The organism is Flavobacterium fryxellicola, assembly GCF_900143245.1.
GTDB lineage: Bacteria > Bacteroidota > Bacteroidia > Flavobacteriales > Flavobacteriaceae > Flavobacterium > Flavobacterium fryxellicola.
Map to the genome: position 1 here is coordinate 173,014 of NZ_FRDK01000006.1, position 46,384 is coordinate 219,397.

A 46,384-nucleotide genomic window follows, 5' to 3' on the forward strand; every position below is an offset into this window, starting at 1 on the left:
GGAAAAAATGCAGAACCAGATCGCTCAGATATCACAACGCGAAGTTAGCGCGGAATTGCATATCCGATGCTCCCACATTAGAGCTGATTATATATTAAGACATAAATATGAAAAGAAACATAAATCTAATGTTAAGTAGCACTTGTTTTATTTATTTTGTATGTTTAATATACATATCATTTAAGCATATTGTTATAAATAACTTTTTTAGTGGAATATTCGAATTAATAACTATTCCTTTAATTATTTTAGCAATTGTAATGCTTGCTGTTAATATCCAAAGATGGTATTTGGAAAATTTTTTTAAAAATCAAGCTCTTTTCTTTCAATAGTAATTTTATTAACAACTATAATCTTAATGACTTTAGCAACAATCTTTGATGTTTAAAATACAGGTAATAAGGTGTTTTTAACATTAGTTAAGACGACCTTATCTTTAATAGAAAAATAACAAGGTATAAGATCAAAAGGTTCGTGGCGTATGAAAGGGGAATAATGAACTGGATTTTCCGAGCGCGCGGATTAGCATCCAGATCGCTCGAATATCACAACGCGAAGTTACCGCAGAATTACATTCCGTAACCACCATGATGATCCTGCTAGCCATAGTACAAATATTATACAGGTATAAAACCGTATATCAAATTTGCGTTTATTTTGTCATTTCGACGAAGGAGAAATCACATAACATGAGCAACTAATAAAATTGGCTAAGCCTATTCGAGTTTTACTCTCGGGACTCCTGCGTGGAAATGACAAACGACCATAAAAATATTAATTAAAAGTTTCCTTTTCCTAATTTATAATAACAATTACAATGAAAAGAATTACAGTTTTTTGCGGTTCAAGTATGGGAACGGACGAAATTTTCAAATCACAAGCGACTTTATTGGGTCAAACATTAGCCAACCAAAACATTGAATTAGTGTATGGTGGCGCCAATGTTGGACTTATGGGAGCAGTCGCAGACGGTGTGTTGAGCCAAGGTGGAAAAGTAATTGGAGTTATTCCGTTCTTTTTACAATCAAAAGAACTTGCGCATACTAACTTGACAGAGTTAATTGTAGTAGACACGATGCACGACAGAAAAACGAAAATGGATGAGTTGTGTGACGGAGTAATTGCCATGCCAGGCGGTTTTGGAACTCTTGAAGAATTATTTGAAATGCTCACTTGGGCACAACTTGGACTTCATAAAAAACCAATTGGCATTTTAAATACAAACGGATTTTATGATGCCCTAATCGTTTTAATTCAGACCATGGTGGACAAAGGTTTTTTGAAAACAGTTAATCAAGAAATGCTTTTGGTGAGCGACACCATAGCCGAACTGCTTGATAAAATGAAAAACTATGAAGCAACTACAGTTGGAAAATGGATTACTGAAGAAACCCTTTGAAGACAAAAAAGCACTACTGCGAGAAATCCTTTGGCAATGTCACGATTGAAGTGCTTCTTTTTAACAGATATGACTGCTTCACAATTTGTAAACGTTTTCAACTAAAGTTTTAAAACTCCTTCAATTAAAAAATAGTAGCATGTTGTGGAGTAAATCCGAAAAGAGCGAAATTGCTATTATTGTACTTTTCTAAGTATAAAAAATTGATTAACACTAATATACTCCTTAAGACAAACCACTACTGCGCCGGTACCATTTCTTCATCTGCTGAAGTTGTTATAATTTTTCTAATGTTTCGTTTTCCAAGAATTAAAATGAGTAACGCCAGAACGGTTGAAACCGTCATAATCAACACCATAGGCAACATGGAATTGGTTACAAAAATCCCCACTGCAAAGGATGCAAAAGCACCTAATCCCAATTGTATAGCACCCATAAGCGCTGAGGCACTTCCTGCATTTCTGGCAAAAGGAGCAAGGGTAAGCCCTGCTGTATTTGGGTTTGAAATCCCTAAACACGCTAGAAATAAAAATAACATAGCGATTGTTTCATACAATCCTAAAAGACCATTCACTGCTAAAATTAGAAATACAACGCTAATTACGGTTTGTGAAAGTAAGGCTCCTAAAATCATTTGTTCACTATTAAACTTTCTTAATAGCAACGAATTCAGTTGACTTGCACTTATGAAACTCAATGACATAAACGCAAATATCCAGCCGTAAGTTTTGGCGTCGACCTTAAATATATCCATAAATAAAATAGGAGAGGCGGCCACGTAGGTAAATAAACCAGAGAACGCAATTGCTCCTGCAAACGAATAAGTATAAAATTGTGGTTCTTTCAGAATCTTAATAAAATTAGTAATAATTGGTTTTGGTTTAAGTGAAATAGAAGTGTCCGGCAAATAGGTGTTTGGTAAAATAATCTGGGCTGCAATAAGAATTACGATTCCCATGCACATCAAGATAAAAAATACGGTATGCCAGCCATAATCTTCGGTTACGTAACCGCCAATTGTAGGCGCTAGCATTGGCGAAAGCCCAACAACTAGCATCAACATGGAAAATACTTTTGGAATATCTTTCACAGGAAATAAATCACGAACCATAGATACAGAAGCTACAGTTGCCGCACAACTACCAACGGCTTGAATGAAACGCAAGCCAATAAAAGTATCTATATCAGTTACGAAGACACAACCTAGGGATGCTACTATGTACACTAACAAACCAATAAAGAGTGGTTTTTTTCGGCCAAAACGGTCTAACAACGGTCCATAAAGTAATTGTCCTGCTGAAATTCCAATAAAATAACTGGATAAAGTCATTGAAACATTGGCAACTGAAGTATTCAAGTCCTTGGCAATCCCGGCAAAACCAGGTAAATACATATCTATAGAAAAAGGTCCTAAGGCGGTTAAGGAACCCAATATTAGAATTAATTTGATGTACTTTTTCTTTGTAATTGTAGTATTTGTAGTCAAAATCGTTTTTTAATATTTTTGCAAAGGTAAATCAATTAAAGATGTAAATTCTCCTTCTAGAAAAGTATGATTAAATAAATTTGAAGTACTAAAATTGCTTTAATTTTGAACAATAATGCGGTACCCGATATAAAAATTAACATTTCTATCCAAGAAGGAATTACTAAATACAAGAAATTTTGCTACTTTCTAAATGATTATAAATGAACTATAATTTATATTATGTAAAATAGAAAAGATTAAAAGTGAGGCACGATCTAGAATTGCATTCTAAAAAAAAACACCACCTGCTGGTGATGCTTTTGGTGCTTACCTCCACTATTATTTGATGCTGATTGGAATATTCCAATGCTCCCAAGTTAGTGTAACATTATTAGCATTAACGGTATATACTAATTTTTCAGCGACTGACTTAGCCATTTTTTGTTTTACTGTCACACGCAGTTGATCTTCTTTTTCTTTGTAATCGTAAGCGCCCCATTGTTTTGCTTCTTTGTTGAAGATGATTACACATTCTTTTTCACCTGGTACAATAAAAAAGGAATATTTTCCTGCTGGCAATTTTGCTCCTTCAATTGTTACCTCTTTATCTGTTTCAAAAGTAGTTGCATCGTTTGCTCCGGCACGCCAAACTTTATTAAAGGGTACTAAAGCTCCCCAAATTTCTCTCGCATTTACCGACGGACTGCCGTAATTGATGGTAATGGTAGCCCCATTTATTTTTCCTGTGGCTACTTCTTTACTGCTTGTAGGTTTTCCTTGGGCAGCAATACTATTCACAATGAATAAGGCGATAAGCGCAAAATGTATTTTTCTAATTCCTTTCATGATTTAAAATGTTTTAGTTTGAGTTATAAAAGTAAAAAAAGGCAATTTAATTCATTCTGATTCTTGTTTATTTTATGAAAATCTTAAGTAATTTATAAATTAATTGTTTTGCCTGAAAAATGGCTGCGTTATAATTTTAAATTTTGTTATTTTTACACAAATATACATTCTTTATTTGCAAACTATGAATACAATTGCGGAACACATTGCTGACTTTTTAAAGGAATACCCACCATTTAATCATTTGACTTTTGGAGAGTTATCAATAATTGCGACCAGTATCCGAGTGGTAAATTTGGAAAAACACAAAATATTATTCCAAGTAAATGATCTTTTGCACGATAGCTTTTATGTTGTCGCCTCTGGTGTGATCAATTTATCTGTGATAGCGGATGCAGAGGAAACACTATTGAACAAATGTAGCGAAGGAGATATTTTTGGTTTGCGTCCATTTTTTGCTAAAAACAACTACATGATGACGGCAAAAGCCAGAGAAGAAAGCATTGTTTATGCTATTCCTATTGCTACTTTTCGGCCTTTTGTAGCCAATAATGCGGAAGTTTTAAATTTTTTATTGGAAAGTTTTGCAGTGAACACGCGGAATCCAAAGGATAAAGAAAATTTAATAGGAAAATTGATCTCTGACAACGTTTTTTATTCAGATCAACAGTCAGAAATGCAATACTTTCAAACTTTATCGTACAATACTTCGCCCTTAAAAACAAATAGTAATGCTATAGTTCAAGATGTTGCGCAATTAATGACCGAAGCATTAAAGAATAATATTGTAGTATGTGACAATAATATTCCTTTAGGTATTATTACAGACGCCGATATGCGGTCTAAAATTGCCACAGGACGGTTTCCTCCGTCCGCCTCCGTTTCTAAAATAATGTCGTCGCCTGTTATCACAGTATTGGAAAATGTTTCTTTAGCCGAAGCGCAATTGCTGATGCTAAAATATAATGTGACTCATTTGTGTGTAACCCAAGATGGTACCGATAAATCTATTGTTAAAGGAATTATTAGTGAACACGATTTAATTCTTGCGCAAGCTAATAATCCAGGGGTTTTAATTAAAGAAATTAAACGCTGTCAATCATCAAAAGAATTAAAACAAATTCGGGAACGTTTAACTGATTTAATTCAGACATCCATTTCAAAAAATATACCGCTTTCTCACGTCTTTAATATCGCCAGCGAAATCAATTTGGCAATCATTAAACGTTCAGTTGAATTATCAATTTTAGATTTAGGCTCACCTCCTGCCCGTTTTGCTTGGCTGAGTATTGGAAGTCAAGGTAGAAAAGAACAATTATTATTGACGGATCAAGATAGTATTTTGATTTTTGAAGATGTATCTGCGGACAAATATCGAGAGGTAAAAGACTATTTCCTAAAGTTGGGAAAAAGAACGACGGCTACGCTTGAAAAAATTGGTTATGAACTTTGTCCAAACGGACACATGGGTAGTAATATGTTGTGGTGTAAATCACTGACTGATTGGACAAAACAGTATGACAGCTGGATGAATACTCCAGGTGAAAACAGCAATGATTTAAGTAGTATTTTCTTTGATTATGAAATCACTTTTGGAGAACAAAAAATTGAAGATGCAATTGGAAATGTCGTTTTTAAGAATGCAAAAAACAATACTTTATTTTTTGACTTTCTTGGAAACGATGCATTACGAAAAAACTCTCCATTAACCTTTTTCAAAAAATTTAATGTGGAAGAAGAGGGAATCAATAAAGACAAGTTTGATATTAAAACACGGGCCTTGATGCCATTGATTGATGGCGCGAGACTTTTTGCTTTATATTTTGATATTAGAGGCATTAATAATACGTTCCAAAGATTCAAACAACTATCAATTACAGACCCAAAACATGCCGAAATTTATTTGAACTGCGCCGAAGCCTTTTTGACTTTATCAAAATTTAGAATATTAGAGGGACTAAAAAATGACAATTCAGGACAATTTATAAATTTGGAAGAATTATCAAAAATTGATCGTGAAAAATTAAAAAATGCATTAGCTCCTATGCGGGAATTAGAAGAACTTATAAAAGGAAAATTTCAACTTACACAATTTTCATAATCATGTTAGACTGGCTAAAAAATATTAATAAAGAACACCCTGAATTTTGGAAAAATTATGTTTCAAAATTTGATAAAAAATCATCTCGATATGTTGTTTTATCAACAGAAACCTCTGGTTTAAATACAGCTAAAGATGTTATTTTATCTATCGGTTCTTTTGCAGTAATTGATAGCAGTATTATTATAGGCGATAGTTTTGAGTCGGTTTTATTGCAGTACAAATTTTTTCATGATAATGGCCTTTCTAATGAATTTCTAGTAGAGAGTAAAATGACAAAACTAGGAGAGCCAGATGCTATAAAAGCATTTATTGAATTTATAGGGAATTCCATCTTGGTTGGACATCATATCGATTTTGATGTTGAAATGATCAACGCTGCCCTAGAAAGGTTAGATTGTGGGCGCTTAAAAAATGAAGCATTAGATATTGATGTGATGCATCGCAAACTAAATGATATTAACGACAAGCAATTTTCTCTAGATGAGCTTAGCACTGCCTATAACATCCCCAAAAGCGATAGAAATTCGGCAGCCGAAGATGCGTATAAAACTGCTTTATTATTTTTAAAGTTAAAATCGAGATTGGGAATTAAGTAGCGTTTATTTTAATCAACAAGCATTATTCCCTCCCAAAACCGCCCATGATGTGTAATTGAAACAGGGCTTACAATTAAACTCGAAATGTCTTTAACAAATGGAATACCATTTATTTTACTGATTTTAGTTTCTAAATCTATCTTCCTAATTTGATTGAAATCCTGTTTTTTAGCAACAGCAATAGTATAAATTGATTCGTTTGAAATTTGCGTTTGCGTATGGTATGTCAAGCCGTTACAAGAAACGGTTCCTAAATTTTCATTTTCATAAAAACAGTCTAATTGCCAAGGAATATAGCCTCTTATTCCTGTTTCCCGATTGTAGATTTTATAAGCAGCTTCCTTTCTAGTCCATAAGTTCCAGACCATCATTTCTGGATTTGTAGCATTAGCAATCAGCAGCTGCTCGTTTTCAGTGAAAATTTTGTCCAAAAAACGGTTCCTTTGCCAGTTGCTTTCTTTCTTGGCTAAAGCCAAATCTACAATATCGTTTCCTATCATTTTCTAGTTTTCCGTTTGGAACAATAAAAGAGAATCGTTTTAATACTTGTGCTTTACTTTTCAGCAAGTTTGATTGCAACAATTTCCATCGCCGCTTTTACATTTATCATTTTTTCCATCGATTCATTATCAATTATTATAGTGTATTTCTCTTCGATATCTAGGATCACATCTACTAGGTTAGCAGAATTTATTTTTAAATCATTGATAAAATCAGTTTCCTCTGTAAGTGCGTCAAATGATTCCTGATTTTGTACATACGGCTTTACGATGGTTTTTAATTGCTCGATTATTTCTTGTTTACTTATCATTTATTTGATCTGTTATTTTTGTTAATTTTTTAGCTTTACTATTTTGTTTGCTTTGAATAGACAGACGCAATAAATCTTGTCTTTACGGCTGAGCCACTTTCCATTTCTTAAAAATCACGCAACCATTGACATCTCCAAAACCAAAACTGGCTTTAGCAATTATATTTAGTTCTTTTTTAATCATTTGTCTCGGAATCTTGGACTCGTCGATGAGTGCTGTGATTTCGGCATGCAGATCTTCGCAATTAATATTCGGAAAAATAAATCCCTGATCTAATTGCAATACCGATGCAACACTTTCAATACTTCCTGCTCCTGATAGGCAATGTCCTACCATTGATTTTAAGGAATTTATATAAGGAAAGTCTTTTCCTTTTCGTTCTAAAGCTTCGCTCCAATTCTGAATTTCTAAACTATCTTTAGAGGTTGCGGTCAAGTGGCCGTTGATTGCATCAATCTCTTTTGCATGTATTCCAGCATTTGCAATAGCATTTTTAATACACCGTTGTACCGCCATTGGATTTGGTGCCGTCATGGTTCCCAATCCCCGTTGTCCTCCAGAATTGATATTTCCTCCCAAGACTTCGGCGTAAATTCGGGCGCCACGAGCCAAAGCGGTTTCTAAATCTTCTAGAAGCAAAGCTCCTGCTCCGCTGCCTGGAACAAATCCCGAAGCACTAGCACTCATGGGTCTCGAGCCTTGTTCTGGTGAGTCATTATGTTTGAAAGTACACACGCGCATTGCATCAAAACCACCCCAGATATAAGGCCCAGAGTCACTGGTGCTTCCTGCTAAGATACGTTTGGCCTGACCTAATTTAATCCGCTCATAAGCCATCAATATACTTTCGGTTCCTGTGGTACAGGCAGAAGAATTAGTTGTTACTTGATTTCCTAATCCTAGTTTTCCACCTAAATAAGCACTTACACCACTGTTCATCGTTTGCGCTACGGCATTACTTCCCAACCGTCGTGTTTGAAAATCATCTATTTTATAAATGCTTTCCCTAAACTTGTCGATTCCTGAAGTTCCGGTACCAAAAATGGTTCCGCTTTCCCAATCCGGTTCTTGGTTATTTTCTAGGGTTAAGCCAGCATCCTTCCAAGCATCTATTCCTGCAATCACCCCATATAAAATCCCAGTTGAATTGAAATTACGGAGTTCTAATTCGCTAAAATAGTTTAATGATAATTCATTAGAAACGAGAGGTTTGCCAGAAATTTGACAGGAAAATTGCAGTCTTTCTAATTCTGGATCGTGTTTGATTCCCGAAATTCCCTTTGTAATAGCATTTGCAAACGCATCTAGTCCTACGCCATTTGGAGCAACTACGCCAAGACCGGTTATAACTACTCTTTTTTGCATTTTAATTTTTTAAATCATGAAAATTATATCAAACTTTTCGGCACATTTTTGGCTTTTCATTATTTTTAAATCCGAAAACAAAGGCATCCCCAAATATTGGAGATTACAACGGAAGAATTAAAAAAACCAATAAAACATCAAACAAGCATACCTGCAATTGTTCCTGAGCAAACTACTTCATTATTTTGATTTTTAAGTAGTACTTTGCATTTTAACTTCCCGAATCTAAAGTATATTTTTTCCGAAACAACAGTCACTTTTTCTTTTGGAAATACCGGTTTCAAAAATTCTATATCTGTTGATGTTAAGCCAATTGCTGTGTTTTTATTGAATGAATCATCTAATAAAAAAATTCCTAAACAAACCAATCCAATCTGAGCCATTACTTCTGTTAAAATGACACCTGGAGTAACTGGTCTTTCTCTGAAATGGCCCTTGTAAAAATCGAGATTTTCATCAAAAGTAAAACTTCCTACCACTCCATTTGAATCAATATGAATTATTTCGTCCACAAACAAAAAAGGTTTGCAATAGGGTAATTTGGATATAATTTCTTCTTTTTTCATAGTACTTCTATTCCCCATTTGGAATTTGGAATCTAAAACTGCAACAAAACTCTTTGTGCGGAAAATCCAGGTCCAAAACTCAGCATTAATCCTTTCTCTCCTTTTTTTGGCTTTTTTTCCATTATTTGCTCTAAAACATATAAGACTGTGGCACTAGACATGTTGCCATACAAGCGCAAAACTTCCTTAGTATCATCTATGTTTTTCCCCATATTTGAAAACAAACTTTCTACTGTTTGTATAATTTTTTTTCCACCGGGATGAAATATTAAATGATCAATATCCTCGATTCTTAAATCATTTTTTTCTAAAAAGGGATAAATAATAGCTGGAAAATGAGAAGCAATTGTTTCTGGTACTTCAATATCTAAAACCATTTGTAAGCCTGAATTGGTCAATTTAAAACCCATCATGTGAATGTTATCATAGAAATGATACATCTCCTCCGCTACAATTTCCGGGCCTTCATCATCTTCATGAGAAGATAGTAAAACACAAGCCGCTCCATCACCAAAAATAGCTGCACTTACAATATTTGCCATTGAAAAATCATCTAATTGAAAGGTTGCCGTAGGACTTTCTACTGCAATGACAGCAGCACGTTTACCTGGATTGGCTTGCAAGAAATTCTTAGCATATATAATCCCAGAAATTCCAGCTGCACAGCCCATTTCAGTAACGGGAAGGCGAACAATATCCTGACGTAATTTTAATTTATTAATCAAATAAGCATCTAGCGACGGAATCATAATACCGGTGCAACTGACCGTAATTATATAATCTAAATCTTCTGGATTCCAATTGGCTTTTGTCAGTGCTTTTTCGAGAACCTTTTCCCCTAAGTCAATGACTTCGCGTATATAGATATCGTTTCTCTCTTCAAACGACGTTTTAGTAAAGACTTCGATTGGATCCATTATAGAGTAGCGTTTGTCAACAGCTGCACCTTCAAAAATCTTCTTTACTTTTCTAATGAATCGATCCTCTTGCCCTACTAACCAGGAATCCAAAAAAGGAAGTATTTCATCTGTATTTCTGGAATATCTTGGTAACTGTTTTGTTACGGTTTTGATTTTTACACTCATATTTTTGAAATTATCCATTGGTAGCGAAAAGCCCATTTCCAATGAATTTTATAGTTGCTAAAGTTTAATTTTTTGGAGAAACGAACTAACTCTTCCTTTTTAAAACCTCGTAATATTGAAGTTAATCCATCTTCTCTTGACATGTCGTTCAATTGAAACACAAAACATAATCCTTGAAACAAGCGATATGCAATTGCACTTCGATGTAAATCATTGATAACTATACCCATACTTGCATTGGTTTCAAATACGCCCAACAACTGAACAATTTCATCGTCTTTGAAATGATGCAATGTTAAAGTACATAGAACGATATCATATTTTAATTCTGCAAATGAAGGTTTGAAAATATCCAGACATTGGTAGCTGATGGTGGAATAATTTTCAGATAATTTTAGAGCATGTGAGATCGTAAAATTATTAGCGTCAACTCCTATCAATCGAAATTTTAAATTATTTTTTATTCCAAAATCGGCCAAAGTCCTTAACATATCACCATTACCGCAACCTACATCAAGAATTACAATTTCTTTTGATTTGGATTCTTTAGCAATTAGTTCCCTTACTCCTTTTAAAGTTAACTGATTTCCTCCTAAAAGCTGATTGATTTTAGCTATTTTATCCAAGGCATCTCTTAATTCTTCGCCTTCGAGAAAAAAGTCATCCATTATTTCGGAATCATTGGTTCTGTGCGTTGTGTTTAAAGCCATTTATATTGGTTTACCATGCGTTTTTTTTATTATTATTGACAGAATGAATGGAAAAAGTATTAAAATTTTCAGGGCAACTTGCGCTGTTTTTTCATGTTGTAATAGCTTTCCCAATCGACGACCTGTTTGCAATCTTTTTTTAAAATTTTTATTCCAATCGTTTATATAATTATTTTCTAAGGTGGCTCTATTTATTCTATTTTCTAAAAAATGTATTGTATTTTCCGCCGCTAGTTTCGCACTGTGAATAGCCATTGCCATTCCATTTCCGCACAAAGGATGAATTAATCCTGCGGTATCACCAATCATAAGTATATGCGCTTCTACACATTTTTTTTCTTCAAACGAAACTTGACTAATTGTCAAAGGCTTTTCAAATTGTATGCTAGCATTTTTAAAAATTTCTTTCAAATTTGGATTTTTACAAACTACTTTTGTTTGATAGTCTTCAATAGATTTGTACTGTTTGAATGTTTCATAATTTGCAAGATAGCATATATTTACTAAATTATTTTCAATTTTTGAGACACCGCAATATCCTCCTTTAAAATGATGTAGACCAACATAGTCGTCTGGGAAATGCAGCTCATAGTGGGCCTTAACACCTAACCAATGCGATTGTTTTTGAATAAAGTTACGTTTTAATTTGATGTCTAGATTGGATCTTTTTCCAAAAGCTCCAAGTACAATTGTTGCAGCATAGGTGTCCGAATTTGTGGTGATTGTAAATATACCGTCTAAAAATGCAATATCAGTTACCGTCTCTTGAACAATTACACAACCACGCTCTTTCGCTTGGTTATATAAATATTGATCTAATTGATACCTACTTATCCCAAATCCGCCCAAAGGCAAAACTGCGTTTAAAGATTTTCCAGAAACTAATGAAAAGGAAAGTTTGTCAATGTGTTTAGGTTGCAACGAATTAATGTCTAAACCAAGCGATTTTAAATAAGGTGAAACTTCGTTGGAAATGTATTCGCCACAGACCTTGTGTTTGGGAAATTCATTTTTTTCGATTACCAAAACAGTATAATTATTATTTTTAAGATGGATTGCAGCAATTAGTCCTGCCAAACCGCCACCGACAATAACTATTGAATTTTGTATCATAGTGGTAAACTTAAGAATTTAGATTTATAAAGCGTTTTAAAATGCTCTAAATTTTTACACAAATTTTGTAATAAAAAATTTAAAGTACTAGATTTGTTTTAACTATGAAAAAAACCACAATTAAGAGAGTTTTACTTTCAATAACTATTGTTTTATTGATTGTTTATTATTGTGCTGGAATTCTTTTTGATCCTAGTCTGGTAATTTTTATTAAACCTTTTATCATACCAAGCTTTATTGCCTATGCCGCAGTGGCTAATGGTACTAAACTTGTGTGGAATTATATGTTATTTGTATCCTTTTTTTATGTTTATCAGCTTTTGATCTTGTTTTGGGAAGATTCAGCACACTTATTTAGAGGAGCCATGGTTGCATCGTTTTTTTGCTACTTATTTCTAATACGTTTAGGTTATCGTTCCATTAAAAGTAGCAAATTATACACCTTACCTAGTGGATTTACGCTCTTTATATTAGTATTAAATTGCCTATTATTACTACTAATTTTATATGTTTTGATTTCTGCCATTGGGGATCAATATCTCAATATTATTTTAGTTTTTAATGCCGTCATTACTGTGTTTTTAGGTATTACGGCTGTTTTATATCTAAGTAAATTTGGAGATAAAAAAGCATACTATTACTTTTTTGGAGCTTTTGCCCTCATTTTTAATGATATTTTTGCCGCCATTGGAACATATTTTGTAAACAATATAGTTTTAAATAGTATCGACAGAATACTTCATTTTGGTTCTTTCTATTTGATTTATCTCTTTGTTGTAAGCAAAAAAAAGGTCAAAAATCATGTAGTAGATTCTCAACCTTCGTTTTAATTATACTTTATTATTTTTTATTTCCTCTACAATTTCAGGATTTAATAAGGTCGAAACATCACCCAAATTAGAAAAGTCTCCCTCTGCAATTTTTCTAAGGATTCGCCTCATGATTTTACCAGAACGGGTTTTGGGCAAACCAGAAACAAATTGAATTTTATCTAGTTTAGCAATTGGCCCAATATGGTCTGAAATATGTTGATTAATTTCGTTAGTAAGGTTTTCTTTATTTCTCGTTTCTCCACTTTCTTTTAAAATAACAAAACCATACAAAGCATTTCCTTTTATATCATGAGGAAAACCTACAATAGCCGATTCAGCAACGGCAGGATGCTCATTGATAGCATCTTCTATTGGTGCCGTTCCTAGGTTGTGTCCTGAAACAATTATTACGTCATCGACACGACCCGTAATTCTATAATAGCCCACTTCATCGCGCAATGCGCCGTCTCCCGTAAAAAATTTCCCTGGAAATGCAGAAAAATAAGTGTCTTTATAGCGTTGATGATCACCCCAAATCGTCCGAGCTATTCCTGGCCACGGAAACTTGATACATAGGCTTCCCGTCACTTGATTACCCTCTATTTCATTGCGTTTATCATCCATCAGAACCGGTTGGATTCCAGGTAATGGCAATGAGGCGTATGTCGGTTTTGTTGGGGTTACAAATGCAATGGGTGAAATCATTATTCCGCCAGTTTCTGTCTGCCACCACGTATCTACCACTGGACATTTTTTAGCTCCAACGTGGTCATTGTACCAGTGCCAAGCTTCTTCATTTATTGGTTCACCAACAGAACCCACTACTTTAAGTGATTTCAGAGGGTGTTTTTGAACAAATTCAATATTTTCTTTGGCCAAGGCCCGAATCGCAGTTGGAGCAGTGTAAAACTGTGTCACTTTATGTTTTTCAATTACCTCCCAAAAACGACTAAAATCAGGATAAGAAGGAACTCCTTCAAAAAGTACAGTGGTCGCACCGTTTAACAAAGGTCCGTACAAAATATAGGAATGTCCGGTAATCCAACCAATATCGGCAGTACACCAGAAAACATCACTTTCTTCATAATGGAAAACATTTTTAAAAGTATAAGCAGTATAGACCATGTAACCGGCCGTAGTATGTACCATTCCCTTAGGTTTTCCAGTAGAACCAGACGTGTACAGAATAAACAAGGGATCTTCAGCATCCATAATTTCGGCCACATTATTGTCTGAGGCTTGGTCTAAAAGAGGTTGTAACCACTGATCGCGACCTTCTTCCATGGTAATATCTGAATGGATTCTTTTAGCTACTAAAACTTTTTCGACAGAAGAACACTTTTGAAGCGCTTCATCAATTATTCCTTTTAAATCAATGGTTTTGTTTCCTCTAAAACCACCATCAGCTGTGATCACCATTTTACAGCCGCTGTCATTGATACGACTAGCCACTGCCGATGCTGAAAATCCAGCAAAAACAACAGAATGAATGGCTCCTATTCTGGCACAAGCTAATACTGAAACGGCTAATTCAGGAATCATCGGTAAATAAATACACACACGGTCTCCTTTTTTTATTCCTTGTTCTCGCAATACATTTGCCATTTTGCAAACACGTTGATGCAATTCTGTATACGTAATGTGCAATGCGGCCTCTGAAGGGTCATTAGGTTCAAAAATAATTGCCGTTTTCTCGCCTCTTTTTGCAAGATGCCTGTCAATACAATTTTTGACAATATTTACTTTGGCTTCAGTAAACCATTTAATGTCGGCATCAGCCATATTAAAGTCAACCACTTTATCCCATTGCTGGTACCAAGTGAAATTTTCTTCTGCTATTTTACCCCAAAATTTTCTAGGTTCACGAACTGATTTATTATAATGTTTAAAATATTGTTCTAGATTTTCAATTTTGTAGTAGCTCATGATATAATTTTTTATAAAAGTATTAAATCTCTAGCTATTCTTAAAATTATATATTTTATAAATACCGACAAAAAAATACAAATTATCAAATTATAAGGCTGTTTTGATACTAATTAGTTAGATTTTTATTGGTTTCGGCAAAATTTTTAAAACACAAAAGGGCGAGATAGATTTAAATCTACCTCACCTAATGCATCAACAAAATTTACCAACAATTAAAATCAACAATTAAAATCAACACTAAATTGCATGAATCACTTCCTAAAAAACAACTAGAACGGGGTTAATCTAGCAAGATGTTCTGTAGCAACTTACAACTATAAAAATGATAGGAATATTTTACAGACCCATTATTCATTAGGGATTACTTCACTCAACTTTAAGCTCGTTTAAAATTAAGTGAATGTAAAAAGCAGCCATATTCATTTTGTCTTAATATTAAATTTTAACTAATTCAAAATAGTATATAATCAAATGATATAGTGCTAATCCCACACACCTATAATGTGGTAATTCCTAATTTTTATTTATCCTATCTTTTTCATAGCGGTCATAGATTCTCTTAGCCATTCTCCAACTTCTTCAATTGGATGGTGGCGAATACTTTTATTCACTGCAATAAGAACTGCATTTTCTACTCCGTTTGAATTTGAAAAAGATTTTCCAATAACGTTCGTATCTACCGTATTCATAAAGTCCGTTAATAACGGTTTACAAGCATGGTCAAATAAATAACAGCCATATTCTGCCGTATCCGATATAATGCGGTTCATTTCATACAATTTCTTTCGGGCTACTGTATTTGCAATCAAAGGCAATTCATGCAGCGATTCATAATACGCCGATTCTTCAATGATTCCAGTTTGTGTCATGGTTTCAAAAGCTAACTCCACGCCTGCTTTCACCATCGCAATCAGTAGGACTCCATTATCAAAATATTCTTGTTCTGAAATATGTGCTGTTGTTGGCGCTGTTTTTTCGAAATTAGTTTCAGCAGTTGCGGCTCTCCAAGTCAATAGATTTACATCATCATTCGCCCAATCAATCATCATATTTTTTGAAAATTCACCAGAAATAATGTCATCCATGTGTTTTTGAAACAACGGGCGCATGATGTCTTTTAATTCCTCTGCTAATTCGTATGCTTCAATTTTTGCAGGATTTGACAAACGATCCATCATGTTTGTAATTCCACCATGTTTCAAAGCTTCCGTTACCGTTTCCCAGCCGTATTGAATTAATTTTGAAGCATATGCTGGCTCTATTCCTTTTTCAACCATTTTATCAAAACATAAAATAGATCCCGTTTGCAGCATACCACAAAGAATGGTTTGTTCACCCATCAAATCGGATTTTACTTCAGCAACAAATGATGAGTTTAAAACTCCTGCTTTATGACCACCAGTGGCCACTGCATACGCTTTTGCTTGAGCGAAACCTTCTCCATTGGGATTGTTTTCAGGGTGAACCGCAATTAAAGTAGGCACACCAAAACCTCTTTTATATTCTTCTCGTACTTCAGATCCAGGACATTTTGGAGCACACATAATTACAGTGATGTCTTTACGAATTTGCATTCCCTCTTCGACAATATTGAAACCGTGAGAATAAGCTAATGTAGATCCTTTTTTCATCAAAGGCATGATTGCTGTTACCACGGCCGTATGCTGTTTATCTGGCGTAAGGTTACAAACTAAATCAGCCGTTGGAATTAATTCTTCGTATGTTCCTACTTTGAAACCATTATCAGAAGCATTCTTAAAAGAAGTTCTTTTTTCCGAAATTGCATCTGCACGCAAAGCATACGAAATATCCAATCCTGAATCTCTCATGTTTAATCCTTGGTTCAAACCTTGAGCTCCACACCCTACGATGACCACTTTTTTCCCTTCTAAAGCTTTAATTCCTTCTACAAATTCAGATTGATCCATGAATTCGCAAACGCCTAATTGTTCTAATTTTAGTCTTAGTGGAAGTGAATTGAAATAATTTGCCATTGTTTATTATTTTAGTATTGTATAATTTAATAAGTATAATTAAAATAGCGTTGCTCTCCAGTGAAGTTGACACTAATTGATTTTCTATTGTAAAGTTTCTAATAATGTTGATATCTGCATTCTTTCTTTTGACACGGAAATTCTTCCAGAGCGAACGAATTGCATGATTCCAAAAGGTTTTAATTTTCCGTATAAAGATTCTATTTCAGCACGTTGCCCTGATTTTGAAATCACAAAAAAGTCTCTTGCTACGGTCACTATTTCGGAATGGCTTTCTTTGATGATATTTTGAATCTGTTTTTCGTCGAATAATAAACTGGATTCAATTTTGAACAAAGCATTTTCCAGAAAAATAGTTTCTTCGTCAACATGATAAAATGCTTTGATAACTTCTATTTGCTTTTCAATTTGCCCTACTATATTTTGCACCCATTTTTCCGTTGTATTCACTACAATAATAAATCGAGAGACACTTTCGATTTCCGATTCGGATACATTTAAACTTAGAATATTGATATGGCGTTTCAAGAATATTCCAGATATTCTATTTAATAAGCCAACGTTGTTTTCTGAATATACAGAAATAGTGAATGTTTTATTTTCCATAATATTAACTTAATCGGATGTCCGAAACCGAAGCTCCTGTTGGAATCATTGGGAATACGTTATTTTCTTTTTCTACCATAACTTCTAGGAAATAGGATTCTTTTGAAGCCATCATTTCGGCAACGGCAGCATCAAGATCCTCTCGTTTAGTTACTTTTTTAGCTTTAATATAATAGCCTTCTGCAATGGCGATGAAATTAGGATTGATCATTTCTGTAGAGGCATATCGTTTATCAAAAAACAATTGTTGCCACTGACGCACCATTCCTAAAAACTCATTATTTAATACTACAATTTTTACTGGAACTTTAGTTTGGAAGATGGTTCCTAGTTCCTGAATGGTCATTTGAAAACCACCATCACCTATTATCGCCACTACTTCTCGGTCTGGCATTCCCATTTTAGCACCAATCGCAGCTGGTAATGCAAATCCCATCGTTCCTAAACCACCCGAAGTCACATTACTTTTAGTCGAATTGAATTTAGCATATCGACACGCAAACATTTGGTGTTGCCCCACATCCGAAACCATAATGGCATCTCCTTTAGAATGTTTATTGATCATTTCAATCGTTTCTCCCATAGAAATTCCTTCTTTCTTAGGTTTTAACTCGTCATTAATTACTGCCTGCAATTCGATTTCATACTTCTCCTTGAATTCATTGTGCCAAGATTCATGTGTTTTACTTTCGATTAAAGGAATCAAAGCGCTTAAAGACTCTTTTACATCTGCTAAAACAGCGACCGTTGTTTTTACATTTTTATCAATTTCGGCGGGGTCAATTTCAAAATGAATTACTTTGGCTTGTTTCGCATACGAAGCTAAATTTCCAGTAACACGATCATCAAAACGCATCCCAAGTGCAATTAATACATCACATTCATTAGTCAATACATTGGGACCATAATTTCCATGCATCCCTAACATTCCAACGTTTAATGGATGATCTGTTGGCAATGCCGAAAGTCCTAAAATAGTCCAAGCCGCAGGAATTCCTGATTTTTCAACCAAAGCTTTTAACTCGGCTTCCCCCTGACCCAGAATAACTCCTTGCCCGAATAAGATAAAGGGCTTTTTAGCACTATTAATTAAAGCTGCCGCTTCCTTCACTTTTTCAAGGTTTAAAGTAGGCTTTGGATTGTAGCTTCTAATGCTAGTACATTTTTTATAGCTGAACTCTATTTCATCAAATTGAGCATTTTTTGTAATATCAATTAAAACAGGACCGGGACGACCTGATTTAGCAATAAAAAAAGCTTTAGCCATAATTTCTGGAATCTCAGAAGCTTCCGTAATCTGGTAATTCCATTTGGTTACAGGAGTCGAAATTCCAATAATATCTGTTTCTTGAAATGCATCAGAACCCAATAAGTGTTTGCCTACTTGTCCAGTGATACAAACCATAGGTGTCGAATCGATTTGTGCATCAGCAATTCCTGTCACTAAATTTGTGGCTCCGGGTCCTGATGTAGCGATGGCGACTCCTACTTTTCCGGTAGCTCTTGCAAAACCCTGTGCGGCATGCGTTGCCCCTTGTTCGTGACGAACTAGCACATGGTGTAATTGATCTTTAAATTTATATAATTCGTCGTAAACTGGCATTATAGCACCACCTGGATAGCCATAAACCAAATTCACGCCTTCTTCTAGTAAGCATCTAATAACGGCCTCAGCACCAGATATTTTATTGTTTTTCATTTTTTATTTTTTTTTAGCAAAAGCCTTTTTCAAAAATCAATATCAAAAATCAATCAGAATTATTTTCCTACCGCTATAAAAATTACTTTTTTGTAATCCTTACAGCTTTTTTACCTTTATTTATCGGTTACACATCCTGTTGATGCGCTTGAAACTGATCGGATATACTTTAATAAAACTCCTCTATTCACTTTTAGAGCAGGTTGTACCCATTTAGCCTTTCTCGATGTGAACTCTGCCTCCGAAATCTTCAAGTTGATGGTGTTATTTACCGCATCGATAGTAATAATGTCCCCATTCGTGACCAGTGCTATACCTCCACCTTCAAAAGCTTCTGGTGTAACATGCCCCACAACAAAACCATGTGAACCTCCAGAAAAACGACCGTCTGTAATTAAGGCTACACTTTTTCCAAGTCCGGCACCCATAATGGCCGAGGTAGGCTTAAGCATCTCTGGCATTCCGGGACCGCCTTTAGGTCCACAATACCTTATGACGACTACATTTCCTGGTTTAACTTCTCCACCGCGAACGCCTGTAATTACATCCTGTTCATTTTCATAAACAATAGCGTCTCCTTCAAAATATTCTCCTTCATTTCCACTAATTTTTGCAACACAACCGTCTTCGGCAAGATTTCCAAATAAAATTTGAATATTTCCTGTCGCTTTCAACGCTTTTTGAATTTCATGAATGACCTCTTGACCGTCGTGCAAAGCGGGAACTATAGCTAAATTTTCAGCCAATGTTTTTCCGGTAACGGTTAAGCAATCTCCATGCAGCAATCCTTCTTTTAACAAATATTTCATTACCGCTGGTACACCTCCTGCTTCGTGTAGGTCTTCCATTAAGTATTTTCCACTTGGTTTCAAATCAGCAAGTAATGGTGTTTTATCACTGATATCTTGGAAATCTTTCAACGTGATTTCTATGTCAACTGAATGTGCCATAGCAATTAAATGCATGACCGCATTGGTGGAGCCACCTAAAACAGCTACCATTGTTATGGCATTTTCAAAGGCTTGGCGTGTCATGATATCTCTAGGTTTGATATCTTTTTCTAACAATATTCTAATTGCTTTTCCAGCATCAAGACATTCTTGTTTTTTTTCTGGACTTAATGCTGGATTGGATGAACTATAAGGCAAACTCATCCCTAAAGCTTCGATAGCCGAAGACATCGTATTTGCGGTATACATTCCGCCACATGCTCCTGCGCCCGGGCAAGCATTTTGGATTACTCCTTTAAAATCTTCCGGAGTAATCGAATTACTGAATTTTTTCCCTAAAGCTTCAAAGGCAGAAACTATGTTCAACGATTCCCCTTTCCATTTCCCAGAATGGATGCTTCCGCCATACACCATGATTGATGGGCGATTCACTCTACCCATTGCAATTACGGAACCAGGCATATTTTTATCACAGCCTGGAATAGCAATTAAACCATCATACCATTGCGCACCCATTACAGTTTCAATAGAATCTGCAATGACATCTCTAGAAACTAAAGAAAAACGCATGCCATCGGTACCATTTGAAATGCCATCACTGACACCAATAGTGTTAAAAATCAATCCAACTAAATTTTCTTTCCAGACTCCAGTTTTAATTTCACTTGCTAAACCATTTAGGTGCATGTTACACGGATTCCCTTCGTAACCCATGCTAACAATTCCGACTTGTGCTTTTTTTAAATCTTCTTCCGTTAAACCAATTCCGTACAACATAGCTTGTGCTGCTGGTTGTGTTTCATCTTGTGTAATAGTTTTACTGTATTTATTTAATTCCATTTTAGGTTGGTTTGTATGTAATTTGTTTTTTAGGAAAAAATAGAGGTGACGTTTGACCTCTTTAAGACTAAACTATAGTGGACTGTCCTATGTACACATTATCACTTTTAAAATACAAGTCGTCTTTGCTTAGAATATAATTTGATATAAAGTCTCCTACTTCATTTGTTCCAAATTTTGAATACGGATTTAAATCAGCTGTAACGACATTTAATTCAATTGCTTTTTCAACGGCCTCATAGACTCTTTGAGATTCCTCTTGAAGACCAAAATGATCTAAAAGCATAGCTGCTGAGAGTATAGAGGCAATAGGATTTGCAATATTTTTCCTTTTTGCTTCAGGAAAAGAACCATGAATAGGTTCAAAAAGCGCATTAGAATTTCCTAAAGATGCTGAAGGCAACAATCCAATCGCTCCCGTAATTACACTAGCTTCGTCTGATAAAATATCACCAAATAAATTTTCCGTTAAAATGACGTCAAATTGCTTTGGATTAATAATTATTTGCATCGCTGCGTTATCAACATATAAAAAGTCTACTGCAACATCTGGATAATTTTCGCTAATCTCTTTAACAATTTTTCGCCACAATCGAGAGGTTTCAAGGATACTTGCCTTGTCTACTAGGGTAACTTTTTTTCTTCTTTTTTGAGCAGTTCTGAAGGCCAAATGGGTAATCCGAATAATCTCTTCATCGGAATATTCACATAAATCAGACGCTAACGTTCCTTGTTCGTTGATTTTTTTTTCACTAAAATAGGATCCTCCTGAAATTTCTCTAAAAATGACAAAATCAGTATCTTCAATTATCTTTCTTTTTAAAGGAGACAAATCCAATAAGTCGTTATATGGTTTTATGGGTCTAATGTTAGCATACAATCCTAAGGCTTGTCGCAGTTTTAATAATCCTTGAATAGGACTTAAGTGGGTATTAGAATTACCATCTTGCTTAAGATCTCCAACAGTTCCAAACAACACCGCATCAGTATTAAGGCAAAGATTTAAAGTTTCCTCTGGTAATGGCTTTCCTGTTTTTTCAATGGCAACTGCCCCAATAAGTGCATCTTCAAATACAAACTCATGATCGAAAACTACGCCGATGGCATATAACGCTTTTTTTGCCTGTAAAACTACTTCCGGACCTATTCCGTCTCCTGAAAGTACTGCTATTTTTAAGTTCATAATAGTAGGATTTAGATTTTAATGGGAATCAAAATATTTTAATTAAGGAGTAATTCCTTATTCATTTTACAGGCTTCAATGATTTGATGAATATCAGTATCAAGGATCTCTTTTTTAATATCGGCAAACCTTAAAAACTCAAGATATACAGCATCTAATTGAACTTTTGTAAGTTCGTACCCTACTTTTTTGGCTCTATAAGCCAATGCTGCTCTGCCACTTCTGGCGGTCAGCACTATAGATGATTCATTGACACCGACCTCCAATGGATCCATAATTTCATAGGTAGCTCTATTTTTTATCACGCCATCTTGATGAATTCCTGAGCTGTGCGCAAAAGCATTGGCTCCCACAATTGCTTTGTTAGGTTGCACCATCATGCCCATACTTTCAGAAACTAATCTACTCATTTCATTCAGCTGACGCGTATTAATATTGGTATCTAGATTCAAATACGGATGTTGCTTGAAAATCATCACTATTTCTTCTAATGCCGTATTTCCAGCTCTTTCTCCGATTCCGTTTATAGTGCATTCAATTTGTCTAGCGCCGTTTATCGCTCCTGCAATTGAATTAGCAGTTGCCATTCCTAAATCATTATGGCAATGACAGGAAAGAATTACATTATCAATGCCTTTTACATTTTCTTTTAAATATTTTATTTTGGCACCGTATTCCTCTGGTAAACAATAACCTGTCGTATCGGGAATATTAAGAACTGTCGCCCCTGATTTAATCACTTCCTCACAGACTCGAGCTAAAAATTCGTTGTCCGTTCTACCAGCATCTTCAGCATAAAATTCAACATCTTCTACATACGATTTAGCATGCGAAACGGCAAATTTAGCCCTTGCAATTATATCTGCTCTCGTAGTGTTTAGTTTGTGTACAATGTGTGATTCCGAAGTGCCTATTCCGGTATGAATACGTGGTCTTTTTGCATGTTTTAAAGCTTGTGCAGCAACGTCAATATCATTTTTTACGGCTCTTGTTAATCCACAAACGATGGCATTTTTAACAACCTTACTTATTTCTGAAACAGATAAAAAATCCCCAGGACTTGACACTGGAAAACCAGCCTCTATGATATCGACACCCATTTGGTCTAATCGATTTGCGATAACTAATTTTTGATTGGTGTCTAACTTACATCCCGGGACCTGTTCTCCATCTCTCAAAGTGGTATCAAAAATTTGAACTTTCTCTCTATTCATTTCCATTTATTTAATGTAATTTCACAACTTCGAAACAAAAATATCTTTCATTACCTTAATATAAAATTCAAAATAATGAAATATACTACTTATAAAGCAATCAAAAACTTTGTAAACTACTGAATTACAAAACGTTATACTACTTTATTTTACAATGGCTAACCATCAAAAAGATTTCTTGTTTGTATTAATTAAATCACTTTCAAAATCTGAAAAAAGACAATTTAAGATTTTTGCAAGTCGATTAGAAACAAGTTCGAATACAAAATTCATTGAATTATTTAATATTTTAGATAAATCAGAAGGGTATGATGAGAAGCTAATTTTAAAAAGTGGAATCATTAAAAAAGCGCAATTATCGAATCTAAAATCGTATCTATATAAGCAGATTTTAGTTAGTATCCGATTGAATATTCCCAGCCAGAACATTCGATACCAATTGCGGGAACAAATCGATTTTGCCACCATATTGTACAACAAAGGCTTGTACAAGCAGAGTTTAAAAATTTTGGATAAAACTAAAATTCTTGCCTTAGAAAATGATGAAAAACTCATGGCCTATGAAATTGTTGAATTTGAAAAATTGATTGAATCACAATACATTACCCGAAGTATTCAAGGTCGAGCAGATGAACTGGTAGTTCAGGCAAAAGAGTTAAATTATCGCAATACTATTTCTAGTAAATTATCTAATTTATCGCTCCAATTGTATGGCATCATGCTGAAAACAGGTTATGTGAAAAGTGACGAAGAATATACCTATATTGATGATTATTTCAAAAAGCATCTTTCAAAATTTGATGATAAAAAATTTGGTTTCAGAGAGAAATATTGGTTTTATAATGCCAATCTTTGGAGAAGTTTCCTAGTTCAGGATTTTTTATCTTGTTATAAATACGCTTTAAAATGGGTCACCCTTTTTTATGATAATCCCAGCATGATACATCTCAATCCAGTATTTTTCCTTAAGGGAAATCATTATTTGTTGGAATCTCTATATATGTTGAAATACAAATCAAAATTTAAAAAATATTTGGTGTTATTAGAAGATACGATACAAGATCCTCGTTTTCCCGTCAATGACAATATTGCTTCGTTATCATTTCTTTACTTGTATAATAATAAGTTGAATTATCATATTTTGGAAGGTACTTTTGCAGAAAGCGAATATTTAATTCCTGAAATACTAAGTAAATTAAGAGTTCATACGGACCATCTTGATGAACACCACGAAATGCTATTTTACTATAAATTTGCTTCAATCTATTTTGGAACCGAAAAATATGCAGAATGTATTTTCTATTTAGAAAAAATCATAAACAATAAAAATCTTTCCATGCGAGAGGATTTAATGTGTTTTGCCCGTTTATTAAGTTTAATTGCTCATTATGAATTAGGTAACGATTATTATTTAGAAAATCAGTTGAAAAATACCTATAAATTTCTACTTAAAATGAACGATTTACAAGAAGTACAAAAAGAAATTATACGGTTTATGAAAAACTTGAACTCCATTTATCCCGGAGATATCAAAAAGGAATTTGTAAAAATGAGAATACGCTTTATCGAATTGGAAAAAAACACTTATGAAAAAAGGGCTTTCCTCTATCTAGATATCATTTCCTGGCTCGAAAGCAAAATTGAAAACCGAAAAATTAGTGCTATAATAAAAGAGAAAGCAAAATTAATTAATCGATAAACCGAAACAAATTCCAAAGTACCCGTTTTTTTAGTCAAATGAAGTACTAAGTGTACGAAAGGCTACTGTGTAGACATTTACTTTAGTTTATAGATAAGATTACCCAATGATACGATAGACTTTTTAAAAAAAAATATTTAATTTTTTAAATTCAAGTTTGACAAATAATCCGATTTCATTCCAAATTGAATACTTTAATACCAAATTTTAATACGATTTTGTTGGAACGGCAATAATGAATTAGCTGCAATTCTAGATTTTTTATACCCAAAAGCAATAGAAAATGGTTCCATAAAACTGATTTTAGAAGGCAAAATGCCCTTGAAAAACACACTTTATTTTACCATCAGTAAAAAACAATGTATAAAGAGAAAATTGCATTGCTTAAAAAAATCTTAATCGAATTAAACTAAAATTTGAAATTTCAAAAATAAAGTTTAAATTTATAAATAATTAAATTTTATAATCATGAATGGATTCTTCAAAACAATTTTAGCGGGTTATGGTGCCAAAAAATTAGGCGGTGGCTGCATCGGAACAATTTTACTGTTTATAATTATCTATTGGATATTAGGTTATTTTTAGAATTAAAACGCTAAAAACAACCTAATTATCAAATCTAATAGTCCAAAAGCTGTTTCAGATCATTTTCAAATCTGACTTTCGGCAAATATTGGTCTTCTAATGCTTTGGTAAACGGAATCGGGCTATCTAAACTAGCGACGCGCCACACAGGCGCATCAAGGAATTTGAAACAATTTTCCATAATAAGTGCCGAGATATCACTGGCCAATCCACCAAACATGCTGTCTTCCTGATAGATAATCACTCTTCCAGTTTTCTTTACCGAAGCAAATATAGCTTCGGTATCCAAAGGTTGTAAAGTCCTTAAATCCAATAAATCCGCTGAAATTTCAGGATTTTTGGCCAATGTATCTAAGGCCCAATGTACTGCAGCACCAAACGAAATAATGGTGATATCTTTTCCTTCTTTTAATAAAGCGGCTTTCCCTAATGGAATCGTAAAATACTCTTTTGGTACCTCTTGGTACACACTTCTATACAATTGTTTGTGCTCGAAGAACATCACAGGATTTGGGTCGTTTATAGAAGTATTCAATAAGCCTTTAGCATCGTATGGAAAGGCTGGATAAACTACTTTTAAACCTGGCGTTTTGGTAAACCAAGCTTCATTAGTTTGCGAATGAAAAGGCCCAGCTTGAGTCCCGCCACCGCAAGGCATGCGCACCACAACATCGGCGCTTTCCAGCCATCGGTAATGTGATTTGGCTAACAAATTTACAATTGGATTGAATCCTGTAGAAACAAAATCAGCAAACTGCATTTCTACAATAGCTTTGTATCCGTTTATGGAAAGTCCCATTGCTGCGGAAACAACTGCACTCTCACAAATGGGGGTGTTAATAACGCGCTCCTTACCAAATTGTGCCACAAAACCGTCAGTAATTTTGAAAGCTCCACCATATTCAGCGATGTCTTGACCCATTATAACCAAATTAGGGTGTCGCTCCATCGATTCTCGTAAACTATTTGAAATAGCATCAATAAAACGAATATTTTCTGTTTCTGTTTTAGCCTTAACTTCCTCAAATAAAAATGTTTTGTACACATCATTTAGTTCTTCACTTAATGAGGCTTCAATTTCTGGTTCTGCATTTGCAATAGCCAAACTCTCATCAATTTCTTTCTTAATTTCATTTCGTAAGGCCGTATCAAATTCTGTGGATAACACTCCGTTATTCGTCAAGAAATTACGGTAATTTTCAACAGGATCTTTGATGGCCCACATATCCATGAGGGCTTGCGGCACATATTTTGTCCCACTCGCCTCTTCGTGCCCGCGCATTCTGAAGGTTTTGAATTCCAATAAAACGGGACGTGGATTTTCTTTCATCGAAGCTTTTAATTCAGATAATAAATTAAACACTTCAAGGATATTATTCCCATCAATAATGTGGCTTTCCATGCCGTAACCTATCCCCTTATCCGCTAGGTTTTCACAACGGTATTGCTCATTTGTTGGGGTAGAAAGTCCATATCCATTATTTTCGATTACAAACAGCACAGGCAATTCCCAAACCGAAGCAATATTCAATGCTTCATGAAAATCACCTTCGCTTGTTGCTCCTTCACCAGTAAAAACTGCGGTAACTTTTCTGTTTTTCTTTAGTTTATTGGCTAATGCGATTCCGTCTGCCACACCTAGTTGTGGCCCTAAATGGGAAATCATACCGATAATCTTATATTGTTGTGTTCCAAAGTGAAAACTTCGATCACGGCCTTTGGTAAAACCATTGGCTTTTCCTTGCCATTGTGAAAAAAGACGGTACAATGGAATGTCTCTTCCAGTAAAAACACCTAGGTTTCTATGCATTGGCAAAATGTACTCATCTTTGTCTAAAACTGCCGTAACGCCAACAGAAATAGCCTCTTGACCAATTCCAGAAAACCATTTGGATACTTTTCCTTGCCGAATAAGGATCAACATTTTTTCCTCTATCAGCCTCGGTTTTAGTATTCTTTTATATAAATCTAATAATTGATTGTCAGTAAGATTTTTTCTATCGAAGATCATTTTTTCAATTTTATTGTAAGGTTCAAAGATAAAAAAATATAACAGTTTTGTATTATTTTGTTATATTTTTTCGTGTTGTTTGTCAATTTTAAAATTCAGATCTAAAATTATTCTTTACATTTGTATCTGCAAGGTTTTTAGCCTTACAATTTATTAAAAAATATTTAATAGTATGCAAAACATTCCTAGTGTTGACTTGCGTGATTTCCTGTCGGAGGATCCGACACGTAAACAAAAATTTGTAAATGAAATCGGAAGTGCATTTGAAGATATTGGCTTCGTAGCGCTCAAAGGGCATTTTTTAAACGATCAATTGGTAGATGAATTGTATGGTGAGATTAGAAATTTTTTCGCTTTACCGTTAGAAACAAAGCACAGTTATGAAATTCCTGGAATTGGAGGACAAAGAGGCTACGTTTCTTTTGGTACAGAACATGCTAAGGGAAGAAAAGAAGGTGATTTGAAAGAGTTCTGGCATTTTGGACAATACGTATCTGAAAATTCAAAATATGCTTCAGAGTATCCTGAAAACGTCGATGTAAAAGAATTGCCTCGTTTTAACGCTGTAGGTAAAGAAGCCTACCAAATGCTGGAAAAAACAGGTGTTTATGTTTTAAGAGCTTTGTCTTTACATCTAGGTTTGGATGAGTTTTATTTTGACCAATATGCCAAAGATGGAAACTCTATCCTAAGACCTATTCATTATCCACCCATTACTTCAGAGCCAGAAAATGCTATTCGTGCCGCAGCACACGGAGATATTAATTTGATCACCTTATTGATGGGAGCACAAGGAAAAGGCTTGCAAGTGCAAAACCATGATGGAGAATGGATCGATGCTATAGCAGAACCAGATGAATTAGTGATCAATGTAGGGGATATGTTATCGCGTCATACCAACAATAAATTGAAATCGACGATTCATCAAGTGGTCAATCCACCAAGAGAATTGTGGGGAACTTCAAGATATTCAGTACCGTTCTTTATGCATCCTGTAAGTGATATGCCGCTAAATTGTTTAGAAAACTGTATTGATGCTGAAAACCCGAAACAATTTGAAGACATTACTGCTGGAGATTATTTGTATGAACGCTTGGTAGATTTAGGTCTTATTAAAAAATAAAAGCTCCCTAATCAACGAAGGGGGAATAAAATATGTTAAAATTCCAAATTCCAAAAAATTGTGTCTCACAACGCCATTTTTGGGATTTGGGATTTATTTTTTGGCATTTAAATTAAATATAAAATGGACTTACAAGACCAATTAAAAAACCTTTTCCCCGATCACGAACCCTCTCCTGAAGAAACAATTGAAGCTGTTCCTCATGAATTGTACGTTCAAAAAGAACCTATGATTTGTAAATTCGAGAAAAGAAAAGGAAAAGCCACAACAATAATTGAAGGCTATGCAGGAAGTGATGAAGATTTTAAAATCCTTGCCAAAGAAATCAAAACCAAACTTAGTGTCGGTGGTACTTTTAAAGACGATTCCATTATTATTCAAGGGGATTACCGCGATAAGATTATGGAAATATTAAAAATTAAAGGATTTAAAGTCAAACGTGTGGGAGGATAATTTTCTCCTAGCCTCCGCAAAGTGGAGAAAGCAAAACGATAAAAGTAGTTAGAGACAGTTTTTAATATTCAGCCTAGAGTAGCATAATAAATTTTTAAATAAAAAAATCACTGAGCGCCTTTGTGGCAAAACATAAAGATAAATGATACAATCATCCGAATTAATATTAAATCCAGACGGTAGTGTTTACCATTTGAATTTAAAACCTGAACATATCGCTCACGATATCATCTTTGTAGGAGATCAAAATCGGGTCGAAAAAATTACCCAATTTTTTGACAGCATCGAATTCTCTACTCAAAAAAGAGAGTTTAAAACCCAAACTGGAATTTTCAAAGGAAAACGCATCACTGTGATGTCAACCGGAATTGGGCCTGATAACATTGACATTGTAATCAATGAACTAGATGCTTTAGTTAATATCGATTTAGCAACCCGTCAACCAAAAGAAAAACTAACTTCACTGAACATTATTCGTATCGGAACGTCGGGTTCTTTGCAAGCGGATATACCTGTGGATAGTTTTGTCATGTCAAAATTCGGTTTGGGATTAGACAATATGCTTCGCTCCTATTTGATTGACGAAGTTTCTAATTTAGAGATGGAAGATGCCTTCGTACAGCACACCAATTGGGATTTACGAAAAGGAAAACCATATTGTATCGCTTGCTCTGAAAAATTAGAAAAAATAATCGAAAGCGACAAAATGCACAAAGGAATTACGGCAACAGCCGGAGGTTTTTATGGTCCACAAGGACGTGTACTGCGTTTAAATATTCAAGATGAAAATTTAAATTCTACAATGGATAATTTCAAATTTGGAGATAACCGCATCACCAATCTTGAAATGGAAACCGCTGCAATTTATGGACTTTCAGCCCTTTTAGGACACCAAGCGTTATCGCTAAATGCCATCATTGCCAATCGTGCCTCGGGGACTTTTAGTGAAGATCCGTACAAAGCAGTAGATGAATTAATTACCTATACTTTAAACAAATTGGCAAACCAATAAAAAAATACTTGTTTTAATTTGGAGCTATTTCCTGCTCTACACTGTATCTTTTTATCCTGAATCTAGTTCAGAATCCTGAACTAGATTCAGGATAAAAAGGATGCCGTTTCGATCAGGGCTAACACTTAACTAGCAACTTTATTTTTACAAAACATGAATCTCATTCTAGAAACCGACCGACTGATTTTAAGAGAAATGAAACTTTCAGATGCAGAAGCTTTGTTTGAAATGGATCGTAATCCTAAGGTACATCAATTTCTTTGGAACAAACCATTAACGGATATTAGCGAAGTACATTCGTATATCGAATCCGTTAGAACTCAGTATAGCACTAATAATATTGGACGATTTGTAACTGTTTTAAAAGAAACCAATGAACTCATCGGTTGGGCAGGATTAAAATACAACACTGAAATGGTCAATAATAAAATTAATTTTTATGATATTGGGTATCGCTTGAACGAAAAGTTTTGGGGAAAAGGATACGCCACCGAAGCCAGTTTCGCTTGGTTGCATTATGGATTTAAAGTGATGAAAATCAAAGTTATGGAGGCTACGGCACACACCGATAATGTCCCATCAAACAGAATATTACAAAAAATTGGACTTAAAATGACCAATCAGTTCATGGAAGACGATATCCCGTGGAATTGGTATGAATTAAAAAATCCTAACCTATAATGACAACAATAAAAATAGCTGGAGTTCCAGAACATTTCAATTTGCCTTGGCATTTGAGTATGGAAAACGGAGACTTCGAAAAAGAAAATATCGATTTACAATGGACGGATGTTCCCGAGGGTACGGGAAAAATGTGTCAAATGCTTCGTGATGGTCAAACTGATGTTGCGGTCATCCTAACAGAAGGAATCGTGAAAGATATCATTGCCGGGAATCCAAGTAAAATTGTTCAAGTTTATGTCGAAAGTCCCTTGATTTGGGGAATTCATGTAGCTGCAAATTCTGGTTATAAGAAATTAGCCGACCTAGAAAACACTACAGTGGCTATTTCCAGATTGGGTTCTGGCTCCCAGTTAATGGCATATGTCAATGCGGGTAATCAAGGTTGGGAAACTGAAAATTTGCAATTTAAAATCGTAAACACAATCGATGGAGCCGTTGAAGCTTTGACTAACGGAACTGCCGACTATTTTATGTGGGAGCGTTTTATGACCAAACCATTAGTTGACAAAGGCGCTTTCCGTCGCCTAGAAGATTGTCCTACGCCTTGGCCTTGTTTTGTGATTGCCGTTCGAAATGAAATTTTGGAAAAGCGACCCGAAATTATTTCGAAAATTATCAAAATAATTAATAGCGCTACAAAAGAATTTAAAGATATTCCAAGTATTGAGAAAACCTTAGCATTAAAATACCACCAAAAAATTGAGGATATTGAAGAATGGTTGTCGCTAACCAGATGGTCGCAAAATACATTTTCAGAAATAATGTTAAACAAAGTGCAAAATCAACTTTTTCAACTTAAAATTATCGAGAAAAAAGGTACTTTTGAGGATATAGTAAGAACAGTATAGAGAACTGTTTTTATCTTTGCTATGATAAAAATAAAAAAAATTAATTTTCAAGGTCTAAAACAGCAATTTCAGGTAAAAAAACCTTGGGATGACGTTATTATTTTTGTCCTGAATATCTTGATCGCAATCCCCGTTTTTATCATTGTACATCAAAATCTAATCAATCCCAATTGGTTTCTAAATATTGATAGAGTCGTACTTTTCATTGTAATGGTAGTTGTTATTCAAATTATTCTACGTTTCCTACGAACCATTATCATCTTTTGTATTATTTTGTATGTCTTGGTATTATTTTATGGTTCAACTATTGGGAACTATGGTTTTAACAGTGTTTTTGAAGATTACAATTCAATTCTGTATACCATGTCCGATAATCCCTATCCACAAGATATTATTATTGCTAAACTACTTCCATTCCCCAATAAATCAAAGATTATAAATGCAATAGAATATCAAAATCCAAAAGTCAGAAATTTTGCTGTTATGGCTACCTCAAAACATTTTAAAGAAGTAAAAGGTTATTCTGATTATAGAACTATCATACAGTGCTTTGCCGTTTTCAAAGAAATAAATAGCAGATGGAACTATGTTAGCGATCCAAAAGCTCGTGATTATATTGCTACCGCGACCGAGTCGTTACTTTATTTTTCTGGTGACTGCGATGATCATTCCATATTAATGGCGGCCACCATCAAGTCTATTGGTGGCACTCCCAGATTGATTCATACCACTGGACATATTTATCCCGAAATATTAATAGGATCTTTGACTGATTTAGAAAAAGTAAATTTTCTAATTAAAAATGTTTTATTTATCGCCGAAAGTAATAATAAACAACTTTTTTATCACGTTGATGAGCGAGGCCAAATATGGATGAACCTTGATTATACGGCTAGATATCCTGGTGGACCTTTTTTATCTGAGGAAATTTTAGGAGCGCTAACATTAGATTAATTCGGTAATATTTTTGTTCCTATTATTATTTATTTATTTTCAAATATATAATTATTCGGGCTTCCCATCCCTTTAATCATTAATTTTCGCTATCTTAACAAAACTTAAAATTCTTATTAAATTTAAAGTTTACTATGGACAATTTAAAACTCAAAGCCTTTATACCTCTTTTATATCTCGTATGGTCAGACGATCTTTTAAATCAAAAAGAAGTAGCCACTTTGCACGATTTTATCGTTTTCCAGAACTGGCTTACTGCAGAAGAAAAGAAATTGCTTCTTGCAAAGGTAGCCGTTTCCGCGCCTCCGGCTAGAGAAGTAGTGGCTGATTGGAAAAGGCAAGTCGAAACTATTCTTCAAGAAAATATCTCAGTTAAGTCTATTTTTGATATTTCGATTTTACTTGCTGAAAATGATAAAATCATCAACGATCTCCGACCCGCTTTTGTAAAACTCGAAAATGATTTAGGAATTTCAGGCGAGGAAGCTATAACTGATTTCAAAACGGTTGCAAAGACTTTTACTTCAGATTGTGAAACTAACCATGGATTTGAAATAGAAAAACTAACTCAAATCTTGGACGGAAAACAAGCAGCAATTATTAAAAAGGTAAAATCTATTATCAGCCGACCCGAATTTGCCTATGAAACCTCTACAGATACTGCTGTTTACCGTGAAAAAGTTTATGTGTGGTGCAAAATACTCGCAGCAGAAAATTTAGGGAATATGGGGTATCCAAAGCAATATGGCGGAGGTGAAAATATAGCTGATTATTTTGCTGTAATGGAAACATTGAGTTACCACGATTTAAGCTTGGTAATCAAATTTGGTGTGCAATTTGGACTTTGGGGAATGAGCATTCAATCCCTTGGTACAGAAAAACATTATAGTAAGTACTTAAAAGATATTGGTTCACTTAAACTCCCAGGCTGTTTTGCCATGACGGAAACAAATCACGGTTCTAATGTGAAAGGGTTGGAAACAACGGCAACCTATAATCATCATAAACAAACCTTTACCATTCATACGCCGCATGAAAAGGCACAAAAAGAATATATTGGTAACGCTGCGGTACACGGACAAATGGCTACTGTTTTTGCAAAATTAATTATTAGCGAAACAGATTATGGGGTCAATGCGTTTATCGTTCCGCTTCGAGATGCCAACAGTACAATTTTAGAAGGAATTACTATAGGTGATTGTGGACTTAAAATGGGACTTAATGGTGTTGATAACGGCACCATTCGTTTTGACAATGTCATAATTCCAAAAGAAAATATGTTAGATCGATTTGCTTCGATTAATGAAAAAGGCGAATTTGAAAGTCCAATTCCAAGTGACAATAGACGCTTTTTTACAATGCTTGGAACTTTGGTCGGAGGCAGAATTGGGATTCCTAGATCTGCTTTGGCTGCAGCCAAATCTGGCTTAACAATCGCCATTAAATATAGCGACAAGCGCAGGCAATTTGGCCCAGAAGGCGGCTCCGAAGTTCCCATATTAAATTACCGCATCCACCAACGACGACTCCTTCCTTTGCTGGCAAAAACATATGCAATCCATTTTGCGTTACACTATGTTACGAATCGTTTTATTAATAAAAGTGAGTCTGAAATGCCTGAAATTGAAGGCCTCGCTGCAGGAATGAAAGCCTACTCTACTTGGAGTACCACCGCAATTTTACAAGAATGCAGAGAGGCATGTGGTGGTAAAGGTTATTTATCTGAAAACCGCATCGATGCTTTAAAAAATGATACTGAAATCTATACGACTTTTGAAGGAGACAACACTGTATTGATGCAATTAGTAGCTAAAAGCCGTTTATCAGAATTTCGAAAATCATTTGGCGAAATGGATGCAATGAGAATAATCAATTATGTTTATGAAAATGCTAAAACTTCTATTTCTGAAAAAAATCCAATTGCAACTAGAAAAACAGATGAAACCCATTTACTTGATGAGGATTATCATTTAAATGCTTTTCAATACCGTGAAAAAAGGATTTTGGCATCTGCAGCAAAGCGATTAAAAAAACTCATTGATAGCGGACTTGAACCTTACGATGCCTTTAATGTAGTGCAGCACCAAATGATTGATGTGGCTCAGGCCTATCTTGAACGAATTGTCTTAGAGCAATTTCAAGAAGCTATTCAGGCCACAGAAGATCCGAAAAGTAAAGAAATCTTGGTGAAATTATGTCAACTATATGCGCTTTCACAAATTGAAAAAAATAAAGGATGGTATCTTGAGGACGGTTATATGGAAGCTGTAAAAACAAAAGCCATTCGCAAAATGGTCAATCAACTTTGCTGGGAAATTAGGCCTGATGCTGTTTCTTTGGTAAAAGCATTTGATATTCCTGACAGTTGTCTTGCTGCACCAATTGCTTTCTAAGTGTATAATTCATTCGTAAAGGGGAAACGAAAAGACCAAACAAGGCCCATCGATTTCTTGACATGTTTTAGGGTCCTTAAAAAACTGTTTATACAATGATTTTTTCAGTATTTGAAAGTATTTTCTTTGCATCATTGCCGAGTTAAAATAAAAATAAAAGCATTTCGTAATTTACACAGACATTTTTTAAAATTCCAACAAACGTTGTACCAATTGCTTCAAAAAATATTTTGACGCTGTTGTTATCTGTCCTTTCCCTACATGATGAGGCTATTAGAATCATGGTAGATCAGGCGATTATTCTGTTTGAATATTTCAGCTGGTCGTGTGCGGCGTTTTACTCGACAATTCTACGATAGTTTTGTATTAATGGACTTTTGCATTAAATTTGCGCAACTGCCGTAAGCGGCAAAATAATGAAAAAGATTAATTTCTCTCTTTAGGTTAATAAGAATTGATGAAAGTCAGCAACACTACATTACGATTAGATTCAGCATTTATTGTATTGGCTACGTTTCTTTTATAGCGGATGTCAAAGTAAAATAATTTGAAAAGAAAGTGAAAAAAGCAGAAAATAAAGAAACAAGCTGGACCATTTGTCAAGAATGTCAGGGACGGGGGAAAAAAAGTAGAGGGCTTAGCGATAAAGCCCGACGCAACTACCAGATGGCAGTTGATAAATTTGAAAAGTCGTCCAGTAAAGAGGTAGCTCCAGCTCCACCTAAAGCCCACCTCTACTCTTGCGCAAACTGCGGCGGATCTGGGTTAATTCAATCTGCTAATTATCCAGCTGTGGATAAAGAAAAGTACCCACACGTTGCTATTATTGGCGGTGGTATTGGAGGAGTCGCTTTAGCTGTGGCTTGCTTACACCGTGGGATTCCTTTTACACTTTATGAGCGCGATAGCAATTTTGATGCTCGATCACAAGGCTACGGACTTACTTTACAACAAGCCAGTAAAGCCATCGAAGGATTGGGTATTTTCTCGTTAGAAAAAGGGGTGGTTTCAACAAGACATCTCGTGCACACTACGGAAGGAAAAGTGATTGGGGAATGGGGTGTCAGAAAATGGATGCAGTCCGATAAAAAAACGACTGCCAAACGTTCAAATGTGCATATTTCAAGACAGTCTTTACGCTTTGCGCTACTCGAGCAACTAGGCACTCCTAATTTCGTTCAGTGGGGACACCAATTAATAGATTTTAAAGAATCTGTGGATGAAGGTGTAAATCTAAGATTCCAAGTGAACGGCGAGGTGAAAAGTGCCAAGGCAGATCTTGTAGTGGGAGCCGATGGAATTCGCAGCGCCGTGCGAAAGATACTAATTGGTGACGATGACACCCCTTTGCGGTACCTCGATTGTATTGTAATATTAGGTATTTGTCCATTAGCTGCGCTTGAAGGTCTTGAAAGTTCTTTGTTAGACTCTGCCACGGTATTTCAAACTGCCAATGGCAATGAGCGAATCTATGTGATGCCTTATGATTTAGAATCAGTGATGTGGCAACTTAGCTTCCCAATGACTGAAGAAGAGGCAAAAATCTTAAGCTCTAAAGGACCTCAAGCACTCAAGGAAGAGGCTTGTCGCAGAACGCTGTGGCACAAACCCATTCCTGAGATTGTAACTGCAACTCCAGAGACTCACATTTCTGGATATCCTGTATACGACCGCAAATTACTAAGTTCAGAATTGTTAGAAAAAGGAGACAAAGTCACTTTGATTGGAGATGCCGCTCACCCCATGAGTCCATTCAAAGGGCAAGGGGCAAATCAGGCACTACTGGATGCACTCACGCTGGCTCGAGGCATAGCAAAAGGATGTGGAGTCGTGTCGCAATGGAGAGAAAATGGAGTGAGGAAAAGTGTATTAACTGAGTTTGAAAAAGAAATGCTAGAACGGAGTGCTTCCAAAGTTAAAGATTCAGCTGCCGCCGCACAGTTCCTACATTCCATAATTGTGCTTCATGAGGGTGATGAGCCGAGAGGCCGATCTCTAAAGAAAAAAGATGCAAAACAAGAAAAGGTTGATTGATGATAAACTTTTTTTTAAAATAAGTTTTGAACCAAATAAACTACAACTTTACGCTTTTTGACAAGGAAGATCTATTTCAATTAAAAGACAAAAAATAGCGTTTGCACTGCGGTAAATTAAAACAAAAACTAATTATAAAGAGTTGAATTTTAAACCTACTGCATCTTTATATCGACTTTTTAAATATTCCTGAAAAACAAAGGCATAAAAAAACTCCATTATTTCTAATGGAGTTAGTCTTGTGGGCTGTCAGGGACTGCAATCGAACACTTGATACCCATTTTGACTTTTTTTGAAAACCTACAATAGTATAAATGTGAAAACAACAACGCCATTGTCTTCCAATGGCGTTGTTTGTTTTTCTGTGGTCCATAAGGGATCGTTTACGAACCATTTTATGCAGGATTTAAAGAAGTTATCGATACTACGTTAGATTAAATATTCCTTTAATTATTACTCATTATATTTACAACTGATTCCTTCTCAATAGGTTTATTTTCAAATTAATATATTGCAATTGAAGATTGTTTTTTAAAACCTCAAAATCAGCCGAAAGCGATTGATTTTTCACGGAGGAATAAACAATTGCTTCCACTTTGCCACTAGTAAATTTAGATTGTGTAGTCGCAAAAGAAGCTCTGGCAAACTTTTGCTTCTCGATTAATTTATATTGCAGTTGCGAATAATTTCTTTTGTTTTGTTCTTCTAGTATCACTTGTTTTTCTAATAGTTGTTTTTCCTGTTCAACTACTAGTTTTGCCTGATCACCTGCTATTTTTGATGCAATTATTTTTTTATTGTTCCTAAAGCCATTGAAAACAGGAACGCTCAACTGCATACCAACTTGTTGACTTTTATTATCTTCTAATTGATTGAAAAAAGAATCTGTGTTGGCATTTGCTTGTTTTATATTTTTATAATAAAAAGTAGAATATCCATAATACGCTGACAGTATCGGATAATTGCTGGCTCTTTCTAAACCGATCAACTGTAAACTGTTTTGATAATTGAGCTCGGCAAGTTTAATTTTAGGATTATACAACTCAGTATCAAAATCTTTATTTGCTTCCTTTAAATAAGGTTCTAATATTACTTCGCCTGTCGCCACATCCACAATATTCATCAACTGAAACAATTCTGTCTTTTTTATAGCATACAATTGCTCTGTTTCCTGATTTCGGATTTCTTCAGTCGAAAAGCTCAACTGCATATCATATAAATCACTTTGGGATTTACTCCCAATAGCAACTTCTTTATTTATTCTATCCAAATTGAATGAAGCTTGCTTGAGTTGTTCTTTTTGGATTTTCAATAACTCCTGTATATAAAGTGCTTGATAATAGCCATCTAAAATTTGCAGTTTGTATTCATTTTCTATGACTTCTACATCCGCTTTGGCTTGCTCAATATTAATTTTGTCTTTTTTAGCATTCGCAAAAGCACTGAAATCAATCAGATTCGTTTTGGCATTGAGATAGAAATTATCATTTTGAATATTAGAACTTACTCTTCCATTAGTCGAAGGATCAATGGTGCTACCAAAATTATAACCTTGCTGTCCATACAAATCGACAGTAGGTAACATTCGATTTAAAACCGAATTTTGTGATTTTTGTGTTCTTTTAATTTCCAGCTGTCTGATTTTTATTTCAATAGTCTTCTGCAATCCCGTTTCCACACAACGTGTGAGCGACCAAGAAGTATCCTGAGCACTTGCCAATGCACAAAAGGCTAAAAAGACAACTGTAAAAACAATTTTTTTATTCATATTTTAAATATTTCAAAACATCTGTTTTTGTTGCTTGATAGGCTCTTAACAAAACAATGATTAACGTTAAAACCAATAATATTATAAAGCCAAAAAGGAATGGAAACAAGGTCATTTCAATTCTAAAAGCAAAATTCTCAAGCCACATATTCAATAAATAATAGGTGGGAAACAAAGCAATTAAAAACCCAATGACACAATACAAAACATACTGTTTAGAGAGTTCTTTCAATAATAAATTGGTTTCTGCTCCAAGCGTTTTTCTGATTGCAATTTCTTTCATGCGTCTTTGAATTGAATACGAAGCCAAGGCGAATAACCCGAAAAGAGCGATTAGAATTACCACTACATTCAACAATGAAAATAGATTCTTTTGCTTCACATACGATTCATAAGTTCTTGCATATTGTTTATCGACAAAATCATATTTAAAAGGATACTCAGTATCCATTTTTGTCCATAATTTTTCGATATCGGTAATTGTATTTTCAATATTATCCAATTTTAGTTTTACGAAAACCTTATTGATATTTTGAGCAATATCTACCGTTTTAAGATGATAGAAATACATCCCTGACACCTCAACTTCAGGACTTAATAAATTAAAATCTTTTACAACTCCTATGATTTTTAATTTTCGTTCTTTGATAATTAGTTCTTTTCCTATAGGCTCTTTCATGTTCATCAATTTTTGTGCTGTTTCATTAATCACCACAGAAGTAATAGTATCCGAAGCATGTTGCTGATCAAGAGACCTTCCTTTAACTACTTCTATTTTCATCATTTCGAACATACCAAAATCAACTGCAATTGTCCGTGCTTTAAAAAGTTCATCATTGTACAATACACCTCCTAATGAATCATCTGAACCATCAAATGAAATCAATCCTGTAGAAGCTTGTTCTACACCTTTTATTTTAGCCAGTTCTTGTTTTATTGTACTGTATTTGTTGTAGATATTTTGCCCTACGTTTTCCACTTCATAATCCGAATCCGGAAAATTCAAATTAATTTCCATCACTTGATCTCCTTTAAAACCTAAATCTTTATTGGTTAGATAATCGATTTGCTGATACACAATATAAGAACCAACAATAAAGAAAGTAGCAACTGTAAACTGGAAAATCAACATTCCGTTACGCAACCAGATTCCGTTTTTACTTCTTCCAAAATTGCCTTTGAGAACTTTTAAAGTTTCGAAATTAGCAACGTAAACGGCTGGAAGTATTCCTGCTACCAAAACTGTAATACAGAAAATCAGAATTAATTGCAGATAAAACTGACTACCAATTATTCGTAAACTCTTATTTAAAAAATCATTGTAATACGGCAAAGTCAACTCAACAATAACTAATGCTAGTAAAATCGAAAACAAACTTATTAGAGCAGTTTCAAAAATAAATTGAATAACAATAGTACCTTTTGAAGCCCCCACAACTTTTCGAACACCAACTTCTTTAGCACGTTTAACCGCATTCGCTGTAGCCAAATTAATATAATTTACAATCGAAAGAATGAGAATTAAAACAGATAACCCAACCATAATCAACAAAAACTGATAATTCCCTCTCCCTTCTGGATATCCATCTGTAATAGAATGTAATCTCGCATTTGAAAGTGGCTCTATAACTACATTAAAATGACCCATTTTCTTAGCCATTTCTTCTAAAGTAAAACCTTCTTCCTGAGCAATTCTCCGAACAAAATCTTGATTATAAGTTTTCTCTAAACTCTTTCGAGTATTCTCAATTTTTGATGGATCTTTAATTTTAAGAAGTAGCTTGAATATAAAAGGTCCTGTCGTATTTTCACTTTTGAACTGCGTCATTTTATTCATTATAACATCTGGAGCAATTGAAGAGTTCCCTGGAATATGATACACAGCGCGCACTATAAACATTTGATCCAAACATGTTATTTGTTTACCAATCGGATTTTCGTCACCAAAAACTCGTTTAACAATCACATCTGAAATAGCAACACTTGAATCATCTTTTAATGCCGAAACCTCATCTCCCTTAATAATTTCAAATGGAAAAAGAGAAAAGAAATCAGGCTCAACATTAATAATTTTATTAACTATTTCTTTCTTGCCTTTGTAGATAATTTTATCCTTTTGATACCAGCTGTCAGCATAAACTACCTTTTCTACATTAGTATCTTTATCTAAAATAGGTTTTAGGAATAAAGCACAATCTGAAAAAACTGGCATTCCTATTAACTGCACTAAAACCTGATACACATTGTCTTTTTCGGGATTCCAAGCATCATAACTTTGTTCTTCATTCCAATACAGTAATGCGAAAATTAATCCTGAAATTCCAATGGCCAATCCAAAAATATTCAAGGCAGAAAATAGCTTATTATTTCTGAGGTGGTATAAAAATATAGTTATCCAATTTTTTAGCATGATTTTAGTATTTAGATTCCGTTCCTAATATATCCACGTTCCTGTTATTAACTTTTTCTGAAAGTATCATTCCATCTTTCATCAAAATGGTTTTTTGAGAAAAAGAAGCATCATAATCAGAGTGCGTTACCATTAATATTGTGGCTCCATTGGCATGTAAATCAGTTAAAAGTTCCATTACTTCATTTCCATTTTTGCTGTCCAGATTTCCTGTTGGTTCATCGGCAAGAATAATTTTTGGATCAATAATTAAGGCTCTTGCCACGGCTACACGTTGTTGTTGTCCTCCGGAAAGCTGTTGTGGATAATGTTTTAATCGGTGGGAAATTCCTAATTTATCAGCTATTGTTTCTACTTTTTTCTTCCTTTCAGCCGAAGAAACGTTATTGTAAATCAACGGCAATTCAATATTATCATAAACCGACAATTCGTCAATCAAATTGAAATTCTGAAAAATAAAGCCAATATTTTCTTTTCTGGCTTTCGATTTTTCTTTTTCTTTCAGCCCAATAATTTCTTGATTGAGCAACTTATAACTTCCGCTCGAAGCGTTATCCAGCAATCCAATAATATTTAATAAAGTGGACTTTCCACTTCCCGAAGGCCCCATAATTGAAACAAAATCACCTTGGTTTATGGTAAGTGAAACTTCACTCAATGCCATTGTTTCCACTTCTTCGGTTCTAAATACTTTTGAAAGATTTTTAATTTGAATCATACTATTATTCGTTTTTTGATTGATGATATTTGTTTATTTCTCTTTATTCTTTATTATTTACTCTTTACTCTTGCTTCTTTCCTCTAAGCTCTTTTTCTTTATTCTAAATTCAAAATCTCGACTTCTTTGTAATCTTTATAGGATGAAGTGATCACTTTTTCGCCCGCTTTTAAACCGCTGAGAACTTCATAATACAAAGGGTTTTCTCGCCCCAATTTGATTGCTTTTCTCTCTGCTTTGTTACCATTGACAACAAAAATCCATTTTCCGCTAGTTTCTTCGTTAAAGCTACCTTTCGAAAGCACTAAGGTCTTGGTTTTTTCTGAAAGGTTTAATTTTACGCCAAAACTCAATCCTTGTTTTAGATCTAATTTTTCAGAAGAAACAAAATCCAATTCTACTTGAAATCGTCCGTTTTTAATTTCCGGAATTACTTTAGTTATTTGAACTTCTATGGATTTGTTTTCAAAATCTACTGCTCCTTTTTGTTGCGCTACAATTTTATCCAAATAAAATTCATCAATGTCAGCTATCAATTTATAGCCTTTTCTGTCATCAATAGAACCAATACTTGTATTTTGAACATAGGTTTTCCCGAGTATAGGTTCAAAGGAAGAAAGTCTTCCAGAAATTGGTGCTGTGATAAGGAAATTCTTTTTATTCATTCTCAAAATATCCAAACTTTTATTCATGAAACCAATAGATTGATTCAATTGTCCTATCTGTACTTGATTGGCTAATTTCTCTTTTTTGACACTTTTTTTGATGATGTTCATGCGCTCTTTTTGAAAACGATAATTTTCTTGGGTGTTTTCCCATTCATTTTTAGAAAGTATTTCTTTGTCAAAAAGTTTTTGGTTCAATTCGAATAAGTTTTTGCCGTCCAGATAATCGTGTTCTATACCAATCAAGTCTTTTTCTAAATACAATTCCTGATTTCTCAAATCGAGTTTGGCTTTATCCAAATTATTAATTTGTTCAATAATTGCTGTTTCCTGTTGCATATATGCCAGCTCTGCATTAGGATTGTACAATCTTGCAAGAGGTTGTCCCTTTGTAACCATGTCGCCGTTTTCGACAAATATTTCCTGAACGGCTCCACCTTCAATGATATTCACTAACATTGAATGTAAAGGAACTGCTTTCGCTTGAAAAGACATAAAATCCTCGAAAAAATTATTTTCAACGGTCTTAATTGTAATTTCAGCTCTTTTTACGTTCACACTTCTTTTTTTGGTAGCAGATGTAAAAACAAAATACCCAAAGAGTAAGATAATTGGCAAAGCCAGTAAAAGATACTTATTTTTGTTAGTTTTACGTACGATTTTGGTGTCCATTGTTTATTATTTATATAGTCTATTAGGATAATCGTACCAGAAAATTAAAAACTATAATAATTTCATTATCAGAGCTTTAATTTCGATAAAATTTACAAGGTGTCCATAATTGAACACTAATTGTCCGAAACCGAACAATGATTCCGTTTTCTGAATAAAAAAATACAGCTATTACGTTATAATGAAAAAGTTCAACGCCTCCATATTAGTCATAGACGATCAAGAAGATATTCTTTTTGCGTCGAAAATTTTACTTAAAAAGCACTTTGAAAATATTTATACGCTTAATAATCCTAAAAATGTTGTCGGGCTATTATCACAAAATAATATTGATGTTGTTTTGCTCGATATGAATTATAGAATAGGGTTTGACGACGGCAGAGAAGGTTTGTATTTATTAAAAGAAATAAAAACCCTTTCGCCAAAAACGGTCGTTATTTTGATGACCGCTTTTGGTAAAGTAGAAACGGCTGTAGAAGGTTTAAAAGCAGGTGCTTTTGATTATGTTTTGAAACCTTGGGAAAATGAAAAATTGCTTAGCGTTGTAAAACAAGCTGTTGACAAAAGCCGGAAAGAGCAAAAGAAATCAAATAATATCGAGATTGTAGACGATTTTTTTGTTGGTAATTCAGAGGTTATAAAAAAAGCTTATTCTCTGGCCGATAAAGTGGCCAAAACCGATGCCAATGTGTTAATACTTGGCGAGAACGGAACGGGTAAATTTGTGTTGTCACATCATATCCATCTGCAATCAGAGCGAAAAAACAGTCCTTTTATTCACGTTGATTTGGGTTCTTTAAATTCTAATATTTTTGAAAGCGAATTATTTGGTTATGCTAAGGGCGCATTTACTGATGCTAAAGTTGATACGCCAGGGCGTATTGAAATGGCTCAAAACGGCACTATTTTTTTGGATGAAATAGGAAACGTACCATTGCATTTACAATCTAAACTCTTGCAGATAATTCAAACCAAAGTGGTAACCCGATTAGGAGAATCAAAAGCAAGACCGCTGAATGTTCGCATTATTACAGCCACCAACCTGAATTTGAAACAAGAAGTTACAGATAAGAATTTCCGTGAAGATTTGTATTATCGCATCAATACTATGGAAATCGTGTTGCCTCCATTGCGCTCGCGAATCGAAGATAAAATTCCTTTGGCGCAGTATCTTTTGCAAAAAATGATGACAAAATACGGACGAGACGAAATTACTTTTGACGAAAAAGCATTGGAACAAATAGCAAATCATGCTTGGAATGGAAATATCCGTGAATTGGAAAACCGAATAGAGCGTGCAGTGATTCTTTGTGAGAACAATTACATTACTGTTTCGGATTTAGATTTAGAGCAAATAACCATTTACGAAGAAAGCCAAGATGACATTCAACTTTCGGCTGTCGAAAAAACAGCTATCGAAAAAATATTGTTAAAGAATAATAACAACATTAGTAAAACCGCTGAGGAATTGGGATTGTCCAGAGGCGCATTATACCGACGTTTAGAAAAATATAACATCAAATAATATGGTTAAATTATTGAAAATCTACCAACTCCTTTTTCTTAGATTAATTATTATTCTTTCCGTTGCTGGGATTTCAATATTCATTTTTCAAAAAGGATTGATGTTCACAGCAGTATTTGGTCTTTTTATGATTTTCTTACTTACAGTTGAAATGTATTTTTATGTTAAAAATGCCTTTCTACTTTACGACAGAACAATTGCTTCCATTTTGCAAAATGATTTCACCTCAGATTTTTCCAAACATAAATCGTATCAAAATTATTCCAATTTATTCAAGTTGTATGAAAAACTAAAAAGTAAAGAAAACGATCACGTTTCAAAAGATATAGTGTATCGTTCTATTCTAAATAATATCGAAACTGGAATTATTATTCTGCAAAAGGAAGAAAATGAATGGAATATTTTTTTGATGAATGACTTTTTTTCTAAACATTTTGATGTACCTAAAGTCTCCAAATGGAAGTATCTAAAAAATCATTTGTCTTCCTTATGTGAAATTATTGAACAGCAGGATTTTAAAGAAATTAAAACGTCACTAGAAATACGTGTTAATATGCAAGACACGCAAACTTTTGTGCTGCAGACTTCGAGAAGTGAAATTTTCAACCAAGATTATTTCATCGTTTTACTAGATTCAATTCAGAATGTAATAGAGAAGAAAGAGAAAGAAGCATGGGTCAATCTAATGAAGGTGATTTCTCATGAGCTTTTGAATTCAATTACTCCTATTCGGTCACTATCACAGAATTTACAGGAATTGGTACAGGAGGAAACCATTTCATCAGAAGATTTAGATGACGTGAAAAGCAGTGTTGCCGCAATGTTGAGACGAAGTGACCACTTGCAGCAATTTGTGGAAAGTTATCGAAAACTGGCCATGTTGCCTTCACCAAAAAAACAAGTAATTGAACTATCAAAATGGATTGACAACAGTTGTCAAATCATGAATCCATTATTTAAAAAGGAACAAATAGAAGTCATAAACACGATTACTTTCGACCGCAGACTCCATATTGACCCGCAACAGATGGAGCAAGTGTTGATCAATCTTTTGACAAATTGCATTCATGCCTTGACAGATACAGAAAAAAAACAGATTGTTATTTCGGCAGAAGTCAAAGAAAAGAGAATTTTTATCATGATTTCCGATAATGGAAAAGGCATCGAAAAAGAAATAGAAAGTAAAATATTCTTGCCATTTTTCACCACTCGCAAAGAAGGTGCCGGAATTGGCTTGACTTTGTCCAAAAGCATTATAGAAGCTCATGGCGGCTATTTGGCGCATAAAAATGATGATAGAAAAACCACTTTTGTGATTTGTTTAGTTGATAATTAAGTAATCCTAAAAAGAGAAAAAAAATGTAGGGGTAAAAAAACATTATTGTTATTGGATTATTTCTTAGGACCTTACGCAATTCGAACCTGCCATTATAGCAATCAATGGGGATCAATCCTAAAAGTTGGGGAGGAATTGAAGATTTCTTAACTTAGCTGCCAAAATAACAAGCTTTGGAAAATTACATAGATCTCTTAAAACTT

At 34.4% G+C, this 46,384-nt stretch carries 36 protein-coding genes; 15 read left to right on the plus strand and 21 right to left on the minus strand.

The window, feature by feature from the left end; translation table 11 throughout:
• Window positions 1-817 precede the first annotated feature (817 nt).
• Complete coding sequence (locus BUA03_RS10725; RefSeq protein WP_066077567.1) at window positions 818-1,399, plus strand: LOG family protein; 582 nt, start codon at window positions 818-820, stop codon at window positions 1,397-1,399.
• A 238-nt stretch (window positions 1,400-1,637) separates the two neighbouring features.
• On the opposite strand, the gene BUA03_RS10730 is transcribed toward BUA03_RS10725, so the two are convergent.
• Complete coding sequence (locus BUA03_RS10730; protein WP_066077668.1) at window positions 1,638-2,867, minus strand: multidrug effflux MFS transporter; 1,230 nt, start codon at window positions 2,865-2,867, stop codon at window positions 1,638-1,640.
• A gap of 339 nt (window positions 2,868-3,206) precedes the next feature.
• Window positions 3,207-3,713, minus strand: coding sequence for a DUF2911 domain-containing protein (locus tag BUA03_RS10735; protein ID WP_066077569.1), 507 nt, complete (start codon window positions 3,711-3,713; stop codon window positions 3,207-3,209).
• Window positions 3,714-3,897: 184 nt separating this feature from the next.
• Between BUA03_RS10735 and BUA03_RS10740 the strand changes: the two genes are divergently transcribed.
• Together BUA03_RS10740 and BUA03_RS10745 are read left to right on the plus strand one after the other, a co-directional pair.
• Complete coding sequence (locus BUA03_RS10740) at window positions 3,898-5,814, plus strand: DUF294 nucleotidyltransferase-like domain-containing protein (protein WP_066077571.1); 1,917 nt, start codon at window positions 3,898-3,900, stop codon at window positions 5,812-5,814.
• Between the two features lie 2 nt (window positions 5,815-5,816).
• The gene (locus BUA03_RS10745) at window positions 5,817-6,413 is read left to right on the plus strand and encodes a 3'-5' exonuclease (protein WP_066077573.1); all 597 of its coding nucleotides are present in this window, start codon (window positions 5,817-5,819) and stop codon (window positions 6,411-6,413) included.
• Between the two features lie 8 nt (window positions 6,414-6,421).
• Here the strand turns inward: BUA03_RS10745 and BUA03_RS10750 are convergent, their stop codons facing one another.
• The 7 genes from BUA03_RS10750 to BUA03_RS10780 form a co-directional block, all read right to left on the minus strand.
• Window positions 6,422-6,913 carry a 4'-phosphopantetheinyl transferase family protein gene (locus BUA03_RS10750; RefSeq protein WP_066077575.1) on the minus strand — a complete coding sequence of 164 codons (492 nt, stop codon included), beginning with the start codon at window positions 6,911-6,913 and terminating at the stop codon, window positions 6,422-6,424.
• Between the two features lie 53 nt (window positions 6,914-6,966).
• Window positions 6,967-7,221, minus strand: coding sequence for an acyl carrier protein (locus BUA03_RS10755; protein ID WP_211266380.1), 255 nt, complete (start codon window positions 7,219-7,221; stop codon window positions 6,967-6,969).
• Window positions 7,222-7,306: 85 nt separating this feature from the next.
• Complete coding sequence (locus BUA03_RS10760; protein ID WP_066077579.1) at window positions 7,307-8,590, minus strand: beta-ketoacyl-[acyl-carrier-protein] synthase family protein; 1,284 nt, start codon at window positions 8,588-8,590, stop codon at window positions 7,307-7,309.
• A gap of 137 nt (window positions 8,591-8,727) precedes the next feature.
• The gene (locus BUA03_RS10765) at window positions 8,728-9,156 is read right to left on the minus strand and encodes a 3-hydroxyacyl-ACP dehydratase FabZ family protein (RefSeq protein WP_066077672.1); all 429 of its coding nucleotides are present in this window, start codon (window positions 9,154-9,156) and stop codon (window positions 8,728-8,730) included.
• Window positions 9,157-9,188: 32 nt separating this feature from the next.
• A complete protein-coding gene (locus tag BUA03_RS10770) occupies window positions 9,189-10,241 on the minus strand; it encodes a type III polyketide synthase (RefSeq protein WP_066077670.1) in 1,053 nt (350 codons plus the stop codon).
• Window positions 10,238-10,951, minus strand: a complete 714-nt coding sequence (locus tag BUA03_RS10775; protein ID WP_066077581.1) for a methyltransferase domain-containing protein — start codon at window positions 10,949-10,951, stop codon at window positions 10,238-10,240. Before BUA03_RS10775 ends, BUA03_RS10770 begins: the two co-directional genes overlap by 4 nt.
• Window positions 10,952-12,064: an NAD(P)/FAD-dependent oxidoreductase gene (locus BUA03_RS10780; RefSeq protein ID WP_066077583.1), complete on the minus strand. Its 1,113-nt coding sequence runs from the start codon at window positions 12,062-12,064 to the stop codon at window positions 10,952-10,954. It abuts the gene before it with no gap.
• A 104-nt stretch (window positions 12,065-12,168) separates the two neighbouring features.
• On the opposite strand from BUA03_RS10780, the gene BUA03_RS10785 reads away from it, so the two are divergent.
• Entirely contained in the window at window positions 12,169-12,894 is a 726-nt protein-coding gene (locus BUA03_RS10785; protein WP_066077585.1) for a hypothetical protein, read from the plus strand.
• On the opposite strand, the gene acs is transcribed toward BUA03_RS10785, so the two are convergent.
• The 7 genes from acs to BUA03_RS10820 form a co-directional block, all read right to left on the minus strand.
• Complete coding sequence (acs, locus tag BUA03_RS10790) at window positions 12,895-14,802, minus strand: acetate--CoA ligase (protein ID WP_066077587.1); 1,908 nt, start codon at window positions 14,800-14,802, stop codon at window positions 12,895-12,897.
• A 527-nt stretch (window positions 14,803-15,329) separates the two neighbouring features.
• Complete coding sequence (ilvC, locus tag BUA03_RS10795; RefSeq protein WP_066077589.1) at window positions 15,330-16,799, minus strand: ketol-acid reductoisomerase; 1,470 nt, start codon at window positions 16,797-16,799, stop codon at window positions 15,330-15,332.
• Window positions 16,800-16,883: 84 nt separating this feature from the next.
• The gene (gene ilvN / locus BUA03_RS10800; RefSeq protein ID WP_066077591.1) at window positions 16,884-17,405 is read right to left on the minus strand and encodes an acetolactate synthase small subunit; all 522 of its coding nucleotides are present in this window, start codon (window positions 17,403-17,405) and stop codon (window positions 16,884-16,886) included.
• Window positions 17,406-17,409: 4 nt separating this feature from the next.
• Window positions 17,410-19,104, minus strand: coding sequence for a biosynthetic-type acetolactate synthase large subunit (gene ilvB / locus BUA03_RS10805; protein WP_066077593.1), 1,695 nt, complete (start codon window positions 19,102-19,104; stop codon window positions 17,410-17,412).
• 116 nt (window positions 19,105-19,220) lie between these two features.
• Window positions 19,221-20,894, minus strand: coding sequence for a dihydroxy-acid dehydratase (ilvD, locus tag BUA03_RS10810; protein ID WP_066077597.1), 1,674 nt, complete (start codon window positions 20,892-20,894; stop codon window positions 19,221-19,223).
• Window positions 20,895-20,961: 67 nt separating this feature from the next.
• Entirely contained in the window at window positions 20,962-22,077 is a 1,116-nt protein-coding gene (gene leuB, locus BUA03_RS10815; protein ID WP_066077598.1) for a 3-isopropylmalate dehydrogenase, read from the minus strand.
• A 38-nt stretch (window positions 22,078-22,115) separates the two neighbouring features.
• Window positions 22,116-23,291: a 2-isopropylmalate synthase gene (locus tag BUA03_RS10820; protein ID WP_072675738.1), complete on the minus strand. Its 1,176-nt coding sequence runs from the start codon at window positions 23,289-23,291 to the stop codon at window positions 22,116-22,118.
• Window positions 23,292-23,445: 154 nt separating this feature from the next.
• Here BUA03_RS10820 and BUA03_RS10825 point away from each other — a divergent pair, with 154 nt between their 5' ends.
• Entirely contained in the window at window positions 23,446-24,990 is a 1,545-nt protein-coding gene (locus BUA03_RS10825) for a hypothetical protein (protein ID WP_066077602.1), read from the plus strand.
• Window positions 24,991-25,609: 619 nt separating this feature from the next.
• Here the strand turns inward: BUA03_RS10825 and BUA03_RS10830 are convergent.
• On the minus strand, window positions 25,610-27,586 hold the full coding sequence (locus BUA03_RS10830) for an alpha-ketoacid dehydrogenase subunit alpha/beta (protein WP_066077604.1): 1,977 nt from the start codon (window positions 27,584-27,586) through the stop codon (window positions 25,610-25,612).
• A 172-nt stretch (window positions 27,587-27,758) separates the two neighbouring features.
• Here BUA03_RS10830 and BUA03_RS10835 point away from each other — a divergent pair, with 172 nt between their 5' ends.
• The 8 genes from BUA03_RS10835 (at window position 27,759) to BUA03_RS10870 (ending at window position 37,087) form a co-directional block, all read left to right on the plus strand.
• Window positions 27,759-28,709 carry an isopenicillin N synthase family dioxygenase gene (locus tag BUA03_RS10835; protein WP_066077606.1) on the plus strand — a complete coding sequence of 317 codons (951 nt, stop codon included), beginning with the start codon at window positions 27,759-27,761 and terminating at the stop codon, window positions 28,707-28,709.
• Between the two features lie 123 nt (window positions 28,710-28,832).
• Window positions 28,833-29,162, plus strand: a complete 330-nt coding sequence (locus tag BUA03_RS10840) for a translation initiation factor (protein WP_066077608.1) — start codon at window positions 28,833-28,835, stop codon at window positions 29,160-29,162.
• Window positions 29,163-29,304: 142 nt separating this feature from the next.
• Entirely contained in the window at window positions 29,305-30,174 is an 870-nt protein-coding gene (locus BUA03_RS10845) for a nucleoside phosphorylase (protein ID WP_066077610.1), read from the plus strand.
• A gap of 153 nt (window positions 30,175-30,327) precedes the next feature.
• A complete protein-coding gene (locus BUA03_RS10850) occupies window positions 30,328-30,855 on the plus strand; it encodes a GNAT family N-acetyltransferase (RefSeq protein ID WP_066077611.1) in 528 nt (175 codons plus the stop codon).
• Window positions 30,855-31,706 (plus strand): substrate-binding domain-containing protein, encoded by an 852-nt coding sequence (locus BUA03_RS10855; protein WP_066077613.1) that lies wholly within the window; start codon window positions 30,855-30,857, stop codon window positions 31,704-31,706. The genes BUA03_RS10850 and BUA03_RS10855 overlap by 1 nt, the downstream gene beginning before the upstream one ends.
• A gap of 21 nt (window positions 31,707-31,727) precedes the next feature.
• On the plus strand, window positions 31,728-32,660 hold the full coding sequence (locus BUA03_RS10860; RefSeq protein ID WP_066077615.1) for a transglutaminase: 933 nt from the start codon (window positions 31,728-31,730) through the stop codon (window positions 32,658-32,660).
• A gap of 134 nt (window positions 32,661-32,794) precedes the next feature.
• Entirely contained in the window at window positions 32,795-35,053 is a 2,259-nt protein-coding gene (locus BUA03_RS10865; protein ID WP_066077617.1) for an acyl-CoA dehydrogenase family protein, read from the plus strand.
• Between the two features lie 558 nt (window positions 35,054-35,611).
• The gene (locus BUA03_RS10870) at window positions 35,612-37,087 is read left to right on the plus strand and encodes an FAD-dependent oxidoreductase (RefSeq protein WP_066077619.1); all 1,476 of its coding nucleotides are present in this window, start codon (window positions 35,612-35,614) and stop codon (window positions 37,085-37,087) included.
• 466 nt (window positions 37,088-37,553) lie between these two features.
• On the opposite strand, the gene BUA03_RS10875 is transcribed toward BUA03_RS10870, so the two are convergent.
• From BUA03_RS10875 to BUA03_RS10890, 4 genes are all read right to left on the minus strand, one after another.
• Complete coding sequence (locus tag BUA03_RS10875) at window positions 37,554-38,855, minus strand: TolC family protein (protein ID WP_066077621.1); 1,302 nt, start codon at window positions 38,853-38,855, stop codon at window positions 37,554-37,556.
• Window positions 38,848-41,265 (minus strand): ABC transporter permease, encoded by a 2,418-nt coding sequence (locus BUA03_RS10880; RefSeq protein WP_066077623.1) that lies wholly within the window; start codon window positions 41,263-41,265, stop codon window positions 38,848-38,850. Before BUA03_RS10880 ends, BUA03_RS10875 begins: the two co-directional genes overlap by 8 nt.
• Window positions 41,266-41,269: 4 nt before the next feature.
• Window positions 41,270-41,983, minus strand: coding sequence for an ABC transporter ATP-binding protein (locus tag BUA03_RS10885; RefSeq protein WP_066077625.1), 714 nt, complete (start codon window positions 41,981-41,983; stop codon window positions 41,270-41,272).
• Window positions 41,984-42,081: 98 nt separating this feature from the next.
• Window positions 42,082-43,320, minus strand: a complete 1,239-nt coding sequence (locus tag BUA03_RS10890; RefSeq protein WP_066077627.1) for an efflux RND transporter periplasmic adaptor subunit — start codon at window positions 43,318-43,320, stop codon at window positions 42,082-42,084.
• A 181-nt stretch (window positions 43,321-43,501) separates the two neighbouring features.
• On the opposite strand from BUA03_RS10890, the gene BUA03_RS10895 reads away from it, so the two are divergent.
• Window positions 43,502-44,845 carry a sigma-54-dependent transcriptional regulator gene (locus BUA03_RS10895; RefSeq protein ID WP_066077628.1) on the plus strand — a complete coding sequence of 448 codons (1,344 nt, stop codon included), beginning with the start codon at window positions 43,502-43,504 and terminating at the stop codon, window positions 44,843-44,845.
• Window positions 44,846-44,945: 100 nt separating this feature from the next.
• Entirely contained in the window at window positions 44,946-46,181 is a 1,236-nt protein-coding gene (locus tag BUA03_RS10900) for a sensor histidine kinase (RefSeq protein ID WP_317041100.1), read from the plus strand.
• The last annotated feature ends 203 nt before the right edge of the window (window positions 46,182-46,384 follow it).

Bases quoted from the DNA above. Each gene is read 5' to 3' on its own strand.
- BUA03_RS10725 (WP_066077567.1), top strand. From the start codon at position 818: ATGAAAAGAATTACAGTTTTTTGCGGTTCAAGTATGGGAACGGACGAA.
- BUA03_RS10735 (WP_066077569.1), bottom strand. From the start codon at position 3,713: ATGAAAGGAATTAGAAAAATACATTTTGCGCTTATCGCCTTATTCATT.
- BUA03_RS10740 (WP_066077571.1), top strand. From the start codon at position 3,898: ATGAATACAATTGCGGAACACATTGCTGACTTTTTAAAGGAATACCCA.
- BUA03_RS10745 (WP_066077573.1), top strand. From the start codon at position 5,817: ATGTTAGACTGGCTAAAAAATATTAATAAAGAACACCCTGAATTTTGG.
- BUA03_RS10750 (WP_066077575.1), bottom strand. From the start codon at position 6,913: ATGATAGGAAACGATATTGTAGATTTGGCTTTAGCCAAGAAAGAAAGC.
- BUA03_RS10760 (WP_066077579.1), bottom strand. From the start codon at position 8,590: ATGCAAAAAAGAGTAGTTATAACCGGTCTTGGCGTAGTTGCTCCAAAT.
- BUA03_RS10765 (WP_066077672.1), bottom strand. From the start codon at position 9,156: ATGAAAAAAGAAGAAATTATATCCAAATTACCCTATTGCAAACCTTTT.
- BUA03_RS10770 (WP_066077670.1), bottom strand. From the start codon at position 10,241: ATGAGTGTAAAAATCAAAACCGTAACAAAACAGTTACCAAGATATTCC.
- BUA03_RS10775 (WP_066077581.1), bottom strand. From the start codon at position 10,951: ATGGCTTTAAACACAACGCACAGAACCAATGATTCCGAAATAATGGAT.
- BUA03_RS10780 (WP_066077583.1), bottom strand. From the start codon at position 12,064: ATGATACAAAATTCAATAGTTATTGTCGGTGGCGGTTTGGCAGGACTA.
- BUA03_RS10785 (WP_066077585.1), top strand. From the start codon at position 12,169: ATGAAAAAAACCACAATTAAGAGAGTTTTACTTTCAATAACTATTGTT.
- acs (WP_066077587.1), bottom strand. From the start codon at position 14,802: ATGAGCTACTACAAAATTGAAAATCTAGAACAATATTTTAAACATTAT.
- ilvC (WP_066077589.1), bottom strand. From the start codon at position 16,799: ATGGCAAATTATTTCAATTCACTTCCACTAAGACTAAAATTAGAACAA.
- ilvN (WP_066077591.1), bottom strand. From the start codon at position 17,405: ATGGAAAATAAAACATTCACTATTTCTGTATATTCAGAAAACAACGTT.
- ilvB (WP_066077593.1), bottom strand. From the start codon at position 19,104: ATGAAAAACAATAAAATATCTGGTGCTGAGGCCGTTATTAGATGCTTA.
- ilvD (WP_066077597.1), bottom strand. From the start codon at position 20,894: ATGGAATTAAATAAATACAGTAAAACTATTACACAAGATGAAACACAA.
- leuB (WP_066077598.1), bottom strand. From the start codon at position 22,077: ATGAACTTAAAAATAGCAGTACTTTCAGGAGACGGAATAGGTCCGGAA.
- BUA03_RS10820 (WP_072675738.1), bottom strand. From the start codon at position 23,291: ATGAATAGAGAGAAAGTTCAAATTTTTGATACCACTTTGAGAGATGGA.
- BUA03_RS10825 (WP_066077602.1), top strand. From the start codon at position 23,446: ATGGCTAACCATCAAAAAGATTTCTTGTTTGTATTAATTAAATCACTT.
- BUA03_RS10830 (WP_066077604.1), bottom strand. From the start codon at position 27,586: ATGATCTTCGATAGAAAAAATCTTACTGACAATCAATTATTAGATTTA.
- BUA03_RS10835 (WP_066077606.1), top strand. From the start codon at position 27,759: ATGCAAAACATTCCTAGTGTTGACTTGCGTGATTTCCTGTCGGAGGAT.
- BUA03_RS10840 (WP_066077608.1), top strand. From the start codon at position 28,833: ATGGACTTACAAGACCAATTAAAAAACCTTTTCCCCGATCACGAACCC.
- BUA03_RS10845 (WP_066077610.1), top strand. From the start codon at position 29,305: ATGATACAATCATCCGAATTAATATTAAATCCAGACGGTAGTGTTTAC.
- BUA03_RS10850 (WP_066077611.1), top strand. From the start codon at position 30,328: ATGAATCTCATTCTAGAAACCGACCGACTGATTTTAAGAGAAATGAAA.
- BUA03_RS10855 (WP_066077613.1), top strand. From the start codon at position 30,855: ATGACAACAATAAAAATAGCTGGAGTTCCAGAACATTTCAATTTGCCT.
- BUA03_RS10860 (WP_066077615.1), top strand. From the start codon at position 31,728: ATGATAAAAATAAAAAAAATTAATTTTCAAGGTCTAAAACAGCAATTT.
- BUA03_RS10865 (WP_066077617.1), top strand. From the start codon at position 32,795: ATGGACAATTTAAAACTCAAAGCCTTTATACCTCTTTTATATCTCGTA.
- BUA03_RS10875 (WP_066077621.1), bottom strand. From the start codon at position 38,855: ATGAATAAAAAAATTGTTTTTACAGTTGTCTTTTTAGCCTTTTGTGCA.
- BUA03_RS10880 (WP_066077623.1), bottom strand. From the start codon at position 41,265: ATGCTAAAAAATTGGATAACTATATTTTTATACCACCTCAGAAATAAT.
- BUA03_RS10885 (WP_066077625.1), bottom strand. From the start codon at position 41,983: ATGATTCAAATTAAAAATCTTTCAAAAGTATTTAGAACCGAAGAAGTG.
- BUA03_RS10890 (WP_066077627.1), bottom strand. From the start codon at position 43,320: ATGGACACCAAAATCGTACGTAAAACTAACAAAAATAAGTATCTTTTA.
- BUA03_RS10895 (WP_066077628.1), top strand. From the start codon at position 43,502: ATGAAAAAGTTCAACGCCTCCATATTAGTCATAGACGATCAAGAAGAT.
- BUA03_RS10900 (WP_317041100.1), top strand. From the start codon at position 44,946: ATGTTCACAGCAGTATTTGGTCTTTTTATGATTTTCTTACTTACAGTT.